General features: G+C 39.7%; 47 protein-coding genes, 2 tRNA genes, 1 other RNA gene and 2 pseudogenes (2 of these 52 cut by a window edge). 24 read left to right on the forward strand and 28 right to left on the reverse strand.

The window, feature by feature from the left end; genetic code table 11:
• The 4 genes from tolQ to B9T19_RS05555 all read left to right on the forward strand — a co-directional run.
• Nucleotides 1-345, forward strand: the end of a protein-coding gene (tolQ, locus tag B9T19_RS05540; protein WP_094567603.1) for a protein TolQ. 363 nt of this gene lie to the left of the window's left edge; the window shows 345 of its 708 coding nt (coding positions 364-708); the start codon falls outside the window, past its left edge; its stop codon occupies nt 343-345.
• 30 nt (nt 346-375) lie between these two features.
• Nucleotides 376-801 (forward strand): biopolymer transporter ExbD, encoded by a 426-nt coding sequence (locus tag B9T19_RS05545; RefSeq protein ID WP_094567604.1) that lies wholly within the window; start codon nt 376-378, stop codon nt 799-801.
• Nucleotides 802-831: 30 nt separating this feature from the next.
• Nucleotides 832-1,884, forward strand: coding sequence for a cell envelope integrity protein TolA (gene tolA, locus B9T19_RS05550; RefSeq protein WP_094567605.1), 1,053 nt, complete (start codon nt 832-834; stop codon nt 1,882-1,884).
• A 103-nt stretch (nt 1,885-1,987) separates the two neighbouring features.
• Nucleotides 1,988-2,671 carry a cytochrome b/b6 domain-containing protein gene (locus B9T19_RS05555; RefSeq protein WP_094567606.1) on the forward strand — a complete coding sequence of 228 codons (684 nt, stop codon included), beginning with the start codon at nt 1,988-1,990 and terminating at the stop codon, nt 2,669-2,671.
• 250 nt (nt 2,672-2,921) lie between these two features.
• Here the strand turns inward: B9T19_RS05555 and B9T19_RS05560 are convergent, their stop codons facing one another.
• On the reverse strand, nt 2,922-3,683 hold the full coding sequence (locus tag B9T19_RS05560) for a tyrosine-protein phosphatase (RefSeq protein ID WP_094567607.1): 762 nt from the start codon (nt 3,681-3,683) through the stop codon (nt 2,922-2,924).
• 178 nt (nt 3,684-3,861) lie between these two features.
• Between B9T19_RS05560 and B9T19_RS05565 the strand changes: the two genes are divergently transcribed.
• Nucleotides 3,862-3,951, forward strand: a tRNA-Leu gene (locus tag B9T19_RS05565).
• Between the two features lie 637 nt (nt 3,952-4,588).
• Here B9T19_RS05565 and B9T19_RS05570 read toward each other — a convergent pair.
• Together B9T19_RS05570 and B9T19_RS05575 are read right to left on the reverse strand one after the other, a co-directional pair.
• On the reverse strand, nt 4,589-5,968 hold the full coding sequence (locus tag B9T19_RS05570; protein WP_094567608.1) for a UvrD-helicase domain-containing protein: 1,380 nt from the start codon (nt 5,966-5,968) through the stop codon (nt 4,589-4,591).
• The gene (locus B9T19_RS05575; RefSeq protein ID WP_094567609.1) at nt 5,965-7,737 is read right to left on the reverse strand and encodes an ATP-dependent endonuclease; all 1,773 of its coding nucleotides are present in this window, start codon (nt 7,735-7,737) and stop codon (nt 5,965-5,967) included. Before B9T19_RS05575 ends, B9T19_RS05570 begins: the two co-directional genes overlap by 4 nt.
• 295 nt (nt 7,738-8,032) lie before the next feature.
• On the opposite strand from B9T19_RS05575, the pseudogene B9T19_RS05580 reads away from it, so the two are divergent.
• A pseudogene (locus tag B9T19_RS05580) lies at nt 8,033-9,068 on the forward strand (IS3 family transposase).
• A gap of 63 nt (nt 9,069-9,131) precedes the next feature.
• On the opposite strand, the gene B9T19_RS05585 reads toward B9T19_RS05580, so the two are convergent.
• The 5 genes and pseudogenes from B9T19_RS05585 to B9T19_RS05610 all read right to left on the reverse strand — a co-directional run.
• Nucleotides 9,132-11,246 carry an ATP-binding cassette domain-containing protein gene (locus B9T19_RS05585; RefSeq protein WP_094567610.1) on the reverse strand — a complete coding sequence of 705 codons (2,115 nt, stop codon included), beginning with the start codon at nt 11,244-11,246 and terminating at the stop codon, nt 9,132-9,134.
• Nucleotides 11,227-12,312 (reverse strand): ThiF family adenylyltransferase, encoded by a 1,086-nt coding sequence (locus tag B9T19_RS05590; RefSeq protein ID WP_094567611.1) that lies wholly within the window; start codon nt 12,310-12,312, stop codon nt 11,227-11,229. The genes B9T19_RS05585 and B9T19_RS05590 overlap by 20 nt, the downstream gene beginning before the upstream one ends.
• Entirely contained in the window at nt 12,305-13,453 is a 1,149-nt protein-coding gene (locus tag B9T19_RS05595) for a ThiF family adenylyltransferase (RefSeq protein WP_094567612.1), read from the reverse strand. The genes B9T19_RS05590 and B9T19_RS05595 overlap by 8 nt, the downstream gene beginning before the upstream one ends.
• Before the next feature lie 621 nt (nt 13,454-14,074).
• Nucleotides 14,075-14,683: a hypothetical protein gene (locus tag B9T19_RS05605; RefSeq protein WP_094567614.1), complete on the reverse strand. Its 609-nt coding sequence runs from the start codon at nt 14,681-14,683 to the stop codon at nt 14,075-14,077.
• Between the two features lie 127 nt (nt 14,684-14,810).
• Nucleotides 14,811-15,347 (reverse strand): annotated as a pseudogene (locus B9T19_RS05610) (IS30 family transposase); the annotation flags it as partial.
• Between the two features lie 1,529 nt (nt 15,348-16,876).
• Between B9T19_RS05610 and B9T19_RS05615 the strand changes: the two are divergent.
• Nucleotides 16,877-17,767: a hypothetical protein gene (locus B9T19_RS05615; protein ID WP_094567615.1), complete on the forward strand. Its 891-nt coding sequence runs from the start codon at nt 16,877-16,879 to the stop codon at nt 17,765-17,767.
• A 107-nt stretch (nt 17,768-17,874) separates the two neighbouring features.
• On the forward strand, nt 17,875-19,128 hold the full coding sequence (locus B9T19_RS05620; protein ID WP_094567616.1) for a hypothetical protein: 1,254 nt from the start codon (nt 17,875-17,877) through the stop codon (nt 19,126-19,128).
• Between the two features lie 229 nt (nt 19,129-19,357).
• Here B9T19_RS05620 and B9T19_RS05625 read toward each other — a convergent pair whose 3' ends face one another.
• Nucleotides 19,358-20,656, reverse strand: coding sequence for a CitMHS family transporter (locus B9T19_RS05625; protein WP_094567617.1), 1,299 nt, complete (start codon nt 20,654-20,656; stop codon nt 19,358-19,360).
• 340 nt (nt 20,657-20,996) lie between these two features.
• Here B9T19_RS05625 and B9T19_RS05630 point away from each other — a divergent pair, with 340 nt between their 5' ends.
• Nucleotides 20,997-21,692, forward strand: a complete 696-nt coding sequence (locus tag B9T19_RS05630; protein ID WP_094567618.1) for a DUF1345 domain-containing protein — start codon at nt 20,997-20,999, stop codon at nt 21,690-21,692.
• Nucleotides 21,693-21,897: 205 nt separating this feature from the next.
• Entirely contained in the window at nt 21,898-22,500 is a 603-nt protein-coding gene (gene hflD / locus B9T19_RS05635; protein ID WP_094567619.1) for a high frequency lysogenization protein HflD, read from the forward strand.
• Between the two features lie 4 nt (nt 22,501-22,504).
• On the opposite strand, the gene B9T19_RS05640 is transcribed toward hflD, so the two are convergent.
• Entirely contained in the window at nt 22,505-23,473 is a 969-nt protein-coding gene (locus tag B9T19_RS05640) for a KamA family radical SAM protein (protein ID WP_094567620.1), read from the reverse strand.
• 51 nt (nt 23,474-23,524) lie between these two features.
• On the opposite strand from B9T19_RS05640, the gene miaA reads away from it, so the two are divergent.
• On the forward strand, nt 23,525-24,460 hold the full coding sequence (miaA, locus tag B9T19_RS05645) for a tRNA (adenosine(37)-N6)-dimethylallyltransferase MiaA (RefSeq protein WP_094567621.1): 936 nt from the start codon (nt 23,525-23,527) through the stop codon (nt 24,458-24,460).
• A gap of 55 nt (nt 24,461-24,515) precedes the next feature.
• Here miaA and B9T19_RS05650 read toward each other — a convergent pair whose 3' ends face one another.
• The 3 genes from B9T19_RS05650 to B9T19_RS05660 all read right to left on the reverse strand — a co-directional run bounded on the left by B9T19_RS05650 (nt 24,516) and on the right by B9T19_RS05660 (nt 26,665).
• Nucleotides 24,516-25,451 (reverse strand): TAXI family TRAP transporter solute-binding subunit, encoded by a 936-nt coding sequence (locus tag B9T19_RS05650; protein ID WP_094567622.1) that lies wholly within the window; start codon nt 25,449-25,451, stop codon nt 24,516-24,518.
• Between the two features lie 189 nt (nt 25,452-25,640).
• Nucleotides 25,641-25,717: transfer RNA gene (locus tag B9T19_RS05655), tRNA-Asn, on the reverse strand.
• A 111-nt stretch (nt 25,718-25,828) separates the two neighbouring features.
• Nucleotides 25,829-26,665 (reverse strand): transporter associated domain-containing protein, encoded by an 837-nt coding sequence (locus B9T19_RS05660; protein ID WP_094567623.1) that lies wholly within the window; start codon nt 26,663-26,665, stop codon nt 25,829-25,831.
• A 259-nt stretch (nt 26,666-26,924) separates the two neighbouring features.
• Between B9T19_RS05660 and mrcB the strand changes: the two genes are divergently transcribed.
• The 4 genes from mrcB (at nt 26,925) to B9T19_RS05680 (ending at nt 34,420) form a co-directional block, all read left to right on the forward strand.
• On the forward strand, nt 26,925-29,282 hold the full coding sequence (mrcB, locus tag B9T19_RS05665; RefSeq protein WP_233146801.1) for a penicillin-binding protein 1B: 2,358 nt from the start codon (nt 26,925-26,927) through the stop codon (nt 29,280-29,282).
• A gap of 120 nt (nt 29,283-29,402) precedes the next feature.
• Nucleotides 29,403-30,116 (forward strand): tetratricopeptide repeat protein, encoded by a 714-nt coding sequence (locus B9T19_RS05670; RefSeq protein ID WP_158214359.1) that lies wholly within the window; start codon nt 29,403-29,405, stop codon nt 30,114-30,116.
• 220 nt (nt 30,117-30,336) lie between these two features.
• On the forward strand, nt 30,337-33,687 hold the full coding sequence (locus B9T19_RS05675; protein WP_094567711.1) for an Rne/Rng family ribonuclease: 3,351 nt from the start codon (nt 30,337-30,339) through the stop codon (nt 33,685-33,687).
• A gap of 151 nt (nt 33,688-33,838) precedes the next feature.
• Nucleotides 33,839-34,420 carry a peroxiredoxin gene (locus B9T19_RS05680; RefSeq protein WP_094567625.1) on the forward strand — a complete coding sequence of 194 codons (582 nt, stop codon included), beginning with the start codon at nt 33,839-33,841 and terminating at the stop codon, nt 34,418-34,420.
• 206 nt (nt 34,421-34,626) lie between these two features.
• Here B9T19_RS05680 and B9T19_RS05685 read toward each other — a convergent pair whose 3' ends face one another.
• The 7 genes from B9T19_RS05685 to B9T19_RS05715 form a co-directional block, all read right to left on the reverse strand.
• Nucleotides 34,627-35,607, reverse strand: coding sequence for a tyrosine recombinase XerC (locus B9T19_RS05685; RefSeq protein ID WP_094567626.1), 981 nt, complete (start codon nt 35,605-35,607; stop codon nt 34,627-34,629).
• 75 nt (nt 35,608-35,682) lie between these two features.
• A complete protein-coding gene (locus tag B9T19_RS05690; protein WP_094567627.1) occupies nt 35,683-37,086 on the reverse strand; it encodes an aspartate ammonia-lyase in 1,404 nt (467 codons plus the stop codon).
• 43 nt (nt 37,087-37,129) lie between these two features.
• Nucleotides 37,130-37,504 carry an RNA-binding S4 domain-containing protein gene (locus tag B9T19_RS05695; protein WP_094567628.1) on the reverse strand — a complete coding sequence of 125 codons (375 nt, stop codon included), beginning with the start codon at nt 37,502-37,504 and terminating at the stop codon, nt 37,130-37,132.
• Between the two features lie 158 nt (nt 37,505-37,662).
• Complete coding sequence (minE, locus tag B9T19_RS05700) at nt 37,663-37,926, reverse strand: cell division topological specificity factor MinE (protein ID WP_094567629.1); 264 nt, start codon at nt 37,924-37,926, stop codon at nt 37,663-37,665.
• A 2-nt stretch (nt 37,927-37,928) separates the two neighbouring features.
• Nucleotides 37,929-38,738, reverse strand: coding sequence for a septum site-determining protein MinD (gene minD, locus B9T19_RS05705; RefSeq protein ID WP_094567712.1), 810 nt, complete (start codon nt 38,736-38,738; stop codon nt 37,929-37,931).
• A 755-nt stretch (nt 38,739-39,493) separates the two neighbouring features.
• Nucleotides 39,494-40,261: a septum site-determining protein MinC gene (gene minC, locus B9T19_RS05710; protein WP_094567630.1), complete on the reverse strand. Its 768-nt coding sequence runs from the start codon at nt 40,259-40,261 to the stop codon at nt 39,494-39,496.
• 30 nt (nt 40,262-40,291) lie between these two features.
• Nucleotides 40,292-40,774, reverse strand: coding sequence for a peptidylprolyl isomerase (locus B9T19_RS05715; RefSeq protein ID WP_094567631.1), 483 nt, complete (start codon nt 40,772-40,774; stop codon nt 40,292-40,294).
• A 145-nt stretch (nt 40,775-40,919) separates the two neighbouring features.
• On the opposite strand from B9T19_RS05715, the gene rpiA reads away from it, so the two are divergent.
• The 8 genes from rpiA to ssrS all read left to right on the forward strand — a co-directional run bounded on the left by rpiA (nt 40,920) and on the right by ssrS (nt 47,678).
• Entirely contained in the window at nt 40,920-41,585 is a 666-nt protein-coding gene (gene rpiA / locus B9T19_RS05720) for a ribose-5-phosphate isomerase RpiA (protein ID WP_094567632.1), read from the forward strand.
• Nucleotides 41,586-41,820: 235 nt separating this feature from the next.
• Nucleotides 41,821-42,447 carry an LPS export ABC transporter periplasmic protein LptC gene (lptC, locus tag B9T19_RS05725; protein WP_094567633.1) on the forward strand — a complete coding sequence of 209 codons (627 nt, stop codon included), beginning with the start codon at nt 41,821-41,823 and terminating at the stop codon, nt 42,445-42,447.
• Entirely contained in the window at nt 42,437-42,982 is a 546-nt protein-coding gene (gene lptA, locus B9T19_RS05730) for a lipopolysaccharide transport periplasmic protein LptA (RefSeq protein WP_094567634.1), read from the forward strand. The genes lptC and lptA overlap by 11 nt, the downstream gene beginning before the upstream one ends.
• Nucleotides 42,983-43,084: 102 nt before the next feature.
• The gene (gene lptB, locus B9T19_RS05735) at nt 43,085-43,807 is read left to right on the forward strand and encodes an LPS export ABC transporter ATP-binding protein (RefSeq protein WP_094567635.1); all 723 of its coding nucleotides are present in this window, start codon (nt 43,085-43,087) and stop codon (nt 43,805-43,807) included.
• A gap of 283 nt (nt 43,808-44,090) precedes the next feature.
• Complete coding sequence (gene sbcB / locus B9T19_RS05740; protein ID WP_233146802.1) at nt 44,091-45,503, forward strand: exodeoxyribonuclease I; 1,413 nt, start codon at nt 44,091-44,093, stop codon at nt 45,501-45,503.
• Between the two features lie 51 nt (nt 45,504-45,554).
• Nucleotides 45,555-46,424 (forward strand): endonuclease/exonuclease/phosphatase family protein, encoded by an 870-nt coding sequence (locus tag B9T19_RS05745; protein ID WP_094567636.1) that lies wholly within the window; start codon nt 45,555-45,557, stop codon nt 46,422-46,424.
• 297 nt (nt 46,425-46,721) lie between these two features.
• On the forward strand, nt 46,722-47,444 hold the full coding sequence (locus B9T19_RS05750) for a ComF family protein (protein ID WP_094567637.1): 723 nt from the start codon (nt 46,722-46,724) through the stop codon (nt 47,442-47,444).
• A 39-nt stretch (nt 47,445-47,483) separates the two neighbouring features.
• Nucleotides 47,484-47,678, forward strand: a non-coding RNA gene (gene ssrS, locus B9T19_RS05755) — 6S RNA.
• A 482-nt stretch (nt 47,679-48,160) separates the two neighbouring features.
• On the opposite strand, the gene B9T19_RS05760 is transcribed toward ssrS, so the two are convergent.
• The 8 genes from B9T19_RS05760 to ubiD form a co-directional block, all read right to left on the reverse strand.
• Nucleotides 48,161-48,691: an OmpA family protein gene (locus B9T19_RS05760; RefSeq protein ID WP_094567638.1), complete on the reverse strand. Its 531-nt coding sequence runs from the start codon at nt 48,689-48,691 to the stop codon at nt 48,161-48,163.
• Between the two features lie 267 nt (nt 48,692-48,958).
• Entirely contained in the window at nt 48,959-50,692 is a 1,734-nt protein-coding gene (msbA, locus tag B9T19_RS05765; protein WP_233146803.1) for a lipid A export permease/ATP-binding protein MsbA, read from the reverse strand.
• Nucleotides 50,693-50,786: 94 nt separating this feature from the next.
• Entirely contained in the window at nt 50,787-51,299 is a 513-nt protein-coding gene (locus B9T19_RS05770; protein ID WP_094567639.1) for an OmpA family protein, read from the reverse strand.
• Between the two features lie 47 nt (nt 51,300-51,346).
• Complete coding sequence (gene tolB, locus B9T19_RS05775; RefSeq protein ID WP_094567640.1) at nt 51,347-52,615, reverse strand: Tol-Pal system beta propeller repeat protein TolB; 1,269 nt, start codon at nt 52,613-52,615, stop codon at nt 51,347-51,349.
• Nucleotides 52,616-52,644: 29 nt separating this feature from the next.
• Nucleotides 52,645-53,196, reverse strand: a complete 552-nt coding sequence (locus B9T19_RS05780; RefSeq protein ID WP_094567641.1) for a hypoxanthine-guanine phosphoribosyltransferase — start codon at nt 53,194-53,196, stop codon at nt 52,645-52,647.
• A gap of 57 nt (nt 53,197-53,253) precedes the next feature.
• Complete coding sequence (gene hemA, locus B9T19_RS05785) at nt 53,254-54,504, reverse strand: glutamyl-tRNA reductase (RefSeq protein ID WP_094567642.1); 1,251 nt, start codon at nt 54,502-54,504, stop codon at nt 53,254-53,256.
• A 629-nt stretch (nt 54,505-55,133) separates the two neighbouring features.
• Nucleotides 55,134-55,697 carry a Slp family lipoprotein gene (locus B9T19_RS05790; protein WP_158214360.1) on the reverse strand — a complete coding sequence of 188 codons (564 nt, stop codon included), beginning with the start codon at nt 55,695-55,697 and terminating at the stop codon, nt 55,134-55,136.
• Between the two features lie 148 nt (nt 55,698-55,845).
• Nucleotides 55,846-57,318, reverse strand: a complete 1,473-nt coding sequence (gene ubiD / locus B9T19_RS05795) for a 4-hydroxy-3-polyprenylbenzoate decarboxylase (RefSeq protein WP_094567644.1) — start codon at nt 57,316-57,318, stop codon at nt 55,846-55,848.
• Nucleotides 57,319-57,584: 266 nt separating this feature from the next.
• On the opposite strand from ubiD, the gene B9T19_RS05800 reads away from it, so the two are divergent.
• On the forward strand, nt 57,585-57,671 hold the start of the coding sequence (locus B9T19_RS05800) for a sulfatase-like hydrolase/transferase (protein WP_094567645.1). 1,605 nt of this gene lie beyond the right edge of the window; only the first 87 of its 1,692 coding nucleotides appear in the window; the start codon lies at nt 57,585-57,587; its stop codon lies off the right edge, out of view.

The following is a 57,671-nucleotide window of genomic DNA, read 5'->3' on the forward strand; positions in this document are numbered from 1 at the left end:
ACTATTATCCAAAAATTTCTCTCATGGCTTGCAACGATCGGTTCAGTGGCGCCCTATATCGGACTTTTAGGAACCGTTATCGGCGTTATGAACTCCTTTAGTGCATTAGGAACCGTAAAACAGGTCACACTTGCACAGGTCGCGCCGGGGATATCAGAGGCTCTCGTTGCTACCGCTATCGGTCTTCTAGCTGCGATACCTGCAGTAATGGCTTATAACAAATTCAGTAATGATATCAACAACCTTATGACTCGTTATGATAGCTTTATCGATGAGTTTGCCAATATCTTAGCGCGCCAATATGTGCAGATGTCACAGAAAGTAGCGCCGCAACACTATTCATAATCTATCGAACTTACTTAGGGAAATATCGTTATGAGACGACGTAAACGGATCAACAAACTCTCTTCAGACATGAATATTGTCCCCTATGTCGATGTTATGTTTGTTCTACTCACTATCTTTATGGTCACGGCAACAACTATCTCCGTCGGAATTGATGTTGATCCACCACAGATGGAGTCGAGCCAAGCAGTTGCTGTTGAAGGGGAGGAGATGATGGTGATCTCTGTCGACGCAACGGGATCATTCTTCTTCAATCTTGCGGATAATCCCAATATTGCCCTTCCAGAAGGGGAGATTGAGGTTTTAGCTCGCAATATTTTTGCAGAGAACAATAATATACAGGCATTAGTTAAAGGGGATAAAAATGCCCCTTACGGTCGTATCATTGATGCTATGGGATTGCTTCAAGGCGTCACCAATAAAAATGTCCAACTCATGACTGCCCCGACAGAGTAGGCGATTGTGCTTAGAAAGGAGTAGATCATTATGAATCGCGAAACACAAGATAAGATTATCAATATCAGTAGCGCGCTCTTAACAGGGCTTGTTATCGCTATTGTTGGCTACTTCTCATTCTCTTCATTTCAGAAGATACAGATGGCTAGCATCGATGATCCTTCCCTTAAAGTGAGTGATGAGAATCGTATTGCCAAATCTGAGAGAATCGATACCGAAGAGGTGATCGAAGAGATGAATCGAATTGCCGAAGCACAGCGACTCGAAAAAGAGCGTCTTGAGGCAGAGAAACGGGCAAAAGAAGAGGCTGAAAGAAGACGAATAGAGGCGGAAAAACGAGCTGCTCAAAAAGCTGCTGAAGAGAAAGCTGCTCGTGAAAAGGCTGAAAAAGAGCGTATAGAGGCAGAGAAACGCGCGGCCCAGAAGGCTGAAGCAGAGAGAGTTGCCCGAGAAAAAGCGGAAAAAGAACGTGTCATCGCAGAAAAAAAAGCTGCTGAAGAGCGCGCAAAACAGGAAAAGATTGCTGCAGAGAAGAAGGCAGCTGCCGAAAAAGCAGCTAAAGAGAAGAGATTAGCAGAAGAGAAACAGGCAAAAGAGGCTGCGGAAAAGGCAGCAAAAGAACAAGCAGAAAAGGAGCGTCTCGCTAAAGAAAAAGCAGAGAAAGAACGCGCGGAAAAAGAGCGTTTAGCTAAAGAGAAGGCGGCTGCCGAGAAGCGAGCAGCTGAAGAGAAGGCCGCAGCAGAACGAAAGGCTGCAGAAGCAAAAGCGGCAGAAGAAGCAACAAGAATTGCAGCAGCACTCAATAATGATTACTTCGCTAAGGTTCACTCCTATCTCTATGCGCTTTGGATTACACCTCCAGGCAGTTATGGGCTAACAACAACCATCCAATTTAAAGTTAAAGAGGATGGCACCATTATTGGCACTCCGGTTGTGACGAAATCGAGCGGAAATGAGGAGTTTGATAATAGCGTCTTTGTGGCGATCTTAAGCGCCGATAAAGTCCCCATGCCAGAGGATCCTATTGTGCGAAAATATCTAGCCAAAGAGGGTTTTGAGATTAGATTCCGCCCAACAAACTAAGAACAACCCTGAACCTAGAGCAATAAAGCAAGATAATCAAGCACACCGAATAAGTGTTATGATTGCAGTATCAGCAATACCTCAATTGATAAGGAGAGAATAGATGATAAAAGTATGGGATCTACCCACGCGCCTCTTTCACTGGATATTAGCGCTGGCGGTATTAGTGTGCGTCTACACATCATATAACTTTTCAGATTATTATGATTTAAGCTTTTTAGGCAGTTATTCTGCAATGGCAATTCATCAATATGCCGGCACTCTAATTCTTGCTCTGCTCATATTTCGCCTTATTTGGGGTATTATCGGCGCAACAACGGCTCGCTTTAGCAACTTTATTCGCGGCCCATTCCATATCGCGCAATACCTTAAAAAATCAGTGACACCAACTGAGGGGCACAATCCTTTAGGGGCATTGATGGTTGTAGCACTAATTTTACTACTGCTCATTCAAGTTATCACCGGTCTCTTCTTAGAAGATAACACCTACATGTTTGCAAACGCGCCATTAGCTAAATTAGCCGATAGCGATATGAGAAGTAATATGATCGCCATCCATAGCAATGGTCGCGCAGTTCTCTTATGGTTTATTGGTCTTCATATCACCGCAGTCTTTGCTTACCTAATTATCAAACGCCAAAATCTTATTCGCACCATGATTACCGGTACACGCGATCGATCTGCGGCTCATACCCCAAATCCAGAATCGATCAAAGCAGATCGCCCTCTCATTGGCATTGCATTGATGATAATTATTATTGCCTTAACCTTTTACCTACTCTTTTAATTATGCATAAACAACCTAAAAGCCTCTTTCTCAATTCTGTAGCACAGAGGCTCCTCTATGCGGTGATTCTCCTAATTCCATTAACCGCCCTGCTCTATTGGGCATTGCAATAGAAGAGAATATCGAGAGAAATGATCAGAAAAGAGCTATTAAGAGTCGATAAGAACCGATAAAACTCATAAAACCAATAAAAAAGAGCGATCAATGGATCGCTCTTTTATTCTTTGTTCTTGGCGCTTTGTCATCACCGCTACTTTAAGAGTGTTTTTTTTAGCTGCTCGGTATCAACTTTCAAAACCTTTTCAACATAAGGGACTGCACCCCCATAGTTCTCCACTAATGTCCTATCTAAGACATCGAGATATTCAGGAGCGACATAGCGAATCTTCTTAAAGAGCGCTTCAAGCTCTTCACTAATAGTCAGATGATGCCCTGCCTGACGGCGATTCTCTCTAAAGAGCTGATGGAGCGCCTCCGCATAGCGATTAGATTCTAAATAGTTTTCCATAATGTCATCATAAGGAACGCCTAATACAGAGAGAATCAGATAGCTCATCACCCCAGTACGATCTTTACCGGCACTACAGTGATAAACAACTTTCTCATTAGCCAATATCGCCTCAAAAACCGTCTTAAACTGCACCGCACCGCAGGTTGGAAACTCTCGGTACATCTTTTCAAAAAGTCGCCCAATATCTTCCGATTTTAGCTCACTCAACGCAGAGATCTGATCAGGACTGAAGAAGTTACCAACATCGATCGGCTTCGCCTGATAATCGATAGAATCGAGAATCATCTTAATTCCCTCACCCTGCTTCTCTCCCTCGAGTCGAAAATCAACCACGACATCAGGAGCTAGCGACTGGAGTAGATCCATATCATGAGGGGTTGCAAAATCGAGCAGAGCACTACGATAGATCCGCCCATCCTTGATGGTAGCGTTTTCCGCAGTCTTCAATCCGGTAAAACTTCTAAAGTTTACAATTTTTTCAAAATTAAATAGTTGACCCATCGATTAAAACCCTTATACTCTATAACCCTTAATTAACAGACCTTTTCAGTAGATCATCTATCCTACCATGTTTTCGATTTGGCAGGATAATCCACCAACAAATGAATCATTTTTAATCAGCTGTTGCTTTTTAGAAACTTCCCCTGTATCATTTGTCTTCTACTGAGTTACACCTAATGCCTGGGTGGCGAAATTGGTAGACGCAGCAGACTTAAAATCTGCCGACCCTTATACGGTCGTGCCGGTTCGATTCCGGCCCTAGGCACCATTACAAAGTCTCAAAGCCTGCTAAATAGCGGGCTTTTTGCTGTCTGGGATTCGATTTACTCCAACTTTTGCTCCAATTAAACACAATATTATAAGATTAAAATTTATCTTTAAACAGAAGAGTAAACTCAATAACTATAAGCAAAATAGCACTTTGAAAAAATTTGCTTACCATTACACTGGTAGTAAAAACTAGACTTAATTTTCTTTTTACCTTAGGGGTAACAAGTTAACTTAAAAAGAAAATACCTCACTTTGATAGAAACCAAAAAGGATTATCGTAGACACGTACCTCTTAACAGCAAAGCTATTCATTTACTACAGATAATGAATCCTAAAAAATCAGGCGATGTCTTTGGCATAGATGCAGATACTGTCTCGACTCTTTTAGAAGAAGTGTTAAGAAATTCAAAATAGAGAATCTAAGATTTCATGATACAAGGCATGAAGCTTGCACAAGACTTGCTCTACTAATATCTCTTTTAGATTTAGCTAACTAAGATGATTGACCATAGAGGTATTAAATCTTTGATGATTTATTATGATGCTACACCAACTGAAATTACTAATAGGCTTGGATAGGGTATTCCTTTAATAAAATAATGAGAAAGTCTTGGACATCAATATATAAAGATGCCTCAAAGCGGGTATTTTTGCACACTATACTCCTTAAATTTAGTCTCCACTCTATTTTTCCCAAACGTTGCTTCAACCTCATTAGTTATAAGTATAACAAGCTCTTTTGAAGATCTTGTCAAAGCAACATACAAGTGATTTAAAGTTCTATTCTTAGTCTTTTTCTCTTTAGAAAAATAAGGATAAAGGGCTGAGGATAGAATAAATAAACAGCGATCTCCTTCTAGTCCCTTTATCCTTTCAATAGAGGAAACATTCCTTACCGAAGATACTCCTTTACATCTATGTTTTCTAATCTCTTCTATAACACCGGATAGTTGCGCATATTCTTTTTTAGATAGTTTAGATATATTTAAAATCTTGCAAAGAAATCTAGCAACTTCCCGTACTTCTTTTTCTGCATATTCCCTTATAATTTTCTTACTTAAAACCCAAGAAAAAAGTTTAATCTGTTGTTCATCATCAAGATTTAAATATTGCTCGATCAACGCTCTTAAATCTATTTCTAATCGGACCTCTCCTTGAGAATTTCGTTCTTTCAAAGCAGTTTCATAACGCTGATCCTTACGCTGATAAATATATTGATAATCCCAATTATCTTGATTAAAAAAAGAGTTCTCAACCTCAGACTCAAAAATATAAAAAACCTCCCCTGCTTTTTCCTCATGTATTATTTGTGCTTCTTTTTTTGGAATAAATAAACTGGATAGATCTACATGGCTTTTTGGAGAGCGATAGTTCTTCTCTATATATTCAACATTTTCTTGAAAGTCCGCTATAAGTTTTGCAAATTGTTTTTTTCCCCTCAAGTCTTGCTTAGGATCGCCTATTAGATGCAAATATATCTCAGCCTCATTTAAAGCCTCAAATATTTGCCTCATATTCTCATCCATATCTTGAGCTTCATCTACAAAAATCGAATCTATATTTTTCTGTAATACTTTTAAAATAATAGCTCTTCTATCCTTATGAATTTTCAGATCTGTAGACCTTTTATCAACTACCCATTTCGCTATTTCAGAAACTTTATCTACATGTAAAATGCCTTTCTTCCTTAATTCTGAAATTTGATAATTACGGAACTTAGGATCGTTGCCTAAAAAAGCTAATGTTAATTGCGTATAATGTTCATTAAACAGTAAGTTACTATACGGCTTAATTAACTCTCTATATAAAAATACATGTATCGTTTCCACGTATAAGTACGTAGGTATCTCACCATTCAGCTCAACAATTTTTTCTTTAATACTATCTCTAGAATTATTTGTATAAGTAACTACATAAATAATTTTCTTCTCTTCCACTTCCTTGTAGCGAGCTAATACATCTCCAGCCATTCTAGTCGTTTTACCTGCCCCTGCCCCAGCAACTATAATTTTCATTTCTTACCACCATTCAGTAAAAAATCAATAGCTTTCTGAATATGACTAGGTAACTTAATTCCTTCTAGATCACCAGTTCCAAAGTCTAAACAAAATTTAAACATTGTATCTGCCTTAGCTGAACGCCACTGCTTATCTAAATCTTCTTCCGTTTCAATATCGCTCCACCCATGCTCCTTCTCAAAATAAGACTTAAGTTTGGGGAAATTGTCTTCCGTTTTAATAAATTCAGGCTCTAATGTATATTCTGTTGTTGTCTCAACACAAATATTGTCATATTGGTTATATGCATGATGCTCATCCATTGCCCTACTTTGATTATCATAATCCCTAATAATCGCTATCTTATTGGATCCCTCTTTATTAACTTTTAGCCATAAATCAAGCATTTTCTTAAAACCTTTATGAAGAGACAATACATTTATCTCATTCAATTTATCTGTCTGAGAATTCAGATATGATTTAATTAACAGCTCTTCAGATGGCCCTTCAACTAAAATACATTTTTTAGAAAAAAGGAACTCTAGAAGTTCTTGGTTAGGCTTCCGCCCAAGGTAATTAAGCTCCTCAGCATCATATTCCTTCTTTAAGGAATAGGCTTGACCATGCGTAACAACAACAATATTTTCTAAAGAAAGTTTATTCAATAATTTAGGGCTATGAGTAGATATAAAAATTTGTAGCTTTTTATTAGATTCGCCCTCAGCTAAAAATGCATTTATATAGCTAGAAAACAAGTGGATATTACTAACTGATAAATGAGCCTCCGGCTCCTCCAAAGTTAACACATTTAAAGCTTCAGCTGATTTTTCTAATGATGCAATCATTAGAAAAATATATATTAAATTTCTCTGCCCCAATCCTTGTGTATGGAGATATTCATCGCCTATTCCTAAACTAACATTGTTCAGTAACGATTTCATATTAGGCATATTCGGTAATAATTTTATTTCGTTAAATATATCCTTTATATTTTCGACATGCTCTCGATTAGAAAAATCAACAATCTCATTCAATGATCCTAGTTGATTTACTCCATCAAAAAACTTCTTATAAGCTTTCTCTATTAGTAATTTTTTATCATCAGGTAACCTCCCCTCCAAAAGATTAACTAATGCCCTTGATCCTAGCTGATTACCATTCATTGAAAAATTATCTCTTTCTGCTTCTAGTGAATTATATTTAAAATAATGCAGATCTGCATATGAAACATTTTCCTGAGTTGAAGTCACTCGTATAAAGTAATTATAAAAATTCATAGGTAATAAGTTCATTTTGAATTCTTCAAATACAAAATTGTTCATATTGAAAATCTTATTCAAATGCTCAAGCAGTGACCCTGCATTTTCTACTTCATATCGATACTCTATTCCATAAAGAATGCTTTCCGAACCAACCAAAATTTCATTTCCAAAATTTTTTAAATAATACTCATCAAATAGGTCACTAGGTTCAAATATCAACTCAACAGAAACATAAGGAAGCTTCTCTTTAAAGTCATCAACTTTTAAATTACCTTTTTTTATTTCCTCTTGTTCTTCATACAAAAATTTAAAATATTCTTTCTTAGCATTATCATTGATATCTTGCCAGCCAAGTCTTTTTACTTGTTGCCCAATTTCATCATTACCTAATGGTAAAGTTAACGCTTTTAAAATATTACTTTTTCCGCTATTATTCTCACCTACAAAAACAGTCATTTGACTCAGTGGAATATCAATACTTTCTATATTTCTAAAATTTTTAATTTTAACATTTGAAATAATCATAAAAATTCTCATTAAGTTTGATTAAAAATAGATGATACTAAATTTAATTAGGATTATATTAACTTATTCTTTCCTGAGTTCTTCTATAGTTGAAATTAGGTAAATTACTAAGCCCTCTAATTATTTAACTGTATGCTTAAGGATTTCTTATGAAGCTCCCCATCTATCAAATAAATATTGAAGAGGATTTGTAATCCCCCCTAAAAATAATACCGACTATAACGTAGAATTTTCTCGTATTATTTACTTAGGAGAAATTAACTATGAAAAATCAAAATTCACAGACACACAAACCATGTCAATCTTAAAGCAGAATGAATCAGGCGTGAAAGTGACCGATTTATGTCGAGAACATGGGATTAGTTCGGCAACATTTTATAAGTAGCGTTCAAAATATGGGGGTATGGATGCCTCGATGATTACTCGCTTAAAAGAGCTAGAAGCTGAAAATGCAAGGCTCAAAAAAATGTATGCTGAAGAGTGTTTAAAGTCCCGTATCCGCCAAGAAGCTTTAGAGGGAAAGTGGTAAAGCCATCTCAACGAAAAGAGATGGCTAAAGCTGTTTTAAAGACTCAGGATATCTCCATCCGTTTGGTTTGTGAAATATTTGGAATTAGCAAAACGGCTTTTCACTATCAGGCCAAAGCCTCTTCTGAAAACAGGCTCATTGAAACTTGGTTGCTGAAGTTAACTAAAGCTCATAAGCGTTGGGGATTTGGTTTATGTTTTGATTATTTGAGAAATATTCAAAAGTTCCGATGGAATCATAAACGAGTTTTAAGAGTTTATCGGGAATTAGAGCTTAATCTCAGAATTAAACCCAAACAACGAATCATCAGAAATCGTCCCGAAGCATTGGGATTAGCGACAGATATTAATCAAATATGGTCGATGGATTTTATATCTGATAGCTTGCAAAATGGACGTTATTTCCGAACTTTTAATGTGATTGATGATTACAATCGAGAAGGTCTTTGCGTAGATATTGATTTTAGTTTACCGACAGAAAAAGTGATTCGCTCCTTAGAAAGAATTATTGAGTGGAGAGGAAAGCCTGCAGCGATTCGATGTGATAATGGCCCTGAATATATCAGTCAGAAATTAATTGGGCTAATTCAAAGAAGATCACTCTGATCTATACTCAACCGGGGAAACCCACACAAAATGCTTATATTGAGCGATTTAACCGCACCGTAAGAGAGGAGTTACTATCGAATTATCTCTTTGAAACAATCAACGAAGCACAAATTTACTCCACTAAATGGCTATGGAGTTATAATAATGAAAGACCCCATTCCGCCATTGGATCTGTGCCACCGTGTCAACTTTAATAAACCAAGAGAAACCTTCTACTTTTAAATAGCCCTAAAAAGGGGAGGATTACAGTTGTAAATTTAATTTTTATAAATTGTTTCAATAATTTTTCCTCCTTGAGGCCCAGATCCTGGGCCAAGCTTAACTTCAAAGTCTGCATATCTGATTACTTCCGGTTTATGATCTATGACAATCACAGCTTTAAATAATTTTGTTCTACTATAAATATAAGATGCTATTTTACTTGCTGTTTCAGGATCTAATCCAGCGGCAGGCTCATCAATAATCAATATGTCATTGGTTTTTCTAGCCCTAGATAATTGATTACACAATTTAATTCTTCTTAATTCTCCACCAGAAAGTGTTTGCGTTTTTCGATTAAGTTGTAAATGTCCTAATCCTAACGCTACAGCAGATTCTACCACTCTCTTAACGGTTATCTGATTAATATATTTAGGAATATCTGCTAACTCGAGTTGATATAACTCTATAATGGAAATACCATTCACAGACTCTGTTAATTTACGATTTGATTTATCAAATAATAATCCTTCACATATAGGACAACTTAGATATACATCTTTATCATATCCTCTTTCATATTTAATAACACCTACCCCTAAGCAGTTGGGGCAACCGCCGTCCTGTAACGGATTATATAAGCTATTACTATTCCCAGTAATATTAGCAAAATAATTTGCAATCACAGATATTAAAGATAGCGAAGATGCTAAGATCGAACGTATCGAATAGTTTGTATATTTTTGACTGATATAAATACTATCAATACGATTTCTTATTGCTTCTGCTAACGAAGATTTTCCTGATCCAGATACACCGGTAAAAACTGTCAAACAGTGAAGCGGTAACATTAAATCCTGATCTATCACATTATTTTTACTAAGTTTAGTAAATTTAAATGTTTTTGTAATTGTATTCTTATTATCAATTTCATAAAAAGGTAATATCTGCTCTGCAGAACAGATATATCCACCATGTTTTCCTGAAAATCTTCCTATATGTATGGCATTATCTGCAAAATCGATAAATGACTGATCATGATCGACCATTATAATAGTATTGTTAACCGATAATTTTTTTATCATATTTAAAATCATCGCATGATCTTTAGGATTTATTTGGGAAGAGATTTCATCTAATACAATTAGAATATTCGTAATATCAGATCTCAAAAGTCGACTGAATCTAATTTTTTGTAATTCTCCACCAGAAAGACTGGGAATCGCTCGAGCTAAATTCAGGTATCCTAACCCTAACCTATCAATAGTTTCTAATACCAATCCTAATCTCGAATCTAATATATTTTCCCCTATTTTTTTAATTAAAGAAGTAATAGGAGTTAATAAAAAATCCTTGAAATTTAAATCTAAAATATTATTCTTTTGTAACAGTGGAGAAATACAAGAACCACTGCAAGTAGGACAAAGTGTTTTTACCAAATTTTGCTGCACCGTTTTTAAATGATTATTTTGTTTTATATAATCAGAAACACAAATATAGTATTCGGATCTTTGTCTTGATTTTCCTGAATATTTAGCTCTAAACTTTAACTTAGTTGTACTATTCTTATTAAGTAAAGAATCTTTTTGATCATTATTCAATTGAGAATATGGAATATCTACGGGAATAGATAAACTCTCAGCATAAGCAAGAAGTAGATTATGCCGAAGATTTGTAGAAGAAGTAGGTACCCAAAATGAAAAAGGGTTCTCCAAAATAGTCCTATCTCCATTAATGAAAGAAGACAAATTTATCTCTTCTATAATTCCTAATCCTCTACAAGTTTCGCATTCATTAGGTACTGCATGTAGTTTTAATTCATGATATGGAGGAATATTTACACTATTCTTAGTTGCAAGAGATATTAATAACTGTGGAATATTCAGATAGGAAAATAGATTAGATCTTGGATTATGATTCGTATTTTTTTGAGCTATAGCAACTGCTGGAATCAAATTAGAATAATATTGTACTCTATAATCTGCATTTTCTAAAAATCCATTTTCTATCGCTTCAAACTCATCACAACAGAGTCTATATATTGTAGAGAAAGCTAATGATGTTTTTCCCGCTCCCGATCTTCCATATATTGCAGTAATAGAATAAAAAGGAATCTGTATATCAATATTTTTTAAATTATTTGTAGTAATACCGTTAATTATTATTTTTTTCATTACCGCACCATTCACAATTAGGGTTTTTATCTACTTGAATAGTTTTTATACTATAGTCTTTTAAAGAGAATTCTATTCTTTTATTACTATTATTTAAATATTTAAACTTTTTAATAATAATCTTCATTGCATCAAGTGTAGCTAAAGTTGCAGCAATACCCGAAAGAGGGGGGAAAGAGCCAATCTTTCTATTTTCTCTATGTAATTTTTTAACATTCTTTAAATCGCTTAAATTAAGCTCATTTAATTTCTGTGTAAAGCACTCAAAACAGGCTGTTTGATATGGTACGATAGTCTGACCAATTAATGTTAAATGCAAATTATACCCACCGCCTATAATATGAGGTATATTTTTGCTCATGGAATATTTAGCAACAATCCTACTTGTATAATCAACGCTAGGTTCATCCGCGCAATTAATAATTAAATCTATGGGATGAGATAGAAGATGTTTTTCAAAAAAATCTTCAGTTAAGCAATCTTGTATGAGCTCACACTTAACTCTAGGATTAATACGTTTCAATTCCTCATTTAATGCTATTGTTTTCTGAATACCAATTTGGTCTTCAAAATAGTATTGTCGATGAATATTAGTAATCTCAACTGTATCGTTATCAACTAAAATAAAATTCCCTATACCCTGCTTTGCTAGATATGTAGCAATAAGACTTCCCACAGATCCTAAACCAATAATCATTATACGAGAGCTTTTAATAAGATCTATTTTTTCAATAACTTCAGAGCTTAAATAGCAATAATCCTCTAAAAAACTGATCAATCTACCGTCATTTTTATCACTTTCAGAATAAGGTTTATCATCTAATATTAAGATATGGTTTTGATGTAAAAAATTTACCAAATATTTAAGACTTTCTGGAGTATAGTTAGGAAAATATGCGCAAATCTCTACGAAAGGTGTTCTACCATCAAACTTTTTTAAAAACGTTAAAATTTCTGGAAAATCTATTTCAAGTAAAATTGACTCTCGTGTGTTACTATTAAAAAATTCTACTCCTGCTTCATTTTGAACAATACCTATTAAACTCCTTAAACGTAAATTAGACATTACATACCTCACATGCGATTCTTTTTCCCACTTTAAATTTGGTTATCTCACCTTTATTTAATAAGTATTCATATCTCATTATAGACTCAGTCAAGTGATTACCTTGAGATAGAAAAAAGTCGATAATTGAAGCAGCACTTAAATAAGCAGAAAAATTGCTCATTGAACAGAGACCTCCAGCATGCGAATAATTATAACTATCCTCATATGTTACATTCGACATATCACCTTTTTTATCATTACTATAATCTATAGAATTAGATAAATTATAAAAAGGTTTCCAATCCTTCAAAGCAACTTGAAAGTATTGTTGAACACAATCAATACAAGGCGTTTGTGGAGGATAAATCAACTCGCCAGAACTCATCAAATGAGCATCAAATCCTCCCATTACATACATAGGTATTCTAAGTGGTGCTAAATAACGTCCTAACTTTAAAGAGGTATGACCAATATAAGGTTCATCCAATCCATTAACTACTAAATCAACATCATTCATAATAATTTTACTAAGATCAGTATCATAGTTAATGAGTGTTATCACTTTTTGAACATCAACCATAGAATTAATACGTTGAAGGTATAACTCAAGCACATCTACTTTATATTTATTAATATCACTGGGACGTGTATATAAATGTCTTGATAAAGAAGCTGATGTTACCTTTTTATAATCTACTAAAATAACTTTTTGAATCCCCATTCTAACTAGTATTTCAGCAACAGCTCCAGAGTACGCTCCACATCCTAAAAATAGAATAGACTTATTTGAGAGAATTTTTTGCGATACATTCCCACTTTGGGATAAGTACAAATCATCAAAAAATGCTTCTTGCCTATTGTATCTCGATGAAGAATCATCTACTGTATTTTCAGTAATCAATTTATTTTCAAATAAAAAATTAATTAAATCATTGAGCTGATCCATATCAGGAGATAATTCTAATAAAGAATAAATCTGTCCAATTGTATTTTTTCCATTTAATAGAGCAATAAATTTAGCTACCATACTATTAGTAAGGATTTCAATACGATCACGTGTCGTAATCTTATGAAATGTCATTAAAATTTCATCATCATCCAGCTCTGTGATATACACATCAATTGAGTTTTTTAAAAGGTATGTTTTATGCAAAATCATTGTTCAATCCTAAATTAGTTATGTATATCATAATACTATGTGACTCATAGCTATATGCATTCCTTGATAATACGATATGTATAACCAGCCAATCTTATTAACCAAGAATCTATAAAAAACCCTAAAAGATACTCTTTATCTTTTAGGGTTTATATTTGAAGTATTACATTATATCGCTTCAAATCCAATTTAATACTGAAGTACACCAGCATTCGCCTCTAAGTAATTTTCCCAGGCAGCCATATCTGTATTAGATCCGTCTTGACGAGTACAAACTCTAGTACAACAAGTACTTCTGGGGGCATTCGAACAACCAGCACTATGTCTAGCAGAATGACTGCTATCCGATATAACTTTAAACTTAAGATTCTTCTGTTTTGTCATATGTATTTTCCTTTTAATAAAATGTAACATTATAATTTTTTATTAATTCATCAGCTATATAATAATAAAAATACTATTGCTTGTAAATACAAAAAACTATTTTATTACATATCATAAATCACTACCTATTTATTCTTACTACTAATATTTAAGTACTCCAGCATTTATATTTAGATAATCTTTCCATGATATCTCACTGGCATTAGTTAATATCCTTATAATAACATCCAGATAGCGCTATATATTAGAATGATTCTCTTTCTTCTCTTTTCTGCTTCTAACAACTTCTCGTACTTCGCTCATCTTAACTTTCAATTCAGAATTCAACTCATCATACTGGGCTCGTGCCTCTTCTACCTCAGGAGCAATCATTTCTAATCTCTCTTGAAGAGATGTTGGATTACCAAGACCTAAATCGTCTCCTCTCAAGTTTTTTAATTCTTCTTGTTGTTCTTTCAACTCATTTTGAAAAAGATTACGTTGTTCTTCCGTTAGCTCAGCAGAATCTAGTTGGTTGTTGATTTCATCAATCTTGTCATATATTTCTAACATTTTCTTAATATCATCAACTTTTTTTACTAAAGAGTTATGCTTATTTCTTGCACGATCCGTTTTATCCTGTAAAGCTTCTGCCTCTCTGACAATTTCAGCTTCTTCCTTGGTTAAATCCAAGTTTTTTGTACTGCTTAATATTGATCGATTGACAGTGGACATCCCGTTATCTTTAATCATTGAAAAAATAAATTTACCTGCATAATACGCGGCTAATCCTGCTGCTGCACCTGTAACAAGCGCAACCTTTCCTGTGATGGATATCGTTTTCTTTAAAAAACCTTTAAATCCCATATTCTATACATCCCCCAAATCAACTAAAATATACAATTAATTTATTAAAGCTTTCAATATTATATCATATATGATATTGATTATAAAAATTATATATGATCTTGAATTCTAATTCCTAACGCAACAGCTAATGTTTAGTCATCTGAGTAGCTTCATATTCCTTGTGAAATAGTTCTGTAATAACTTCGATAGGCGACCTAAAATTAAAGCGTTTTCGAGGTCTACTGTTGAGTGATAGCGCTATTTCATCAAGCTCTTCCTGACTATGAATAGAAAGATCCGTCCCTTTGGGCAAGTATTGTCGTATCAATCCATTGATATTCTCATTACTCCCTCTTTGCCAAGGGCTATGGGGATCACAAAAGTAGATAGCGACTCCCGTATTTTGCGTGATCTGAGCATGATAGGCCATTTCTTTCCCTTGGTCATAGGTCATTGTTCGTGCAAATGTTAAAGGTACTCGATTGAGTGCTGCGCTAAATCCTATAACAGCAGAGGTTGCAGTTGCATCTTCCATTTTGATTAACATAACATAACCACTAGTGCGCTCAACTAGTGTACCGACAGCTGAAGCATTGCCTTTTCCTTTGATCAAATCACCTTCCCAATGTCCAGGCGTCAAACGATCTTCAACTTCTGGAGGACGTAAGTGAATACTTACTATAAAAGAGATAACTGACAATTTAAGTAATAACTTAAACATTGACATAAATTATAATTATTTCTGGGTCTCAATAAATCGTCATTTAAAAAAATTAGTGGTAATAAAAAAGCTACAAATGAAGTCTTTAAAAATGAAGAAAATGAAGAAAATGAAGAAAATGAAGAAAATGAAGAAAATGAAAGTTTAGTTGGAACTAAAAAGGAAAAAATAAAAGGATCTGAAAAAAAAGTAATTACTGAGGGAGAGCCAAAAGAAATAGAATTCGAGGATGATTATTCTTGGCTTAAAGATCCTGAATTAGGTTTCGATCATTTAGATCACCCTGTAATTATTGATACTTTAAAAAAATATCAACTGACAATTGATGATCTTAGAGAGATAAACGTAAATGGGATAAAGCACAAATTAAAATGCTTAGATTTAATAATAGCTCTTGGCGAAAAAAGAAAAGAAGAGAGAATTTCTGAGATTTATTTCGGAAAAAAATAAGATCGGGTATTTACCCACCGAGCAAAAATGAGAGATTAGTTATACCAACGGTTTACAGACGTTTTTTTATCCTCAAATCGTCTTTTAAATAAAAAAGAGAATAATAGGCAGAAAAAGTCGGCTTCATTAATTTGAGGTCGGCTTTTTTCTTTTTGTTAGTTTTAGCCTAAAAATTCAATTTTAAGGGCTTTAAAATTATTTTTGTGATTAAAGCTAGGGATAAGCAATAAAATGCAATATTGGCGATTTTTGATGCGTCCCTTTTCTTACAGGTAACGTGTAATACTTCAATTGTAAGTTGTATTTCTAAGACCTAAAAGTGTACGGATTGCTCCAACTTTTACTCCAACTCAAAGGTTTTATATAACAATATATATATTTAATTTTTAGCTATCTTGCTGATATTATTAGATATACCATTATATATGTGTCCCTAAATTTCCGGCCCTAGGCACCATCACAAAGTCTCAAAGCCCGCTATTTAGCGGGCTTTTTGCTGTCCGGAGTTTGATTTGCTCCAACTTTTGCTCCAACTAATCTTAAATTTAGAGAGTATCGCATTAGTCGGCCCTTCCCTCATTATGAAAGAAGCTAAAACATCAACTTCTAACTGAAGTCTTGGCTCTGAACTTCTCTTGAAACTTTGAAGCTTGGCCACTCATTATTTTTTATCCCCTACTAATGTCTCAAGTGTGCAAAAGTATTGTAGCTCTCGATCTTTTTGCAAAAGCCTCATACCTCTCTGCTACCTTGCCGAACTATCCGGAAATTCCGGATAGTTGAATTTTTACACAGTTCTTCTTCATCATAAATATAATAAAAACCAAAAAGATAGAGCCTAAAAAATAAATGAAGTACTTCTATCTCCTCATCATATCGATTCAAAACAAAATGTTTCACATAAAACATTTTAGAAAATAATGACTATATCGATCGATAAGTCAAAAAGTAAGATGATTTAGAAACACTTAAAATATCGCCGGTTTATAATGTGAAAATAATTTAAAAATATTGATTGAAGCGATACTTTAGGAGAGCTTATGAGAAAAGCCGCGATGATGCTCTGTGCAGTAGGTTCTATTGCGACAGCTGCTTATGCTACACCTTTCACCTGGAACAGTGGTTTTGGGCAAGGTTATCTTGAATATAGTTTAGAAAACAATGACGGTGCCGAGCTATTTATTAGTTGTAATGTAGGGGCCGGCGAGGATTATGATCATGGCGTTACTATCTACTTTCAAGGGAATCAAGTCCCTGCCTACGATGATGATGGCGTACTAGCGCCGATTGAACTTGCCATTGATGGGCGATCCTACTCCGTTCCAGAAGAGACCTTTAGTGACAAAGGGGCTCGAGAATGGAATCAAATGACACAAGCGCTCTCTCAAGCGAGCTTCTTTGAGCTCTTTTGGAATGGAGAATACTTAGGGGCATTTAACCCACAAAATAGAGAGATTAGCAAAGATCTTGCTGATTGCCGGGCAATGCGAGATCAGAATAGTCATGATATCGAAACCGCTATCGATACAGTCAACCCTACCGCGAAGGAGCAGAAAATAGCGACTAATCACTTAGACTCCTCGGCATTATCAGCGCCTAATTCCACATTGCTCGCAGCAGAGTACCGTGTTAGCAGAGAGACACCTAATAGCTCAATAACGATGATTCTTCTCACAGCGCCTCATAGCACAGTAACAATTCAAGATATCTCCCTCAATCAGGGAAATTGTCCCCTCTTTAGAGCCAATCAAGGTGCGATAACAGGTCATGAACATCTTCCCCAAGCACTTAAAGATCTTTACGGCAAAAAATCTGCCTTTCCACTAACAATCAAAGCAGGAGAAGCGAGCTATCTTCTCTTTAAAAACTGTCCTGATCCCAACACTCTCGAGATCAAAACAGAAAAAGGGAGTGAGTTCATCACCTTTTAAAGACTCGGTTTATTTCTGTTTATTTATATATTGAGTCATTGAGTCTTCTAATAAACAGGATCAAATCCCCACAAATCCGATATTAATTATTGAATAGAGAACTATTTATGAAAAAAGTATGGTTACTTGCGCTTCCGCTAATTATCGCGGGTTGCGGTGAAGATAGCGCTAGAATTGAGACAGTAAAAAACTCCTTCATGGATGATGAAAGAACAATCCAAGTTGGTAAAATTCTTGATAATCGCAAAATCTGTAAAAAAACTGATTGGAGTAGCGCGACAGATAACCTTGGTCGAGATCTCGTCGTCTATGAGTGCCAATTTGTCGATTCGTCTAAAGAGTTTAAAGCACGTAGAGATGCTCTACTCTCCTCCTTTAAACGCACGCTTCAAGGTGAGTTAACGGCAGCAGAAACAACAGCGAATAATCTTCAAAGCAGTGCAGAGCAACGCTTTGATAATAAGATTGAGCAGATCGATAATATAATCGCCACTGCAGAAGAGCAATTGAAGGTTCTTAATGAAAATCCTCTCGTCTCACCAACGGATTTAGGCTTCAATAGCTATGCTATCGATGGCTTATCAGGAATCGAATATCATATCTCGATGCTAGAATCTCTCATCGAAAAGTTCCAACAATTTAGAGATGATACGCCACCGCCCAATCCTAACGATTTCCAATATCCGCTAGATTACCAAAACAATCTTTCAATGTGGAAGAGTATCCGCAGCTCAAGAGTTGAAAATTTTCGTCATAATCTGATTCGCAGCGATCTTCCACCATCACTTTTAAATAATCTGATCTTACCGCTCTATTTAACGAATGATACAAGGTTTCATGGAGCACCGCTCTCTGACATTTATCTTCAAGAAGCAGATTTTGATACTATCAAAGCAAATCTCCCCAAGATTGAGGCTGAATTGCAATCACAGATCAAAGATCTTTTAGTCGCTCGCTATGAGTTGGTATCCAATCTCCTAACAGAAGGGATCGCTCAATTAAAACAAGAGCGAAAAAACCTTCTTGCCGATCGCCCTGACCTCTCCGATATTTTACCGCGTAACGAATATCAACGTTATGAAGCTGCTCGAAATGAGGAAGCTCGTCTTCGGGCTATTTTAGATAATTTTGATAATTACACTGCGGATTACTACAAAGATTTCCAATATCAAAATATCAAAGAGACATTAGTTTGGGTCGTCAATGATCGTAAAGAGGTCTTCTTTCTTGAAGGAGTTGTGGAAGGAGATCGAAATAGATCTAACGATACCCTTTTTGAGTACCAAAACTACTTCTATATCCTCAACAACTATGAGAATAACAATGTTATTGACTATCTACAGTTGAGCAATGAACCATAATCCATTATGTCCATAAAGTTAATCTATAACGTTGTTCTATAAAGTTGTTCTATAAAAATTGCTTTATAAAATCGTTCACAACATAGTAACAAAAGCGAGATCACAATTACGAGTCAGATGATTCTCGATTGATGACTCTAGCTATTAAAAATCCCTAATAGTCGCAAGCGCCATCGATTTTGCGTCTATTAGGGATTATCTATTTTAATTTAGCCTATTGCAGCCCTACTTATACCGCAATAACACCCATAATAATGGCTGCAATCAACAATAAGATGCCAATCGCCCACATCCAGAAGAAGGAGTAACGGATATAGCGTCCCATCTCGATATTCGCCAAACCAAGCGCGAGCCATAGTGCAGGAGAGAAGGGGCTAACAAATGTTCCTACAATATTACCAACAATCATTGCATAAGCTGTTGAGGTTGATGCGATTCCATAACTTGTCGCGATTTGGTCAACAACAGGCAGTAACGCAAAGTAGTACGCATCTGTGCTTAGAAGAAGATCAAAAGGCAGTCCCAAAAATCCAATAATCAGATGGATATAACGCCCCATAAATTCCGGCATAATATTGATAAGATCTTGCGCAATCGAAGTAAGCATACCGGTTCCATTTAAAACGCCCAAGAAGACGCCGGCAGCAAGAATAATTGACGCCATCGATAAAGCATTAGGCGCATGACGTTTAATACACTCATTCTGTAGCTGAATTGTTCTGAAATTCACCGGTAAAGCAATCGCAACCCCGATCATAAAGGCAAAGCCTGCCGGAATAATTCCCGTCACTAAGATAGCGATGATACCCATCGTTAAAAGCAGATTAAAGAGATAAAGTCCCGGCTTAAGATCAGATGTCATCGGCGCTAAATCTTCATCACTTCCCTCTACCTCAGATGATGCCGGCAATGCCGCAATACGACGCTTCTCACGCATTCCCAAAACGGTTGCTAAGCCTACCATAAGAATCATTCCCACAACTTGCACAGGAATCAAGGGACGCCACAATTCCGTGACATCCATATCGATTACACTCGCCGTTCTTCCTAATGGCCCACCCCATGGGATCATATTCATGATACTAGCACTTCCACCTATCAAGAGAACTAGAAGGTAAGGGCTAATGCGCATCCGCTTATAGAGGGGCAATAGTGCCGGGATTGTAATTAAGAAAGTAGAGGCTCCCGAACCATCAAGCTGCGCAATTGCAGCAATAATCACACTGCCGATACAGATCGTAATAATATTCCCACGAGTCAATTGGATCATCTTATTGATTAAAGGATCAAAAAGACCGGCATCTTGCAAAATCCCGAAAAAGATAATGGCGAAGATAAACATCACCACAACATTCATCACCGAGCCTAAACCCGATTTAAAGAATCCTCCGATCTCTTCCATTCCAAAACCCGCTACTAACGCGCCGATAATGGGAATTAAAGTTAAAGCGACAATCGGGATCACTTTCCCCCGAATTAATAAGGTAACAATTGTTAAAATTGTGGCAAATCCAATCAGACTTAGCACTCCATTCTCCTTTCCTGTTTTCTATATAAAAAGTTGTTTAACTACTTATAGAGGAGATTAAAGAGAAGAACAAGAAGTTAAGATGATTTGTCTACAAATTAACTACCAACAAGCTACAAAGGATGCGATAAAGAGACCGATTCACCCCTCTAAAAATGGAGTTAAAAATATCTTTTCGCCCCACCTCATTTATTCGATATAATTCTTCTATCAATTTTGAAAAATAATTCAAATTTTTTAAAGAGCATCTCTTTAAAAGAATCATTATCTACATAGTTCTATCTACAACATTTATCTAAAATTATATCTCTTATATGAGCATACGGAGGAAGCGCGCATTATGCAGAAGTCTACACCAGAGAAAGAAAATTTTCGCACCCTCCACTTTATTCACAACACCATTCTGTCTCGCCCCCGCTTTCTTGTCTCTCTCATCGTGGCGATCACTATCTTTTGCCTCTTGATCTCGAAACATACGCCTTGGATGAGTTTTATCATCAGTTGGAATGCTTTCTCCTGGAGCTATATTCTCTTCCTAGCCCAAAAGATTATGCGCCACAAAAATCACGACATTCGCCATCTAACGCGTAATGAGGATGAGAGTGCGCGCATGGTGCTCTTCTTTCTATTAACGGGATGCTGTGCAAGTCTCCTCGTCCTCTTCTTCGGTTTGGGTGGCCATGATGGATTAACGGGAGATGAGAAGATTTTACAATATGTCCTCACAGCATCGACTCTAATCTCCTCTTGGCTTCTACTGCCAATGGGCTACACCATGCATTATGCCCATCTCTTCTACAGTAGCCCCGATATTGAGAAAAATCCTTGGCTCCTCTTTCCTGATAAAATCACACGTCCCGGCTATCTCGATTTTATGTATTTCTCTTTTACCATTGCCGTTGCTTCACAAACAGCAGATGTCGAGATCGCCTCAACACCGATGAGACGCGCCGTACTCCTTCAATCGATCGTCTCTTTTATCTTCAATATGGCCATCTTAGGACTCTGTATCAATATCTCTGCAAGCCTCTTCTAGTGTTGAAATCATGATAAGAGCAATCCCGCCCGTAACACTCTAAATTGGCGGGAAGATTTTGCAGAGAAGCTATAAGCTCTGTTATGATTTGCAATAGCCCTGACGACAAGAAGAAGCGTCAGCCGGAAAGTTAAAGTTAAGTTAAAGTTACATTAAAAGATATTATCAATATTGAAGATCGATTAAGAGGATGAAATAGCAGGGAATGAATAGAAATCAAGTCATTGCACTATCGGCAGTATTACAATCAGCGATGTTGGTTGATCGAATTGCAACGATCGGCTCTATCCCCAATGAGGAGCGCAACCCACTCCTCCATAGTATCTTTGTTCTCAAACCGGAAAATATCGATGATGTCTATGATGGAGTGAGCAATATTAAACCTGGTCTATCAGCATTTGCCCACGGATTAAAAAATGTACCGGCGCCGGCAAAGATCTATCTCTACTCTCTCATTTCACTAGAGGCTTCCCTTAGAAAGAATCCTGAGATACTCAATATTTTAGGAAGTGGCCTTGAGAATATCGCTGCCCGATTACAACATTTTGAGATCACTCATGAAAATATCATCGCAGCGATCGCCGATCTCTACTCGCAAACCTTAAGCAAATTAACACCTCGCATTATGGTCAAAGGGGAGCAATCTATTCTCTCCCAACCCCATATTGCCAATGAAATTAGAGCTCTACTTCTCGCCGGTATCCGCTCAACAATGTTATGGCGCCAATATGGTGGCTCACGCCTCAACCTACTTCTTCCTTGGAACCGTATTCCGCAGACCGCTCAAGAGATTCTGCTAACTCTATAAAAAGCTATGCTAACACCCGCTTTCCCTCACCTTCTGGAATCTCAATAATAAGACGAGGGATACAGATTCCGGAGATCTCTTCCCGCAATGCGTTGATCAATGCGATACCCTGCTCATTACTCACGACAAAATGGCTCGTACCGCGCGCTAGATCCATCTGATGGAGATAGTAAGGTTTAACGCCATTTTCCACAAAGGTATACATCAACGCCTTTAATGCCGGAAGATTATCATTAACGCCTTTCAATAATACTGACTGAGAGAGCAACATCACCCCCTTACTCCGCAGAGCACGCAAGGCCGCTCTCCCCTCCGGTGAGAACTCCGCCGCATGATTCGCATGAAGGACGACAGTAAGCATCTTGCCACTTGCCATTACCTCATCTAAGAGCGCTAAGAGTTCTGGAGAGATCTTTTCAGGAGAGATCAATGGGATTCTCGAGTGAATTCGAATACTTTTTAGATGGGGAATTGCCGCTAATGCCAATAATACCTCGCGCAACCGACGGATAGAGAGAATCAGAGGATCGCCACCTGTTAATATCACCTCCCACAGCTCTTGATGCTCAGCAAAATAGTCGAGCGCATTTTGGAGCTCAGATTTTGTTAAATTCTCCCCTTTCTGCCCAATCATCTCTTTACGAAAGCAGAAACGACAATAGACTTCACAAAGCTGGGTAATCTTCAACAATGCTCGATCTCGATAACGGTGCACAACTCCCGCTACAGGGGTAAAACGACCATCACCAATAGGATCATCTAACTCTTCTGGCAGGACATGATTCTCTGCTATCGAAGGGATAAATTGGCGCAACAGCGCCTCTCGCTCTTCCCCTTTTGCACGGAAAATCTGCTGTTGCATTGTCGGACTAATCTTAATCTGAAAGGATTGAGCAACTTGATCAATCTCCGCTCCCGGCTCAAGTAACTTTTCTGTATAAAGGTGATCTAAGGTCGTCCAATACTGGCTCATTGCGCTATACTATCCTGTAAAAAATAATCTTATTATCATAAAGGATTTTACATGAATAAGAGAGTAATTTGTTTGATGGGCCCTACCGCTACCGGGAAAACGGAGCTTGCGATGCGAATTGCCGATCAAATTCCGGTAGAGATTATCTCGGTAGATTCGGCCATGATCTATCGGGAGATGAATATCGGGACCGCTAAGCCTGATGCCGAGACCTTAATCCGTTATCCTCACCGCTTGATCGATATTTGTGAGCCGACCGAACGTTACTCTACTGCTGAATTTCGCCGTGATGCGATCTATGAGATCGAAAGAAGCTTTGCTGCAGGAAAGATCCCCCTTCTTGTCGGAGGGACCTTTCTCTACTTTCAGTCACTCTTAGAAGGAATCTCCCCGATTCCACAAGTCTCATCGGATACTTTAAAGCAGCTGACAGAGCGTGCGGAGATAGAAGGGAGCGCAGTACTACATCAAGCGCTTAAGGAAGTTGACCCTGATAGCTTTCAGCGCCTCAACCCAAATGATACTCAACGGGTAATTCGGGCGCTGAGCGTCTACCTTGAAACAGGAAAACCTCTGACCTACTACTGGAATCTCCCTAAAAAACCGGGAATTGCCTACCCATTTCTTAAAATTGCCTTAGCAAATAGTGATGAAAAGAGACGCAACCAACAGATCGCCCAGCGTTACCATAAGATGATCGATGCCGGCTTAATTGAGGAGGTTGCAACACTTAGAGAACACTATCCCGAGCTCAATCTCGACTACCCTTCAATGCGTGCTGTCGGCTATCGTCAAATATGGAATTATCTCGAAGGAGAGATGACTTTAGCTGAAGCGGTAGAGCGCGCGATTATTGCCACGAGACAATATGCGAAAAGACAGAGGACTTGGTTAAGAAGCGAGGAAGATCTCGCCATGTTTGAGGTCAATACCCCACACTATACGCAAAAAGCACTCGATCAAATCCTACACTTTATCGATCATTAAATTTCGATAATTAGGTACTAGAGCAGCGCTAGATTGAATAGATTAAGATCAGCGCCTAAGATTGAGATTCTGCAGCCAACTCCGCTTGAAGCTCCTCTTGTAACTCCTCAATAATATCATCCCCTACTTCATGAAGCGGCGTTTGCAGATTATTGTAGTTCAGAAGAATCGAAGCCTCCGTAACAGGCAGTGAACGATTATATTCAAGCTCATCGATAAAGCTATTCATCAAAGCCTCTAACTCATCACTGTCATATCGATTATTAACAGCTAAAAGATGCCGGATACTGAGCGTCTCTATATCTTCAGGAATACGCCAGTAAAGCTCTTTCGGAACAACTGTTTTATAGAAATAACGATGTTTTTGAAAAAAGTTTTTCGGGAGTGCCGAAACGATTGAGAGCGGTTCACCGCCACAAAGTGTATTGAGTTGTCGCACAATGCGACTCGGATGCGCGCCCGTTACAAAAGCAACGTTGATCTCAAAACTACAGAAGTAATCGATCAACTCTTGAGAAGAGAAGTGCCGAAGCGGTATTTTTTTGCGATTAATATTCATCGCCCTTAACACATCCGCTAAAACTTTTGTCTGTGTCGGCTGATCTAGAACACCAAAACTTTGACCTTCAGTGAAGAATTCATCACGTGAAATGCCTCTCGAAACTACAGTAAAGGCCTGATGATAGAGGGGTAATACTAACTGAAAATCATTCGCCAATGATTCATTGTAGAACTGCTCCGTAGTGATAATAAAATCATACTCTCGTAATGCTTTCTGATCGAGATCACCTTGATCATAGTAACGTTCTAGACAGCGATGATAGGGATGAATCACCTCATAGCTCATACAGAGATGATCACTAATTGCACGATCGATCTCTGAAGGCGTCTGTCTTAAGATCTTAATCTCTCGGCGATCATTGTTATCTCCTGCAGCCCATTGTAACGCGCAAAAGGATAACATTAGGATCACTATAAAAAATCGTCTCATCGATCCTCTCTTAGCCTCTTATTTAATTGAGGTTGATATCAACATATTGTGGTCCATACTCTGCTTTCTATATGTCCAATATATCGATACCGCTCTATACAGTCTAAACTTTTTAGTATAAAAAATTTGCGTATAAAAATATAAAAATATAAAAAAGCCCGAATCATCTGATCCGGGCTTTTCTTAATTTGGCTCCTCGACCTGGGCTCGAACCAGGGACCCCTTGATTAACAGTCAAGTGCTACTACCAACTGAGCTATCGAGGAATTAAGAATTGTTATTCTAGATAAAGCGCCTCTTTCTGTCAAACAAAATTATGCCATTGTTAATTAATTGAACAAAAAACATAACAGCAGATCTTATCAATGGGAAAGCTATTACGCCTCACGCTCTTTAAAAGAGAGCTCAACCTGACTGATATAGTTGCCGGAGAAAGGTAGAATTTTAAAGCACATATCATCGATGATCACCTGATCATTCTCTGCCGGAAGACTCCCTGCTGTCTTCATGATCAGCCCACTCAATGTCTCTACATCCTCCTCTTCAATCTCTCTTTGAAAATAATGATTAAATTCCTCCAAAGGGATTAAAGCATCAATCACGTAGAGATTATCACTCAATATCTTGACCTGCTCTGCCGGCTCTTCTCGACGATCATGTTCATCATCAATATCACCGACAATCTGCTCTAAAAGATCTTCAATGGTAATCAGCCCAGAAACTGAGCCAAACTCATCAACGACGAGTGCCATATGAATCCGCTTCATACGAAAATCATTGATCAATGCGGTCACAAACTTCCCTTCAGGGACATACTCTACTGGACGGATGAGGGGTTTAATATCTAACTCTTTCTCACCAATATAGGGAAGCAGGTCTTTTGAGAGAAGCACTCCAGCGATCTCTTCATGGTTATCTGATAAGACGGGAAAACGGGAGTGACCCGATGCAATAATGCGCTCTAAGATTGACTCTGGCGATTCATCAATGGCGATCGTGATCATCTTCGCTCTTGGCACCATAATGTCACGCACAATCTGTTGCGAGCCGGCAATGATAGCGCGAATCATCTCTAATGAATCATCGCTAATTAACCCTTGATTCTTTGCCTCTTCGCAATCTCGAATCAGGCCTTCAATACTAATATCTTTATGTTTATCGAACCCTAGTCGTTGCAACCAAGATTCGCCTTTCCTACTACCTTCTTCAGCCATTATCTCTATTCACCTCTATAGAATTTAAATACTAATAGGCTCATTATTTAACATGTTAAGATTATACCGATATTACTAAAAATGCTACTAAGAAAGTTGATATAAACTATTATTTTTCATTAGAGGGCGGATCTTATATAATGCAAAATCGTAAACAAAAAAGTAGATTGTTAAGATCATCTCTCTGAAGATCAAGATATCTATTGAGCCCACTACTTTTTAGACTACTCCCTATTTCAGAGCTGGTATCCGTTATTTCATGAAAAACAAAAAAAACCATCTAACTACTGGTGAACGTGCTAATCGTGCTGTGGCATACCTTATGCGGCTCATCATCTCTATTATTGTGATCGTGGCACTCGTGGCACTTCCAATCTTTGGCTATTTCATTATCAAAGCCGATCACGAGATTACCCCTGAATTCAAAAATCGCCAATGGGCCCTTCCTGCTCGAGTCTACGCACGTCCCCTAGAACTCTATGCCGGCAAAGAGCTTAAGCCTAAAGAGATGGAGCAAGAGCTAGAGTGGATTCTCTACCGCGCCTCAAAATCTCTTCGTCAGCCAGGAACCTTCTACTTCGATCAAGAGAACAATCGCATCTCCGTTCATACTCGTCCCTTCACCTATAGCGATGGTACGGAAGAGTCACAGCAGATTGAGGTCACTTTTAAAAATAATCGTATTAGTAACATTAAAAATCGTACCACAGGGGAAGAGATCCCTTTGACACGAATTGAACCCCTCTTAATTGCATCGATCTACCCGACACATAATGAAGATCGAATCCTTCTAAAGCGTGAAGAGATTCCCCCCATGTTGATCGATACTCTTCTTGCCATGGAAGATCGTGCATACTACCAACATTTCGGGATCAACCCGAAAGGGATTATGCGAGCATTAGTGACCAACTTTAAAGCAGGAAAAAATGTCCAAGGAGGGTCGACACTCACCCAGCAGCTGATCAAAAACTACTTCTTAACAAGCGAAAAGACATTAGAACGTAAAATTCAAGAGATGTTCTATGCGATCGTCCTCGATTGGCGCTTCGATAAAGATGAGATCTTGGAAGCTTATATCAATGAGATCTATCTCTCCCAAGATGGTGACCGCGCAATCCACGGTTTTGGTTTAGCGAGCGAATTCTTCTTCGGTAAACCGGTCAATGAGCTCTCTATTGGTGAGATTGCGACCCTCGTTGCCGTGATCCCTAGCCCTAGTAGCTACAATCCTCGCCGTAATCCTGAGATTGCAATCAAGCGTCGAAACCTCATTATTGATGTGCTTGTTGAACAGAATCTCTTAAGTGAAGAGGATGCCATTATTGTAAAGGCGGAACCCCTCAAAATTTTAGAAAATCCTCCACCGGCAAAGACACGCTTTCCGGCATTCATTGAGCTTGTCTATAAACAGCTCAAAGAGCAGTATAGCGCTGATCAACTCAACTCAGGTGGCTTAAGAATCTTCACAACGCTCGACCCTATTGTGCAAAACTATGCTGAGCAGTCTGTGATGAATACATTAACGCGCATTGAAAAAGATCGAGGCCTTACGCCTAATATCTTACAAGGTTCCATTGTTATTGCGAAGAATAACACCGGCGAGATCGCCGCGATAGTAGGGGATCGAAATGTAAGACAAGCAGGGTTTAACCGTGCGCTCAATACCAATCGCCCTATCGGCTCTTTAGTAAAACCTTTTGTCTACCTAAGAGCTTTAGAAGAGCCAAGTCGTTACTCTTTAGCAACACCACTCGATGATGCTTCACCTATCAATCTTGTCATTGGTGGCAAAACTTGGAGCCCTAACAACTATGACCGTAGATTGCATGGCTGGGTCCCTCTGATTACGGCACTTGCAAAATCATACAACTTACCAGTGATTCGAGTGGGGATGGATATTGGGATCGATAATGTCGTCGATACCCTCTACCGTCTTGGCGTCAATCCAATCAAATACAATATTCCTGCCGTTCCGGCATCACTCTTGGGATCAGTCGATCTTCCTCCAATTGAAGTCGCACAGATCTACTCTACAATCGCCAATAATGGTTACTATACACCGCTTCGCTCTATTCGCGAAGTGACCGATAGTGAGAGTAAGCTTCTTGCTCAAATTGAGGTTGATCCTATCCAAGCGATTGAACCTGGCCCTAACTATCTCATTACAGAAGCGATGATTGATGTTGTTAATCAAGGGACTGCCGGATCACTGCGAAATAGCCTTGGCAAAAATATTCGCGTTGCGGCAAAAACAGGAACAACGAATGATTATCGAGATAGTTGGTTTGCAGGCTTTACCGGCAACTATACTGCGGTCTCCTGGGTAGGACGTGATGATAATAAACCTATCAGACGTTTAACAGGAACTGCCGGAGCCCTTCCTCTCTGGGCTGGTGCTATGAAGAATCTTCACCTTGAAAACATCGCTCACGATAAGCCGGCAAACATTGTCGATGTCGCAGTCGACCTCTCAACAGGATTGCTTCCCCCGAGAACATCCTGCCCCGATACTAAAATTAGAACGCTTCCTTTCATAGCAGGCTATCAGCCAACCTATGCAAGTGAATGCTTCTATATCCCAGAATCTCCGGAGTCTGGTGGGTTTATATTTGAGTAACATCCCCCTATATCGGGATGTAACTCTCACTGTATTACAGAGATAATCTGTGGTAAATTATAACGACTATTCATCAGTGATTATTCCATGATGCAACAGAATTTGTTTAAGGATATTTTCGTGAAAAGAAATGCCATTTTTTTAATAAGTCTATTAGTCTTAACGGCCTGTGCTGCCACAGCGCCCGAGGGAGCTCGCGTTCGTCCTATCCAAGGACAACCTTATGAGCCTAGCTTCCCTGACAATAGCGGTGCGGTAAAAGCATACGCGCTACAAGATTCACCGGTTCAAGCTCCTCAAAGTAATGAGGTTGGTTTTTTAGGTTCTCAACAACCACAACAAACACCAATGGAGGCACCTGTATTCCCTGCCCCTTCGTCGTCTAACTGGCCTGCAACCACTGCTGGTACTGCAACTCCACAAGCGACATTCCCGGCAACTACAGCTCCCGCCCCTGCTATTCCTGCACCCAACAGTGGTGTTAAGACAGCATCGGCAACGCCTCCAGCTCCTGCAACACCTGTAGCGCCGACGCCTCCAGCAGCACCGTCTGGCGGTAATGCTGTTAAAGTTCTCCTCGATGATGCACGCAAAGCAGTTCAAGAGAATCGTCTCGATAAAGCGGCTAGCTCGCTTGAAAGAGCTGTTCGCTTAGAGCCGAGAAATGCAAGTATTTGGTACGATCTTGCACAGATTCGTCTTCATCAGAAAAACTATGCAGCAGCCGAACAGATGGCCAATAAATCTATTAGCTTTACTAAGAACGAAGATCTCATTAAACGAAATCGTCAAATTATCGCGGCAGCGCAAAGTGCTCGCTCAGCGGGTAACTAGATCGCCCAGATAGTTTAATAGTTCATTTAAAACGTAAGCTTGATCTAGCCCATTTGACAAAATGTCTCTTGGGCTATATCTGCATTGAAGAATAATAAATAATAATTTTTGAGCAATAGAGATCTTTCTTCCCTGCGCTTTTATCGAGTGCTCTTCTATTTTTCTATAAGAAGAGCCGGAAGTGCTTGTAAGCAACCTCTATTTCTCTACTGGAGAAAAAATGAAGCGGATGCTAATTAATGCAACTCAACAAGAAGAGATGCGAGTTGCCCTCGTTGATGGACAACACCTATATGATTTAGATATTGAAAATGTGGCCACAAAACAGAAAAAGGCCAATATTTACAAAGGTAAAATCACCCGAATCGAACCCTCTTTAGAGGCTTGCTTTGTCGATTATGGTTCTGAACGCCATGGCTTTTTACCCTTTAAAGAGATCTCTAAAGAGTATTTTAAAAACCCTCAAGATCATCAGATGGCGGTTAAGGATCAGCTCGAAGAGGGTCTTGAGCTTATTATTCAAGTTGAACGTGAAGAGCGTGGTAATAAAGGGGCGGCTCTCACCACTTATATCTCTCTTGCCGGACGCTATCTTGTATTAATGCCCAATAATCCTCGCGCAGGGGGCGTATCTCGTCGTATTTCAGGAAAGAGCCGTGCCGAGATTAGAGATGCGATGGCTGATTTAGTCGTACCCGAAGAGATGGGGCTAATCGTGCGCACAGCAGGAATGGGGAGAACCGCAGAAGAGCTACAGTGGGATCTCGATTATCTCATTATGCTGTGGGAAGCGATTCAAGAAGCAGGAACAAAACATCCAGCCCCTCTTCTAATATTCCAAGAGAGTAATATTATTATTCGCGCACTTCGCGACTATTATCGTAGTGACATTGGCGAGATATTGATCGACGATAAGGAGGTCTTTAAAGAGGCCGAGGTCTTTATCAATACCATCATGCCGCAAATTGGCGATAAGATTAAACTCTATGATGATCAGATTCCGCTCTTTACAAGATTTCAGGTGGAGTCACAGATCCAGACGGCCTATGAGCGCAATGTCCGCTTACCATCAGGAGGCGCCCTCGTATTTGACCATACAGAAGCACTCGTATCGATCGATATTAACTCAGGTCGCTCAACAAAGGGGGCCGACATTGAAGATACCGCTCTCAACACAAACCTTGAAGCAGCGGAAGAGATCGCTCGTCAATTAAAACTTCGTGATCTCGGTGGTCTAGTCGTTATCGATTTTATCGATATGCTCGATAGCAAAAATCAACGTAAAGTTGAATCAGCACTCCATGACGCACTCGCATCGGATAGAGCCAGAATTCAGGTAGGACAGATCTCACGATTTGGACTATTAGAGATGTCTCGCCAAAGATTACGCCCATCACTTGATGAAACTTCACATATTGTTTGTCCTCGCTGTGAAGGGCAAGGAACCATTCGAGACACCAAATCTTTAGCATTGGGCATTCTTCGTCTCATTGAAGAAGAGTGTTTAAAAGAGCGCACTTCTGAACTCGTGATTCAAGTTCCCGTAAATGTCGCGGTTTACCTCTTAAATGAGAAGCGATCTGATGTAGAAGATATTGAATCTCGCCTAAAAGTTCGGGTAATTGTGATCCCTGACACAGAACTTGAGACCCCACACTTTAAGATGACTCGTTATCGCATCAACGATGATGAGACAGGTGCAGATAGTGAATCGCATATCATTAAAGAAGAACTTACAATCGATGATATTCGAAATCAGGCCGTCATTGCTAATAAGAAATTGATGGAAAAGCCCGCTGTTTCAGGAATCTCCCCTATGGCTCCTCCACCAAAAGTTGAGGAAGCGGCTCCCGAAGCAACTGAGAAAAACTTTGTGCAAAAAACTGAAGCGGTTTTAAGCTCAATCTTTAACTATGTCAAAGCACTCTTTAATAAGACAACCCAGAGTGATGATAAAGCTGAAAAGAAGAAAAAAGAGGTAAAAAACCCTCGCGAACAACGCAATAATAATCGTAATCGCGATAACCAACAGCGCAATAATCGTGGACGCAACAATCAACAACGTCAACGTAATCAACGCCATAATCACCCTAGCCGCAATACGATCGAGACTGTTGAACGCGAAGTTGATATAAATGCGGAATTTAATCAAACGACTCAACAAAATGAGCCGAAAGAGAATAATCGTCGCAATAATCAGAATCAACAACAGAATCAGCAGCAAGAGCGAAATAATCAGAACCAACGCCGCAATCAGCAAAATCGAGCGCAACAAGAGTCACAAAATGGGCAAGAGAGACAGCGAAAGCGCAACGAACGTAATGAGCGTAACAATGGTCGCAATGAGGCTGACAATGAGAAAAATCAGCAGGTAGCGGCCTCACAACAGCCGACTGATCAAAACAACCAAGGTCGAGACAATGATCGTGGCAATGAGGGCTCTCAACGTAACAAAGATCGTAATGAGCGACAAAATGAACGCCAGAACCAACGGCAAAAACGTCGTGATGAGGGGAGTGATGAAGCAAAAAAAGAGCAAGTCACTGAGAGCAAAGAGCATAGCTCTGAAGAGAAATCGGAAGAGAGAGCGCCTCGTCAACGCAATCGTCGCGATCGAGATCAACGATCTGATTCTAAAAAGTCTGGCAACAGAAACAATAGAGTTCAGGAAGAAGAGATCATCGAAGTAAAAGTTGGTGAAGAAGTTAAACAACGCGTTATTAGAACCGGTCGTCCTAGAATCGCTAAAGAGGAGCAAGAGCAACTCAAACAGGTCGAGGAGAAAGCACAAACCCACGATCAACCTGCTGAAAAAGAGGTCCTAACGACAAAACCAGAAGCTACAAAAAAAGCTGAGGCGCCAAAAAACACTGATGCTGATCATATCGCTCGCGAAAAGGAGATGAGTAAAAAACCATCTAAAGAGCAAGTAGATAAAAGAGTGGCTGAAAGCATTGTAGAGAAAGAGAGAGCGACAGCTGATCAACCAGCACCAAAAGATGAAAAAGCTCAACAGACTGCAGTAGAAACACCATCTAGAGAGGAGCAAGCTACTCAAAAAAATGGCGCTCAAGAGCCGTCTAAAAGTGAAGCTGACACAATGAAAGCAGATGTTAAGCGCTCGGCTTCTGATAATAAGATGCCGACAACACAAGCAGATGCTAAAGATGAAATGCACCCTCCAAAAGAGCAGCATAATCTAGCGCCGACGAAAGAAGCTGTCACTACAGAGCAAGCAAAAGAGGGGAATAGAGAGATCATCGACAATCATGATACTCATGATTCGTCTCGCTCCACTCCTACGACGACATCGAAAGAAGTTAAGGCTGAGGCGACTGTAGCGCAAAATGATCAACAACCAGAGCAGAAAGCAATGCCACAGGTTGAAAAGTCTATTGTGACAGAGGATCAGAAAGCCGTTAAATCAAACGAAAAAATGGCGATCCCATCATCTGATTCAAGAATGGAAGATCCGGAAGAAAAAGCTGCCGGAGCAACAGCTGAAGTAGAAGAAAAAGCGATCGAAAAAATCACCGAAAACGAGGTAAATAGAGCCTCGCCACGTGATTAAGATTATCTATAAGAGCCTTTCGATAATTCAATGAGCCTTTTCATTGAATTATCGAATCAAAGCCCCTATTATAAATAGTGTAACGAGATCGAGGAGATTACTTCTCGAACAAAACGAATTCCGAGTCACTTTCAATATAAAGGAGTTTTCAATGACTTTTGATACAGACTTTACTTACCGCATCCCAAAAACTGTGGGTGATACTTTAGAAGCCTTTGAAGTTGTTGCTGCAAAACCTGGTTTTAACAATCCAGAAGAGAATGGTGTTTCTGCATTTGAAACAATCACAGAAAAATCATTCCCAGGTAAATGGAAAATTATCTACTTCTATCCAAAAGACTTTACTTTTGTCTGCCCAACAGAGATCGTTGAGTTTGATAAAATCGCTAAAGAATTTGAAGACCGTGATGCAGTACTCATGGGCGGATCTACAGATAACGAATTCTGTAAATTAGCTTGGAGACGCGCGCATCCAGATTTAGATAAATTAGGTCACTACTCATTTGCTGACCCAGCAGGTGATTTAGTTGATATGCTTGGCGTTCGTGATGAAGAGTCAGGTGTTTGCTTACGTGCAACATTTATCGTAGACCCACACAATGTTATCCAACACGTATCTGTAAACCCAGACAGCGTTGGTCGTAACGTTCCTGAAGTTTTACGTATCCTTGATGCGCTTCAAACTGATGAGCTTTGCCCATGTAACCGTCCAGTAGGTGGTGAAACTCTCTAATTCCATTCAGGATTGAAGAGACAAAGCTTAAAGGTTATAGCTTCAATTAAGTGATAACCAATTGATAAGAGGGCTACTCAAATTGAGTAGCCCTCTCTTTATTCTCCCTTTATTATCCCTTTATTTTCTCTTTCCATCTATCAATCTCTGATCTATGAATCTCTAATCTATCAAGCTTGTTTATCAGGTCCTTGTTTATCAACCCCTTATTTGTCTGACTCTTTTTTACGCTTCGCTCGAGGATGAGCGGCATCAAAAACCTTCGCCAAATGGTTAAAATTGAGATGAGTATAGACTTGGGTTGTAGAGATATCAGCATGCCCTAATAACTCCTGCACTAATCGTATATCTTGGCTCGACTCTAAAATATGGGTCGCCATTGAATGGCGCAAAAGATGGGGATGAAGATTAATATTAACCCCACTCTGCTCTGCATAACGCTTCACCCGGCGGCTAATTTGCCGATCTGAGAGCCGTCCTCCCTTTTGAGATATAAAGAGCGCCTCATCATCTCGATCGAGCAGTGAGGCAGCAGATAACCACTCTTGACGAATCGACAACCACTCTTTAATCGCTATCAGTGCAACCTGACCTACAGGCACTAAACGATCCTTTCCCCCTTTACCATCAATAACGCGCACCAAATGCTCATTAAGATCGAGATGCTGCAAATTAAGCGCTGCAACCTCGGCAAGACGCAGACCACTAGAGTAGAGAAGCTCTAAAATCGCAAGATCACGCTTCTCTAACAGATCCTCCGGCGGACGATCTAAAATGGTCTTTAAGAGCTCAGCTTCTACAACTTTTGGTAAACGTTCCGCTTTCTTAGGGGGGGAGATTAACCTTGCGGGATTATAAGTCACAATCTCTTTCTCTAATAGATAGGTGAAAAAGATTCTCAAGGCAGCAAGATGCGTTTCAAGACTAGCGCTACTAAGACGCTCACGCTGCTTTCGGCGATCCCCTTTCGCCTTAAAGATCAGATATTCCCGCAATACTCGCTCATCACATTCAGGCCAAGCATCGATCTCCCGCTCTTTAAGATAGACAATCAATTGACTCAAAGCCTGCTGCTTTACCCGCGCACTATGGGGAGAGTAGATCTTTTGATACCCACTTAAAAAAAGATTCGCCTCTTGGCACAAAGGCGAATCGATCTCTTTATCAATTTCATTAATATTGAACATTCTCTCTTATTTTTGTCTTGCTAAAAGAGGGACCTGATGATCCCTCCTATTATGCGTCCCTTAATTATAGATCTTTTAATGTAGACCTAATGTTTTACGGAGATTTTCTAATGAGAACATCTCATCAAACTCTTCAGCGCCTATTAAGCCCCGCTCTAAAACAACATCGCGGACACTTTTGCCTGTTTTAGCACAGATACGCCCGACAATATCCCCCTCACCATGACCAATAATTGGATTGAGATAGGTGATAATACCGATGGAGTTCAAAATATAATTGAGACAGTAACTCTCATTTGCGGTAATCCCCTCAATACAACGATCTTGTAAAGAACGACAAGAGTTCATCAACAACATCATCGACTCAAAAGTCGATTGTGCAATAACAGGCTCCATCGCATTAAGTTGCAATTGCCCTGCTTCAGCAGCAGTTAAAACCGTTGTATCATTTCCAAACACCTTAAAGCAGGCATTATTAACAGCTTCTGGCAACACAGGATTGATCTTTGCGGGCATAATCGAGCTTCCTGCCTGTAATTCAGGGAGATTGATCTCTTTTAATCCTGCTCGAGGACCTGAAGAGAGAAGACGAAGATCATTTGCCATTTTAGACAACTTAACAGCAAAGCCTTTTAATGCTGAATGGAAATAGACAAAATCTGATAAATCTGATGTTGCGGCAATAAGATCATCCGCCGGTTTAAAGGAGAACCCTGTAATCTCCGAGAGATATTGAGCCGCAAGCTCAGCGTAACCATCTGGCGTATTGATTCCCGTACCGATCGCTGTCCCGCCTAAGTTAATCGAGAGCAACGTTTGTCGAGCAAGTTTTAAATAATCGATGCCCGCCTTAATCTGATATGCAAATGCGCCAAACTCCATTCCTAAAGTCATAGGTACCGCATCTTGTAACTGCGTACGCCCCATTTTTAAGACTTCAGAAAACTCCTTCTCCTTCTCCTTCAACCCTTGGTATAGATAATCTGCCGCTTCAATTAATGCCTCAGATACTTTATAAAAAGCGACTCGCATTCCTGTTGGATACGCATCATTTGTCGACTGAGATTCATTAACATGGTCATTAGGATTGATAACATCATAACGCCCTTTCTCAAGTCCTAGCGTTTCGAGCGCAAGATTAGCAATTACTTCATTCACATTCATGTTAAGTGAAGTTCCTGCACCACCTTGGAATGCATCAATAGGAAAATGTTGGTAGTAAGTATCATCCTTTAGAAGGAGATCACATGCCGCAACAATGGCATTCCCCACCTCAGGTTTGATAGCTCCTAAATCCATATTCGCCTTTGCTGCTGCTTTTTTTACTGCTGCTAAGCCATAAATAAATTGTGGATTATCTCGGTTCTTCTGGGTTGAAATGGTGAAGTTATTGATTGCTCGCTGGGTGTGGATGCCGTAGTAAGCATCACTTGGTACTAATAATTCCCCTAACAAATCAACTTCTGACCGATAACCCATTTTCTTTCTCTCCACTTGATATACGTCACTAAACGTATTTATATTACGATTTAAAATATTTCCCTTGTTTCACGTCTCTTAAACGTTTTTTATCTCGACTGCTCCTCGATTCTGAGTGAGGCTGCGGAGATAATCTGCGAAGCTCACGCTCGTGCTCTCTTCGAGCAATACTCGCCTCTGTCTCTTGATACATTGTCATTGCTACAGATGCTGGACCGCGTTGCTCGATAAGCAAGCACACTTCGACTTCGTAGATCACTTGTAACTTCCTTATCGTTACCAAATCACCTACGATGATAGTTCTGGAAGGCTTGGCCTCAATGCCATTGACTTTTACGCGCCCTTTATTAATCTCATCCGTAGCAAGACGGCGAGTCTTATAAAATCGGGCGGCCCATAACCATTTATCTAGACGCATAAGTTTTCTTCACACTATTTTGTTATATTAGATCAAAAAAAAAATTGCAAGCTTTAACGAAAAAATAGCCGCATTTTCCAATACGGCTACTTTATTATCAATAAGTTATCGACCTTTTTGCTCAGATAATGATCTACCGCAGTAGTACAGAATATCACCTATTTTTCATCATCCGACAAAACGATATTTAACTCTAAAACGTCACAGTCTCCGTCGCGTTCCATCGCTATATTGATCTGCTCAGATTCAACCGGCAAATAACGACGAACAACTTCCAATATATCTCGTTGAAGATCTTGCATAAAATCTGGATTTCCATCCATATTCTTTACACGCTCATGCGCAACAATAATCTGTAAGCGCTCTTTTGCAATCGATGCCGTATTTGATCTACGACGCTTGCCGAACAACAGCTGAAACATCTCTAACCTCCAAAAATCCGTCCAAAGAAGCCTCTCTTAGGCGCTTCAATAAAACGATGAGGGAGATCTTTTCCAAGAAAACGCTCAACAATGTCATTAAAGGCTTGTCCTGCATCTGACTCTTCATTCATAATCACAGGTTCCCCTGAGTTAGAACATTGCAATACGGCCTGAGACTCTGGAACCACTCCTAAAAGGGGAATACCAAGAATGTCTAAAATATCATTCACAGAGAGCATATCACCATTTGCGGCACGGGTTGGATTATAGCGGTTAATAACAAGATGCTGATTAACCTCTTTTCCCTCTTCTGCTCTCTTTGTCTTACTAGCAAGAATCCCTAAGATACGATCGGAATCTCGAACAGATGAGACTTCTGGATTGGTCGTTACAATAGCATCATCTGCAAAGTACATCGCAAGCTGTGCACCTTTCTCAATCCCCGCGGGCGAATCACAGATAATAAACTCAAAACCCATCCCATCGAGTTCTTTCATCACCTTTTCAACACCCTCTTTCGTTAGAGCATCTTTATCACGTGTTTGGGAAGCGGGAAGAATGTAGAGATTCTCAAGACGACGATCCTTAATCAAGGTCTGTGCCAATGATGCTTCATCATTCACAACATTAACAAAATCGTACACAACACGACGCTCACATCCCATGATAAGGTCTAAATTACGTAAACCCACATCGAAGTCGATCACAGCGGTCTTATGTCCATTTTTTGCAAGCCCTGCTGCAATGCTCGCACTCGTCGTCGTTTTACCTACACCACCCTTTCCGGATGTTACAACTATGATTCTAGCCACTCGTGCCCCCACATACTAATTCTATCTAATTTAGACTATCTAACTTAAACTCTTTACCAATTTTGTTGATCCTATAAGAGATCAAGTACTAAAGTGCTTTTAAAACATCGTTTTTAAAACATCTGAAAAGCATAAATTCTAAAATTCACACATCTCATCACACTGCACTATCTTTATCTAATTCCATACGGAATAGATTTAAAGATGATTTTCAACAATCGATTTTAACCGATCGCTCTATTAATAGAGCCTTCATATTGCATCATCCTGCTATTAACCACAATATAAATTGCATTTTAAATTACATTTAACTTATATCCTGATTTTATATTCAGATAATACAAGCTATACTACACTCTGTAATCTCTACAATTCCTATAACCTCTATAACATACCGCCTCTTATTCTCATCCTATCAAGAGGTGCATATCAACAGATAAGGATCTGCGCAGGCTTATTAAAATAATTCTTAACATCTATTCTTAACATCTAATTTTAGCATCTTATTGACGCCATCTACTCTATAATGAACTACTTCTACAACTATTCTAATATAGAGCTTACATAGCATGTTGCAACTGATTCCTTAATGCATCTGATTAATATCACAATTAATATCACAATTAATCCGCTAAAATTAATCTGCTATTTAATAATATAATGGGTTACGCCATCATTGATTGCACTTAATGCGTTACGCTGAATCTAAAAGAGAGGAAATAACAGCTCCTACCTCTTTATACCATCGCTGAGAACTACTTTACTAACTGCTCAATCTTAAGCTCATCTTGATCAAGATAGATCTGAACCGTTTTCCCTCTAAGCTCAGCGGGAATGTCCTCTTGCATCCGATAAAAACCAGCTATTGCAACTAACTCCGCTTCTAATGATTGGCAGAAGATTCTTGCAGATCGATTGCCATGAATACCAGCTAGAGCACGACCTCTTAAAGCACCATAGACATGAATATTACCATCGACTAGTAACTCAGCCCCTTCATTGACAGAATTGATCACCACCAGATCCCCTTGAGGAACAGATAGTTGCTGTCCTGAACGAACTTGTTGGACATGCATCATTGTCTCGATGGGTTCAGCAGGTTCTACAACCTCTTGAGGTGTCACCTCTTCTGCTACCTCTTCATGCGATATTTCACGCTGCTCTTTCGCAACAATTTCAGCGCTATTGAGCTCAATTTCACGCGAACGACCACCGTTACCGGCTAAAAGAGCCCATCCAGCATTGCCCGCCTTAACAGCTAAATCTTCATTAGCATTTCTTAAGCCTACCGGAATAAGATCTCTATTGAGTAGCAGATTCTTTAACCACTTCAGGTCTAAGCTGTTACCCACTTTAATCGCAGATAGATCAACAATTATTGGAATACCTCTAAATAATTGAGGAGAGCTATCAATTTGTCTTGATAGCTCATCCTCTAATAATTTTAGATCTATTCCTCTCAAATAGAGAACCATCATCGTTGATAGCTCTCCCTTCAATTGATAAATTTTACTTTGAGACATAGATTCTTTTATAAATCAAAAATTTAAAAATTAATGATCATGACCATCGGCATGAACGTGACCATGTGCAAGCTCTTGCTCAGTTGCATCACGCAAGCCTACTACCTCAACTTCAAAGTTAAGATTTTTACCTGCTAATGGGTGATTTGCATCCAATTTGATTGTCTCATCAGATACAGCAAGAACTCTAAATGCTTGCATTTGACCATCGGGTGTTGTACCCGTTACTTGCCAGCCCACTTGAACTTCTTCATCTTCAGGGAATGCTGTACGGGGAACTTCAATGATAAAATCATCGTTTGACTCGCCATAGCCTTCAGCTGGAGAAACAGTAAATGAGAGGGTTTGTCCTTCAGTTGCACCTTCAAGCGCTTTCTCAAATCCAGGGATCATCATTCCATGCCCTTGAATGAAATCCAAAGCCTCTTGACCTTTGTTTGTATCAAGGAGCGCACCTTGGTCATCGGTGAGGGTATAAATTACGCTAACTACTTTATCTTTTGCTACTGTCATTGAATGTTCCCTTTATCGATTTTACGAGTATAATTAGTCCGTACACTATACAGCAAAGCACGTAGTATATAAACGATTAAATCCTTATCATTTGAGCGTCTAGACTACTTTCCACTTTTATTCCTAATTATTGTGACACTATATTATGAACGCACAACAACAAAAAGAAGCTGTTGCAAAAGCAGCGCTACAATATATCCCTGAAGATCAAATCTTAGGTCTAGGCACCGGCTCCACTGTCGATTGCTTAATTGCCCTGCTTCCTACGCTTCCTTTTAAGATCAAAGGGGTTGCATCGAGCTCAGAACGAACCTCAAAACAGGTCGAAGCCCTCGGCATTCCAATTGTCGATCTTACAGATATCACACTTATCGATACTTATATTGATGGCGCCGATGAGATCAACCACAACCTGGCCATGATCAAAGGAGGGGGCGGCGCTTTAACACGCGAAAAGATCGTCGCAGCTCATGCTAATCGCTTTGTCTGTATTGCCGACCAATCAAAACTGGTGAAGACTTTGGGTCAATTCCCACTCCCGATCGAAGTGATCCCGATGGCGGCACATTACGTGATGCGTAAAATGGAGCAGATGGGAGGGAGAGCTCAAATTAGAGAAGGATTTATCACCGATAACCATAATCTCATTGTTGATGTCTCCGGCCTTAAGATCACAAGCCCTATTCAATTAGAGGCATCTATCAATCAGATCACCGGCGTAGTAACTAATGGTCTATTTGCAGCACGCGGTGCGGATATTCTTTTAATGGCAGATGAGGCGCTTAACATTCAGACCATTACTAAAAAATAGTAAGAAGTAGTGGCAAAAAGTAGCAGCAATAAGTAGTAATAAGCAGTAAAAAGACCATTACAGAGAATGACTCGCGGTAGAGCAATAGAGTAAAATAGTGAGATCATTAAGATGGCCATGAGAAGCCCCATACAAAAGGGCTCTCGATCTCATCTGATCTAACCCCTGATACCAATAATTGATAGATCACATACCCCATAACCTTCCATTCCACCGACCTTTTTAAGGAGCCATTATGACAACTGCAGAGATCTTTAAACGTCTCCTCCAGCTCTTTATATTAGGCATCCTGCTCTATTTTGCTTGGGTCATCTATCAAGATAGTCGTAGCCAAGAGAAAGTGGAGTCAACAGATCCACAACTTTCACTCAATGACTTTGAAGTCTTTCGTTATAACAGAGAGGGGGTTCTTGAATACCGCCTTATTGGAGAGACACTTGTACATTATGATAATGAGGAGGGAGGGTATTTAACAGATCCTTTCCTAAAGCATTATGACTTAAGCCATGATCAACATGAGACGCAAGAACTTAGCAATCTTGTTGAATGGACCGCCAAAAGTGATTTTGCCCGCTATACACAGGATAAGTCTCTTTTAACATTGATCAAAAATGTCAATCTCCATAAGCCGAACCGAGAAAAACCTCAAGATGATATGGTTATTACAACCGATCTTCTCTATATCCATGATGAGGGGGAGAAAGTAACGACCGATCTCTTTGTGGAACTTGAGATGCCAACACGACAACTCTCTGGATACGGCTTGATCGGCTATCCTCATAAAGAACTATTTACACTCCATAGAGATGTAAAATCGACCTATATAACTGAATCTGATACAGGGCAACACGATGAAAAATAATCTCTTACCCTCCCTCTCTCCTCTTTTTAAACAGGGTATCTCTCTTCTTCTCCTCTCTCTCTGCTTCAGCGGTATCAGTAATATTGCATTAGCACTACCCGAAGATCGTAAATTACCCCTCCATATCGATGCTGATTGGTCTGAATTTCAGAGTAATTCGCCAACCGAACCTACCGGTATCTATCGTGGAAATGTTGTTATGGTCCAGGGTAACCTCACGATCTATGCCGATGAAGCCCACTTCCTTCTCGAAGATGGTGAGTTGGAGTATATTATTGCTACCGGCAATCCCGTAAAGATTAAAGATCTTCCAAAGCCTGATGAACCCTGGGTTTTTGGCGAGGGGAAAACGCTTCGCTACTATCCTAAGCGCGCTATTTTAGAGCTAGAAACCAATGCACAGGTAGAACAGAGCAATGATATCGCAACGGCCAATAAGATTATCTATGATCTCGATACGCGTACAATCAACGCTGAGCGAAGCCCTAAAGAGCGAGTCCACTTTACAATTCAGATGGATAATCGCGATAAATAGTGGCCATATCGCTCTTCTCCCTATCACACTTAGATAGAGTAAGAGTGATAGAATCAAAATGACTTATCAAGAATCTCATACCAGTAAAAGGTAAAGCAAACGATGCTACTAACTGCACAAAATCTTATTAAGCGCTTTAAGAATCGTACTGTTGTTAATGGTGCCTCATTCCATATCGAACAGGGCGAAGTTGTAGGACTGTTAGGACCCAATGGTGCCGGAAAAACAACGAGCTTCTATATGACGGTTGGTCTAATTACTCCCGATGAAGGCGAGGTCTTTATCGATGATAATGAGATCACCCAAAGCCCAATGCATATCCGCGCCCAACTCGGCATCGGCTATCTTCCCCAAGAGGCATCGATTTTTAGAAAAATGAGTAGCCGCGATAATATTCTTGCGATCTGTCAAACCCGAAAAGATCTCTCCCCACAAGAGCAACAAGCCCTCACAGATGAGCTATTAGAAGATTTCAAGATTACGCATATCGCCAACTCTTTGGGAATCTCGCTCTCAGGAGGAGAACGTCGCCGTGTTGAGATTGCCCGGAGTCTTGCTCTTAATCCTAAATTCCTACTACTCGATGAACCTTTTGCCGGTGTTGATCCCCTTTCAGTATCAGATATTCAATCGATTATCTTACAGCTCTCTAAGCGCAATATTGGTATCTTAATTACCGATCACAATATTCGTGAAACGCTCTCCATCTGTGAGCGCTCCTATATCTTAAGTGCCGGCACAGTCATTGCAGAGGGTGATACCGAATATCTCCTCAACCATGAGGATGTCCGCCGTGTCTATTTGGGAGAAAACTTCTCTTTATAAACAATTCTCTCAATCTCTCAATCTCTCAACTCTCCAAGAATCCTAATATTCTCTCTAGATGTGTACTCTCTAAAGATCTGTTAAAGAGTAGATGTCAAAAATGTATTTCAAAGAATGGGTTTCAAAGAAGAGACTTCAAAGAGTGGGAGGCAAAAGAGAGATTAAAACATGAAGAGAGTAAGGGATTCAGCGCTGGCGATCACATTTTGTTATCATGCTCTCTAACCGCCGTGAGGCATACTTTAAATAGCTATTTTAAATAGTAGTGGATAGAGGAGATATCATGAAACCGAGCTTCTTTTTTTATGATCTTGAGACCTTTGGCATTAGCCCTAAAGAGGATCGAATTGCCCAATTTGCCGGCATTAGAACAGATGAAGAGTTCAATATCATTGAAGAGCCGATCAATATCTACTGCCAACCACCGAAAGATTATATTCCTGATCCTAATGCGATTCTTATTACCGGCATCACGCTCGAGGAAGCGCAAGAGAAAGGGATGCCTGAAGCGCAATTTGCAGCTCAAATTGAAGAGGCCTTCTCTAGACCTAATAGCTGTATTTTAGGATATAACAATATCCGCTTCGATGATGAGATGATTCGTTACCTCTTCTATCGTAACTTTATCGATCCCTATGCCTATAGCTGGCAAAATGGGAATTCTCGCTGGGATCTACTCGATGTTGTCCGTGCAACTTATACTTTTCGCCCTGAAGGAATAGCGTGGCCACAAGATGAGATGGGAAATATTAGCTTCAAACTAGAGAATCTCTCTAAAGCCAACGATCTACTTCATGAGAAAGCACATGATGCGTTAAGTGATGTCTACGCCACAATCGGTATGGCGAAGCTGATCAAAGAGAAGCAGCCTCGGCTCTTCTCCTACTACTTTAACCATCGACGCGCACGAGATCTGCAACAATTGATCGATCTTCGCTCGCTCAAACCATTACTACATATCTCCGGCATGTTTGGCTTAGAGCGCAATAATATCTCTATGATGGCGCCAATCCTCTTCAGCCCACAAAATCGTAATGAGCTTATCTCTATCGATCTTATGGGAGATGTTGAACCACTACTTCATCTCTCGGCGGAAGAGGTTCGAGAAAAGCTCTATACTCCTAGTGCGGAACTTCCTGAAGGCGAAGCACGGATACCTCTAAAGGGGATTCATCTCAATCGTTGCCCCATTTTAGCGCCCACCGCTCTACTCTCAACGCTTCCTAAAGAGACCCTCGATCAACAACGATGTCAGAAAAATCATCAACTTATTCTCAACAATCGAGAGCTGATCGAAACAAAATTGATGGAGATCTATCAAACCCCCCGTATCTTTGATAATGACCCACATAGTGAGCCGGTCGAAACACTTCTATATCAAGGATTTTTTGAGCGAAAAGATCGGCACCAGATGGATCTTGTTCCTAAGATGAGTGGTGAAGAGCTGAAATATCATGAGTTCTATTTTGATGATCCACGTCTCGATCCTCTACTCTTTATCTACCGTGCTCGCAACTATTTTGAGACACTCTTTGAGGATGAACAAGATGAGTGGCAACGCTATATTCTTCTCAAAAAAGAGTATTACCGCAGTCGCTATCAACCGATCTATAAAACATTATTGGAAGAAGCGGAAACAGATGAAGATCAAAATAAGATCGCTTTACTTCAATCGATTCAACACTACTACCAATAAGTTACTCTATCGACCCACCTCTCTTAAATCTGATCATAAGCGATAAAATTGATGCCCCCTCTTCTCGATCTCTCTATTGCCTCCTGCAATGTTCAAAATCTCTATGAACACTCCTCTCTGCAGAAGCTCTTCAATTTTATTATTGCACTCGATGATCCTCTCAATCTTCCTGACATCATCGCCCTACAGGAGATAGGTGCAGAGACAGACGAGCAGAAGGATTACGCTCAAGCTATTATTGGCGAACGAATTTGTACAATCGTTAAAAATATGACTGGAGTGAACTACCGCTATTACGATCTTCCCCCTACCAATGAGAGTTCAGGCGGTGCACTTAATTTAAATATTCGCCCTGCATTTCTGATTAAAGATTCAATCACAGTCACAGAACTACATACATTGCCGCCGATGGCTTGCTTTTCCGGCGATGAGAGCCGCTTCTTTTCGGCGTCACGCTATCCGCTTGTTCTCACTATCGATTATCAAAAACAGCCTATTACCCTCATTAACTGCCACTTAAAATCACAAAATGCAAAGACCAATCAGGATAAAAAGCGAGCACGAAAGCAGAGAAATGAACAAGCTCGCGCAATTTACAACTTCTATAATAAATTGTTACCTACCCACTATATTATTCTCTTAGGGGACTTTAACGATACACCCAATAGCCAAACGTTAGAGATCTTACAAGGAGGAGAGCTAATCTCAATCTGGAAAGATTATCCTGGTCGACTCTACACAACAAAGCATCGAAATCGACCTGTTGTACTAGACTATATTTTAGTAGACAAACGCCTTTCATTTCACACGCCACAAGCACACCATATCAACACCCAACTAGAATATACCTTTCGTTATTCCGATCACGACCCTATCAGCGTCGAAATCACCCCTCTCTCAGAGGATCTAATAGTCAGATAGCCCCACCAATTAATGCTCGAAATGGCGTGTTGAGTTGAGACAAGCAACAATACTCTTTCAACAAACACCATCTTTAATACATCTTTTATATACTTTCATATACGTCCATATATGTTCATATAAGCTCATGTAAAAGCTCATATGAACTCAATACAGGTTCAATATGAGGTCATTCAAGATAAATTCATGCTATATGAGTGCAATATGAGTGCATTGTGAGATATAGAGATTAAAAGAGCGATTAAAAGAGAGTTTAAAAGATCTAGCTCAAAGGAGATAGATAAGGAGAGTGTTACGATGAAAAGAAGAAGGGTAATCGATCATACTAAAAATCTTCTTAAGAGTCTTTTTCCCCCTTTCTGTACCCTCTGCCAACAAAAAATTGTGATCGAGGAGTATGAAAACCTCTGCCAGAAGTGTTGCCTCGATATTATTTTAGCGGATCGAAAGTGTATCTTTTGTGATACACCCGGTGCATTTTTGTGTCATTTATGCAAAAAAGAATCGCCAAAATTACAAAATATCTTTGTCTGTTTCAATTATGAGAACTCTATCCGCAAAATTATTCAGCAATTTAAATACTCCCTACGCCCCTATTTAGCACGAACACTCAACCAGCTTATCTGGCAACGATCCCTCAATTTCTTTGCTCAATTACCCATCGATACAACAATTATTCCAATGCCGAGTGGCCGCTTACGTGTCGCTAAAAGAGGGTTTAACCCCGTTAGTGAAGTTGCTCGCCATCTCGCACAACGTAGTGAGCTCCCCTACTGTGATAACTACTTAAAAAAACGAGCTTTTTCAATTCCCCAGACAGATCTAAAAAGAGCCGACCGCCTTACCAATCTTCAGAATCACTTTCTTAAAAACCATCAAATACTCCCACCCTCACAACAGAGATCACTTCTCATTATTGATGATGTTGTTACAACGGGGCGCTCTTTTAAACAACTCCTTGAAAGTGTGGATAATCCTCATACAGAGGAGCTTTACGGCCTCTTTATTGCCCAATCTTAGGTTGATAATTAATGGTGATTATGTCAAACTGTCGTTGATGCGTTTCTGTTATGTACGAGCGTTTTTATCACCATACACCTCTTGATCCTAATTTTAATACTTTGGATCGCCGATATTAGGGCTCGGTGTGCAAGCTGATTTAGTTCAGAAGCCTAAAGAACCCTGTTAGGTATCCACTTGAACGTACGCGTTCAAGAGTCTTGGTGATTTGCAACCGACTACTACGGAGGCGCATCCTTTTTTTGCCTTAAAAAAGTATCTCTCTAGCGAAGGTTATATAGCATCAATGCTTAAAATCAGAGCGTATCTATACCTTCCTCTATTAACACCTTATAAATAGAGCTATTGTAGCCGATAGATCGCCAATAATGGCGCTCAGTAAGCATTAGGGATGTTGCTTATAGACTTGAATCAATAACTACTTAAAGTAGCGGTTAATAAGGCTATTTTGCTTCTCCACTCTTTTATCATTCATCCATATCATCATCTTTCTAGCTTGAAGCAGCTGAAAGCTCAATGAGATACCTTTGAATCTGATACCTCTGGATCTGATATCTTTTGGATCTACTCAATTCCCTAAACAATAAAAAAGCACCCTATAAAATAGAGTGCTCTGAACATAAGCCTTTACAACCTAATAGATACTAATATTTCTAATAGTTAATACTACTCAAGGTAAAAGAGACTTAGTTACTCAACAATAGAGAAACGTTCAATTAGTTAACGTTTACTTCTCTTACTGCTTCAATTTTAACATCTACACGACGGTTTTTCGCACGGCCTTCAGCTGTTGCGTTGTCAAATGTGTAGCTGATACCTTCACCCTTAGCAGTGATGATTGCTGGGTTAACACCTTTCTCAACTAAGTAGTTGCGTACTGCATCTGCACGACGCTGTGAAAGACCAAGGTTGTATTGCTCGCTACCGATTGCGTCAGTGTGACCTGTAAGAACGATTGATTTTACATCGTTTGCATTCTTAACAAGCTCTGCTGCTACTTTATCAAGTAACTCACGGCCTTGTGGACGAAGTTCTGCTTTATCAAAAGCAAAGAATGTATCTGCTGAGAAAGTTAAATCTTGCACAACAACACCACATCCAGGAACGCCATCTTTAACTAAGACACACTCGCCTTGACGATCTTTTACAAACTCACCTTGTCTATCGATTAACGAATCTGTCGCTGCTACAGCTGTAGAAGTCGCGAATAGACCTGCTAATGCAGCAATAGTTAATTGCTTTTTCATATAAGTCTCCACTTAATTACTAATTATAAAATAAATGTATTACAGACAGTTGTAACAAGTTACCTTCAGATAATACAAACTAACGGTTCAATCATATCTCATTTTTATTAGAATTGATACATATTTGCATCAAAAATCCAAATTTGTGGGATTTTTAATACAAATATCTTTTTTGATACAACCCTCAATATCGCTAGAGCGATCGCGAAAGAGATAAATTTTATTTATAAACTTGATAAATTTATAAAATAACAATTACTTTGTAGGTTATTTCTTATCAACTCGATACAATTTTGCGTAGTACCCATCTCTCTCGAGGAGGCTCTGATGCGTTCCTACTTCAACAATTCTGCCTTGATCAAAGACAACAATTTTATCAGCATGCTCAATGGTAGAGAGGCGATGCGCAATAATAATAGTCGTCTTCTCTCGACTAAGCTCTTTCAATGCCTGTTGAATAGCATACTCACTCTCATTATCTAAACTACTAGTTGCTTCATCAAAAATAAGAATAGGAGCATCTTTTAAGATTGCGCGGGCAATTGCAATCCGCTGACGCTGCCCACCTGATAATTTTGCGCCATTTTCACCAATAACAGTCTCATATTTTTCTGGCAATTTTTCGATAAACCCACTCGCATTTGCAAATTGCGCCGCCTTTTCGATCGCATCTTCTGAAGAGGTCTCATTACCAAAACTGATATTTTTAGCAATTGTATCGGCAAAAAGGATAACGTGTTGCCCTACATAACCGATTGCAGAGCGATAAGCTTCTAGCTCAATCTGATCAATACTTTTTCCATCTAGCGAGATAGAGCCTGATGTGGGGTTATAAAAACGGGAAAGGAGATTTGCAAAGGTGCTCTTACCACTTCCTGAAGCACCTACAAGCGCGACTGTTTCATAAGGTTGAATCTCTAAGGAGATCTCATTGAGTGCCGCTACATCACTCCCTTCATATTGGAAAGTCACCTCTTTAAATTCGATATGCCCTTTCACTTGGGGGAGCTGAGCACTGCCCTGATCCTTCTCTCCTTCCGCATCTAAGATACTAAAGACCCCTTCCGCACCGGCAGCACCCCGTTGCAATGCCTCATTCATGCTGACTAAACGCTTAATGGGCGTCAACATCCCGACCATCGCGGCTAAAAGAGAGATAAAGCTACCAATGGTCACCTGATCTGCAGAAGCTTGATTAGAGGCATACCAGATAACAAACGCAATAAAGATCACCAGAAAGACTTGTGAAACAGGGCTTGCTAACTGACTCGCAACCAGACTCTTCATACTCAAATGACGAAGATGCTTATTCACTTGAGAGAAGCGGCCATTCATCTGATCATAAGCGGCAAAAAGCTTGATCTCTTTTTGACCTCGAATCCCCTCTTCCAAGATATGGTTAAACTCCCCCATATGCCCCTGCATTCTACGAGAGATGCCTCGCAGACGCTTTGAGACATAACGTAATACAAGATAGAGAAATGGTGCCATAAAAAAGACTAATAGCGTAATTTGCCAATTATTGATAAACATCACAGTAATTAAACCGATAATCATCGCACTATCTTTAATGATTGAAACCAGCGTTAAAGAGCTCACTGCCATCAACTGGGCAACATCAAAAGTCAGCTTTGACATAAAATAACCGGTCGAGTGCTTATCATAAGCTGTTTGCGGAAGATGGAGTAATTTATCAAACATCTGTACCCGCAGAGTTGTAATTACTCGCTGAGAGATCCATTGCATACCGAAACTGCCGGCAAAGTTGAGAGCACTCGTTAAGATAAAGGCGCCTACAACAAGCCACGGCATCAGCTCAATAAAGAGCCTATTCTTATCTACAAACCCCTCATCTAAAATCGGCTTCAACAACCAAAATAGCCCCGCCTCTGCAAAGCCACCTAATACAACACAGACAAGTGAAGTGATTAAGATCAGTGGATATTTGAAAGAGTAAGATAAGATCCGTTTATATAAGCCCAAGCTCTCTTTTTTAATCACAAAATTTCCTTCTTAAAAGTAGAAAAGCACCTATGCTATTTTTCGCACAGGCGCTCTCTTTATATCGATCCTAATTCGTGATACCGAACCTTGATTAGTAGACGATCTCTACACGGCGATTTTGTGCCCATGCACGCTCATCATATCCTGAGACTGCTGGCATCTCCTTACCGTAACTACGTACTTTAATCTGATTAGGATTTGCTCCCGATTGAAGTAAAAGATCTCTTACGCTTAGTGCCCGACGCTCACCTAAGCCCATATTATACTCATGAGATCCTCGGTCATCAGTATGCCCTTCCAACCAAACGCCACGATTAGGATTTGCTTTTAACTCTTGTCCATGCGCTCGAACAACATCATAAGATTCACGACGTAGACGATCTGAATCGAAATCAAAATAGATAATTCGATCCGCCGTTCCACGCTTACCATAGTCAGCATCATAATAGGTACTTGCAGGTCCTTGCCCTTCACCATAGCCATAACCTACGCCTCCAGGGCCACCTGTCCCCCCGACACCGCCAGCACCACCGGTAGAGCTACAAGCTGCAACCACAACCCCCAATAGCGCTATGGAGATACCTCTCATCATTAACTTACGCATTTTAAACCCTCTTGAAATCTATGTAGTAGTAAATCTTTTATTGTTATCTATCGAACATTAGGCGACCAGCTTGGCTTGCGAACATCGGTTCCAATTCCATAGAATCGTTGCTCAACATTACCATCTGTCGAGATAATTTTGAGTCCGCCACGGCCATCTGAATAGAGAATCATATGACTATTACCAGAAAAGCTAGGCGCCTCATCCTTACCACCATTTGTTAATCGTTTAACATTACCCGTCGTTAAATCCATCACCGCAATCCCAAAGCCTTGTCCCGGATTGCGTTGCATCATCGCTAAATGTTTACCATCTGCTGAAATTGTCGCATTAGCATTATAGTTTCCTGTATTAGAGATGCGTACGGGTGTACCACCATTTTCAGGCATTCTATAAATTTGGGGAGTACCCCCACGATCAGAGGTAAAGTAGATCATTCTATCTGGACCCCATGCCGGCTCTGTATCGATACTTGGACTATTTGTTAAACGGGTCAAATTACTACCATCAATATTAGCTGTATAGATCTCTGGATTACCATCTCGCGAAAGTGTAAATGCTAGACGTGTACCATCCGGTGACCAAGTCGGTGCTGAGTTAATTCCCGGCTCACTAATCACCACGTGACGCTTCCCACTATAGAGATCTTGCACCATAATCTGATTACGCTTCTTCTCAAAAGAGGCATAAGCAATCTTACGCCCATCGGGAGACCATGTTGGCGATAAAATCGGTTCATTCGACTCTAAAATCACCTGTGGATAAGCACCATCGGCATCAGCAACCACAAGAGAAAAGTTACGGTTATTGCGTGAAACATAAGCAACTTTTGAACTAAAAGATCCAGGAACGCCCGTAATCGCTTCATAAATAAAGTCAGCGACTTTATGTGCTACGGCTCGCTGCCCCTTCTCATCATTCACATATTGAAAATCACGACTTGCACGAACACTCTTTGTAAAAGTATCGCCAACCTCAACATGCAACATATTTCCTTTCGGTGTTAAGATCGCAATAAAGTTGATGCCGGCTGCGCGCCAAATCCCGCTATCTGCCTGACCAACATTATTGAGCTGTTCCGGCACAGCAAGCCCTACTTTAGGGATAAAGCGTCCAGAACGATGAAGGTCATTGATCACCACCTCTAAAAATTTTTGATTGTTTGTCGCATGATCGACAATCGCAATAGGATAAGCCTGACTTGAGGCCTTAACAATCTCTAACTTCACTTGCGCATGAAGCGGAGCTATTGCCACTAATGAGAAAACCATCAGCAGTAGTAACTGTCGCGCTCTTATAATTAAGTTTTTACTCATCTCACACCTCTGTTATCTTTCTGTTAGCTCTACTCTTTCAGCGCCCAAATACCTGGGAGATTACGCCAATATTCATGATAATCCATACCGCAACCAAAGATATAACGATCGGGAACATCAACACCGATATAATTAACTTTAAAATCTTTCGGTTTACGCTCGTGAACCTTATTCACCAATGCCGCCGTATAAACTACTTGCGCACCCATATTTTCAATCACAGAAACAATCTCTTTTAGAGTTGTCCCTTCATCAAAAATATCCTCAATTAATAACACAACACGATCTTTCACATCAACGGATGGTTTAACTTTCCACTCAAGTGTCGCGCCTTCAATATCACCGTTATATCTTGTTGCATGAAGATAACCGATCTGAAAGGGGAAATTTAAACGAGTTAAAAGTTGTCCTGCGGGAATAAGTGCCCCATTCATCACCACTAACACTAATGGATCTGAAAGCTCTAAATCATAGGTGATCGCACGACCCATCGCATCATAAGCGTCCTGAATTTCTGAAGCTAAGATAATCTCTTCCGATTTAGCAATAATATCTTGCGCCTCTTCAAACGTAATTGACATACCAATCCTTGAGTAAATAAAAAATGAATGACGTAATTATACCAAATTACCTCTTTTTTAAATCTTAAATTGTGTTAAAAGCTCGGTAATGGTTGACTCATCCTCAGCCACTTCTAATGACTTGAGATGTTCGATCATCGGGTGAAGAAGTCGGTTAGTCAGCTGAATTGCCATCTTCTCAATTAACTCAGCATCAAATTCATTATCTAATTGATTAAAGAGTCGATGAATTGCTTCATCTCGTTCTCTATTTGCGTAAGTGACTATTGATTGTACAGAGTGACCTATTTCTGCGATTTTATACCATTCACACCAACGTACAAGCCCTTTCTCAATATATTGTTCAGCAAGTATTGCTGCCTCTTCCCTAGCTCGTTGATTACTCTCAACTATCTCGTTAAGATCATCAACTGTATAGAGATAAGTATTGGAAAGTTTATCAATTTCAGGAGAGATATCACGCGGTACTGCCAGATCAATCAACAATATTGGGCGATTTTTACGCACTTTCAATGCCGCTTTTGTCATCTCTTTTGTAATTAAAGCCTCTTGTGCCGCCGTTGAAGCAACAACAATATCCGCTGCCGGCAAAAGCTCCGGCAATCGATCTAAACCGTGCGCTTTCGCTTCAACACCAAGCTCTTCTATCATCAGCTCTGCTCTCTCAACACGGCGATTAGCGATCGTAATCTTGCGTACACCTGCTTCAATAAGGTGCCGCGCTACTAACTCTATCGTCTCCCCTGCCCCTACAAGAAGGACATGGTGATGCTCTAACCCATCAAAGATATTTCGCGCTAACTGCACAGCAGAGAAGGCAACAGAAACTGCAAATGCGCCAATATTGGTCTCAGTTCGAATCTCTTTTGCCACATTAAAACTCATCTGTAGAGCTCGCTGAAGATACTTTTTAGCCATCCCATATTTGCTTGCCAAGGTGAGCGCATCTTTTAACTGCCCCATAATTTGAGGCTCACCTAGAATAAGAGATTCTAAACCTGCTGCAACTCGAAAAATATAAGCCGCAGCATCATTCCCTTCAATTTGATAGAGATGTGATTTTGCTGTTTTAGCATCTAGCTCTGAGTACTTTGCCCAGATCTCACAAAATGCCTCTACCGATATAGAGAGCTGATAAAAATAGAACTCAGTTCGATTGCACGTCGACAACACAACAACTTCACTTGCTAATCGGCTACTCTTCGCCATCTCTAAAAATGCCCTAATATTTTCCGGCACTAATGTTGCGCGCTCTCGAATTTCTACCGAAGCAGTCTTATGTCCTATCCCTAATACTAATAAACTCATGAGCTATTAAAATCCAATCTATCCTCAAATATAATAATCGCCCAAATCATACCAAAATTCAGGAGATTACGCATTGAGATCTACCCTTTATATAAATAGCGTCTCTGCTCTTAATCTCTATTTTTTAAAATAATTATTTCGATGTGCAAAGACCCTTCCAAGCCATCTACTGCTCTAATTTCTGCCAGAGTAAGAAAGAACAAAACTCGACAAGTCCAACTGATGCCTTGCGAGTTTTGATAACTAACTTTCTCTTTTTCTGCTCTAGATCAACGTTATCTCATCTGATAACTCTCTAACCTATCTCAACTTACCCCAACTTATCCCAATTTATCGATTCAGATCACTCTATCGATCGATTATTTCAAACCATTTGAGATGTTCGAGTTACTAAAGTTACTCGAGTTATTGGCGTTATTGAAGTTATTCGAGTTATTTAAGATCGCACCAATCTAATATCGTTCTATCTGTTTCATCTATTCTATCAATCATCCACCAATAGTTATCTCCACAACATATCCCTACAGTGGGGAAATGGGCCTTAATGGTTTGATTCAATTTTTACTGTTTATTTTTACTGTTTACTATTCTATCACTTCAATCGCCTAAATTTTATCACTTAATCAGTCTCAATAGTAATAGGGGGCATAAGGTCCAAATCCAAAACCCCAATTAGGACGATAAAAGCCGAAACCGATTGCGGGGCTATTGAAGAAGGGTTCATCGTAATAGATCTCCCTTTTAGGATCTCGCCAAAACTGATAATCGATGGCATCCATCGTAATCACGCGAACACGCTCCCCCGCTAGAGAGATCTCCTCTGCCGATTTAATCACACCTACAGCAGTAAGATAATCACCAGGAGAGTAGCCTCGTACAGAGATGCCACCGGGGATATCCACAATCAAACGATTATTATCCATCTCCCCATTTCGAAGAGGATAACCATCTCTATTGAGCTCATAACGGACTAACTCTATACGGGTCCCTAGTGCAGGCTGATTCATTGTGATAATCATTCCACCTAAGATAACCTCTTTGCCGATCAATTCCTGATTACTCATCATATCGACCTGATAATCACCATAAGCATTAGGATTATTTGTAGAGATATTTCCGCCACCTAATGAAGCACAACCCACCACAACAAGAGCCATCATATAGAGGATGCCCATTTTTAGTAACTTCTTCATCTTTACTCCTTCTCGCTTCAGAAGCGATCTCTTTCCATCAGCCATTTTCGATCGCTGGCATTCCACCACTCACGACTCATAGTTCATGATTCAATTGTTGATCATCAATCAAGGGTTGGTCAAAATTAGTCAAGACCCATCTCTAAGATTAATCAAAGATCTTCAAGCGATCCCACTTCGCATCAACCTTCGCTACAATTTCAGGATCTTGAACAATGGGGATTCCCCACTCTCTGTCGGTCTCTCCTTCCCATTTATTGGTAGCATCGAGCCCCATCTTCGAACCCAATCCAGAAATGGGAGAGGCAAAATCGAGATAATCGATCGGGGTATTATCTACCATCACGGTATCTCTCGATGGGTCCATTCGCGTGGTAATCGCCCAGATCACATCTTGCCAATTACGACAATTGACATCCTCATCGACAATCACAATAAACTTGGTATACATAAATTGTCGCAGATAGGACCAGATTCCTAACATAATTCGTTTTGCATGCCCAGGATACTGCTTCTTAATAGAAACGACAGCCATCCGATAAGAGCATCCCTCCGGTGGAAGATAAAAATCGACAATCTCTGGAAATTGTTTACGTAAAATAGGGACAAAGACCTCATTGAGTGCAACCCCCAAAACTGCCGGCTCATCAGGTGGTCTTCCTGTATAGGTCGAATGGTAGATCGGGTTGACTCTCGTTGTCATTCTCTCAACAGTAAAGACAGGGAAAAAATCGGTCTCATTATAGTAGCCCGTATGATCTCCATAAGGTCCCTCTTCCGCCATATCATCTGGATAGATATAACCCTCCAGGATAATCTCTGCTGATGCCGGCACAGAGAGTTCAGGATGAAGTGTTGCACGCGCAATAGCAGTTCTTTTTCCGCGCAAAAGTCCAGCAAAAGCATATTCTGAAAGAGCATCAGGAACCGGTGTCACTGCACCTAAAATCGTTGCAGGATCTGCCCCTAAGGCCACGACAACAGGGAAGGGTTTTCCAGGATTTTTGAGCTGAAAATCACGATAATCGAGGGCACCACCACGATGAGCTAGCCAGCGCATAATAAGTCGGTTTTTGCCAATCACCTGTTGACGATAGATTCCTAAGTTTTGTCTTCGCTTCGAGGGGCCTTTAGTAATGGTTAATCCCCAAGTGACTAAGGGAGCTGCATCCCCTGGCCAACAGTGCTGAATCGGCATTGCTGTCAGATCGATCTCCCCTTTTTCATAAATGACCTCCTGACAGAGTGGTTTTTTCACCCGCTTAGGCCGCATCGACAAGATCTGTTTAAATTGTGGTAGTTTCTGCCAAGCATCTTTGAGATTTTCCGGTGCTTCTGGTTCTTTAAGAAAAGCCAAGAACTCCCCAACTTCCCGCAACTTCTCTACCGACTCTTGTCCCATACCAAAAGCAACACGCTCCGGCGTTCCAAAAAGGTTGGTTAAGACAGGCATATCAAAACCCTTAGGATTTTCAAACAGAAGCGCCGGCCCCTCTCTTCTTAAGGTCCGATCACTGATTTCGGTCATCTCTAAGTAGGGATCGATCTCTTCTGTAATTCGCTTAAGCTCACCACGCGCCTCTAAAAAAGCAATAAATTCCCGCAGATCCTGAAATTGCATGCACTGTTCCTATTCTTAAGTTATCGAAAGAGGCTCTATTTTAACATAGACGGCGGTGATATCCCGCTACAATCCTCTTAATACGCTTCTCGTAAGAGTCTTTCATCTCTACTTGCGCCCCTGACTTTATACTGACCTTTGCATTATATCCCTATTTCAAATGATCTTTGAGATGTTTGAAGAGCGCCTCAAAAAAAATCGGTATAATGCAAAATTCCATTCATCCCTGATTTCCATTCATTCCTAAAATAGGAGCAAGAGCATCTATGCGCCTTCTGAGTAAAATTATCTTAATTGCCCTCGGCTTTATTCTAATTAACTACCCCTTTATTGAGGGAAAAGCTTACTACTAT

This window comes from Ignatzschineria sp. F8392 (genome assembly GCF_002252045.1).
Classification (GTDB): Bacteria; Pseudomonadota; Gammaproteobacteria; order Cardiobacteriales; family Wohlfahrtiimonadaceae; genus Ignatzschineria.

Excerpts from the sequence above, each read along its gene's own strand:
- B9T19_RS05605 (WP_094567614.1), bottom strand. The coding sequence starts at position 14,683 with ATGGGATTTAAAGGTTTTTTAAAGAAAACGATATCCATCACAGGAAAG.
- hemA (WP_094567642.1), bottom strand. The coding sequence starts at position 54,504 with ATGAGTTTATTAGTATTAGGGATAGGACATAAGACTGCTTCGGTAGAA.
- B9T19_RS05715 (WP_094567631.1), bottom strand. The coding sequence starts at position 40,774 with ATGACAGTAGCAAAAGATAAAGTAGTTAGCGTAATTTATACCCTCACC.
- B9T19_RS05570 (WP_094567608.1), bottom strand. The coding sequence starts at position 5,968 with ATGAAAATTATAGTTGCTGGGGCAGGGGCAGGTAAAACGACTAGAATG.
- B9T19_RS05555 (WP_094567606.1), top strand. The coding sequence starts at position 1,988 with ATGATAAAAGTATGGGATCTACCCACGCGCCTCTTTCACTGGATATTA.
- B9T19_RS05640 (WP_094567620.1), bottom strand. The coding sequence starts at position 23,473 with ATGAGCCAGTATTGGACGACCTTAGATCACCTTTATACAGAAAAGTTA.
- mrcB (WP_233146801.1), top strand. The coding sequence starts at position 26,925 with ATGAAAAACAAAAAAAACCATCTAACTACTGGTGAACGTGCTAATCGT.
- B9T19_RS05585 (WP_094567610.1), bottom strand. The coding sequence starts at position 11,246 with ATGAAAAAAATAATAATTAACGGTATTACTACAAATAATTTAAAAAAT.
- B9T19_RS05695 (WP_094567628.1), bottom strand. The coding sequence starts at position 37,504 with ATGCGTCTAGATAAATGGTTATGGGCCGCCCGATTTTATAAGACTCGC.
- B9T19_RS05675 (WP_094567711.1), top strand. The coding sequence starts at position 30,337 with ATGAAGCGGATGCTAATTAATGCAACTCAACAAGAAGAGATGCGAGTT.
- B9T19_RS05690 (WP_094567627.1), bottom strand. The coding sequence starts at position 37,086 with ATGGGTTATCGGTCAGAAGTTGATTTGTTAGGGGAATTATTAGTACCA.
- sbcB (WP_233146802.1), top strand. The coding sequence starts at position 44,091 with ATGAAACCGAGCTTCTTTTTTTATGATCTTGAGACCTTTGGCATTAGC.
- B9T19_RS05545 (WP_094567604.1), top strand. The coding sequence starts at position 376 with ATGAGACGACGTAAACGGATCAACAAACTCTCTTCAGACATGAATATT.
- B9T19_RS05595 (WP_094567612.1), bottom strand. The coding sequence starts at position 13,453 with ATGATTTTGCATAAAACATACCTTTTAAAAAACTCAATTGATGTGTAT.
- minC (WP_094567630.1), bottom strand. The coding sequence starts at position 40,261 with ATGTCTCAAAGTAAAATTTATCAATTGAAGGGAGAGCTATCAACGATG.
- ubiD (WP_094567644.1), bottom strand. The coding sequence starts at position 57,318 with ATGCAATTTCAGGATCTGCGGGAATTTATTGCTTTTTTAGAGGCGCGT.
- B9T19_RS05575 (WP_094567609.1), bottom strand. The coding sequence starts at position 7,737 with ATGATTATTTCAAATGTTAAAATTAAAAATTTTAGAAATATAGAAAGT.
- B9T19_RS05685 (WP_094567626.1), bottom strand. The coding sequence starts at position 35,607 with ATGTTCAATATTAATGAAATTGATAAAGAGATCGATTCGCCTTTGTGC.
- B9T19_RS05620 (WP_094567616.1), top strand. The coding sequence starts at position 17,875 with ATGAAAAAAGTATGGTTACTTGCGCTTCCGCTAATTATCGCGGGTTGC.
- miaA (WP_094567621.1), top strand. The coding sequence starts at position 23,525 with ATGAATAAGAGAGTAATTTGTTTGATGGGCCCTACCGCTACCGGGAAA.
- B9T19_RS05760 (WP_094567638.1), bottom strand. The coding sequence starts at position 48,691 with ATGAAAAAGCAATTAACTATTGCTGCATTAGCAGGTCTATTCGCGACT.
- B9T19_RS05780 (WP_094567641.1), bottom strand. The coding sequence starts at position 53,196 with ATGTCAATTACGTTTGAAGAGGCGCAAGATATTATTGCTAAATCGGAA.
- B9T19_RS05680 (WP_094567625.1), top strand. The coding sequence starts at position 33,839 with ATGACTTTTGATACAGACTTTACTTACCGCATCCCAAAAACTGTGGGT.
- B9T19_RS05650 (WP_094567622.1), bottom strand. The coding sequence starts at position 25,451 with ATGAGACGATTTTTTATAGTGATCCTAATGTTATCCTTTTGCGCGTTA.
- B9T19_RS05660 (WP_094567623.1), bottom strand. The coding sequence starts at position 26,665 with ATGGCTGAAGAAGGTAGTAGGAAAGGCGAATCTTGGTTGCAACGACTA.
- lptB (WP_094567635.1), top strand. The coding sequence starts at position 43,085 with ATGCTACTAACTGCACAAAATCTTATTAAGCGCTTTAAGAATCGTACT.
- B9T19_RS05590 (WP_094567611.1), bottom strand. The coding sequence starts at position 12,312 with ATGTCTAATTTACGTTTAAGGAGTTTAATAGGTATTGTTCAAAATGAA.
- rpiA (WP_094567632.1), top strand. The coding sequence starts at position 40,920 with ATGAACGCACAACAACAAAAAGAAGCTGTTGCAAAAGCAGCGCTACAA.
- minE (WP_094567629.1), bottom strand. The coding sequence starts at position 37,926 with ATGTTTCAGCTGTTGTTCGGCAAGCGTCGTAGATCAAATACGGCATCG.
- tolA (WP_094567605.1), top strand. The coding sequence starts at position 832 with ATGAATCGCGAAACACAAGATAAGATTATCAATATCAGTAGCGCGCTC.
- lptC (WP_094567633.1), top strand. The coding sequence starts at position 41,821 with ATGACAACTGCAGAGATCTTTAAACGTCTCCTCCAGCTCTTTATATTA.
- B9T19_RS05770 (WP_094567639.1), bottom strand. The coding sequence starts at position 51,299 with ATGCGTAAGTTAATGATGAGAGGTATCTCCATAGCGCTATTGGGGGTT.
- tolB (WP_094567640.1), bottom strand. The coding sequence starts at position 52,615 with ATGAGTAAAAACTTAATTATAAGAGCGCGACAGTTACTACTGCTGATG.
- B9T19_RS05745 (WP_094567636.1), top strand. The coding sequence starts at position 45,555 with ATGCCCCCTCTTCTCGATCTCTCTATTGCCTCCTGCAATGTTCAAAAT.
- B9T19_RS05630 (WP_094567618.1), top strand. The coding sequence starts at position 20,997 with ATGCAGAAGTCTACACCAGAGAAAGAAAATTTTCGCACCCTCCACTTT.
- lptA (WP_094567634.1), top strand. The coding sequence starts at position 42,437 with ATGAAAAATAATCTCTTACCCTCCCTCTCTCCTCTTTTTAAACAGGGT.
- B9T19_RS05750 (WP_094567637.1), top strand. The coding sequence starts at position 46,722 with ATGAAAAGAAGAAGGGTAATCGATCATACTAAAAATCTTCTTAAGAGT.
- B9T19_RS05790 (WP_158214360.1), bottom strand. The coding sequence starts at position 55,697 with ATGAAGAAGTTACTAAAAATGGGCATCCTCTATATGATGGCTCTTGTT.
- B9T19_RS05560 (WP_094567607.1), bottom strand. The coding sequence starts at position 3,683 with ATGGGTCAACTATTTAATTTTGAAAAAATTGTAAACTTTAGAAGTTTT.
- hflD (WP_094567619.1), top strand. The coding sequence starts at position 21,898 with ATGAATAGAAATCAAGTCATTGCACTATCGGCAGTATTACAATCAGCG.
- B9T19_RS05615 (WP_094567615.1), top strand. The coding sequence starts at position 16,877 with ATGAGAAAAGCCGCGATGATGCTCTGTGCAGTAGGTTCTATTGCGACA.